Annotated in this window: 51 protein-coding genes and 1 riboswitch (1 of these 52 running past the window's edge); of the genes, 13 read left to right on the top strand and 38 right to left on the bottom strand. The window is 51.7% G+C overall.

Annotation, left to right across the window (positions count from 1 at the left end):
• Positions 1-714, bottom strand: the 5' portion of a protein-coding gene (rluD, locus tag ABYP33_RS02900) for a 23S rRNA pseudouridine(1911/1915/1917) synthase RluD (protein WP_373088192.1). It extends 243 nt beyond the left edge of the window; 714 of the gene's 957 nt are visible here — the first part of the coding sequence; its start codon is at positions 712-714; its stop codon lies off the left edge, out of view.
• A gap of 97 nt (positions 715-811) precedes the next feature.
• Between rluD and ABYP33_RS02895 the strand changes: the two genes are divergently transcribed.
• Positions 812-1,681, top strand: coding sequence for an outer membrane protein assembly factor BamD (locus tag ABYP33_RS02895; RefSeq protein WP_373088189.1), 870 nt, complete (start codon positions 812-814; stop codon positions 1,679-1,681).
• A 442-nt stretch (positions 1,682-2,123) separates the two neighbouring features.
• On the opposite strand, the gene ABYP33_RS02890 is transcribed toward ABYP33_RS02895, so the two are convergent.
• Positions 2,124-3,731, bottom strand: coding sequence for a glycerol-3-phosphate dehydrogenase/oxidase (locus tag ABYP33_RS02890; protein ID WP_373088182.1), 1,608 nt, complete (start codon positions 3,729-3,731; stop codon positions 2,124-2,126).
• Between the two features lie 82 nt (positions 3,732-3,813).
• Complete coding sequence (locus ABYP33_RS02885; protein WP_373088180.1) at positions 3,814-5,442, bottom strand: NAD+ synthase; 1,629 nt, start codon at positions 5,440-5,442, stop codon at positions 3,814-3,816.
• Positions 5,443-5,658: 216 nt separating this feature from the next.
• On the opposite strand from ABYP33_RS02885, the gene ABYP33_RS02880 reads away from it, so the two are divergent.
• Positions 5,659-7,248 (top strand): PAS domain-containing sensor histidine kinase, encoded by a 1,590-nt coding sequence (locus tag ABYP33_RS02880; protein ID WP_373088177.1) that lies wholly within the window; start codon positions 5,659-5,661, stop codon positions 7,246-7,248.
• A gap of 45 nt (positions 7,249-7,293) precedes the next feature.
• The gene (locus tag ABYP33_RS02875) at positions 7,294-8,664 is read left to right on the top strand and encodes a sigma-54-dependent transcriptional regulator (protein ID WP_373088208.1); all 1,371 of its coding nucleotides are present in this window, start codon (positions 7,294-7,296) and stop codon (positions 8,662-8,664) included.
• 52 nt (positions 8,665-8,716) lie between these two features.
• Here ABYP33_RS02875 and ABYP33_RS02870 read toward each other — a convergent pair whose 3' ends face one another.
• The 12 genes from ABYP33_RS02870 to ABYP33_RS02815 form a co-directional block, all read right to left on the bottom strand.
• Positions 8,717-12,619, bottom strand: a complete 3,903-nt coding sequence (locus ABYP33_RS02870) for a pilus assembly protein (protein ID WP_373088175.1) — start codon at positions 12,617-12,619, stop codon at positions 8,717-8,719.
• Between the two features lie 40 nt (positions 12,620-12,659).
• Positions 12,660-13,223 (bottom strand): hypothetical protein, encoded by a 564-nt coding sequence (locus tag ABYP33_RS02865; protein WP_373088173.1) that lies wholly within the window; start codon positions 13,221-13,223, stop codon positions 12,660-12,662.
• Positions 13,216-14,265 (bottom strand): PilW family protein, encoded by a 1,050-nt coding sequence (locus ABYP33_RS02860; protein ID WP_373088170.1) that lies wholly within the window; start codon positions 14,263-14,265, stop codon positions 13,216-13,218. The genes ABYP33_RS02865 and ABYP33_RS02860 overlap by 8 nt, the downstream gene beginning before the upstream one ends.
• On the bottom strand, positions 14,262-14,837 hold the full coding sequence (gene pilV / locus ABYP33_RS02855) for a type IV pilus modification protein PilV (protein ID WP_373088168.1): 576 nt from the start codon (positions 14,835-14,837) through the stop codon (positions 14,262-14,264). The genes ABYP33_RS02860 and pilV (ABYP33_RS02855) overlap by 4 nt, the downstream gene beginning before the upstream one ends.
• The gene (locus ABYP33_RS02850; protein WP_373088166.1) at positions 14,837-15,292 is read right to left on the bottom strand and encodes a GspH/FimT family pseudopilin; all 456 of its coding nucleotides are present in this window, start codon (positions 15,290-15,292) and stop codon (positions 14,837-14,839) included. Before ABYP33_RS02850 ends, pilV (ABYP33_RS02855) begins: the two co-directional genes overlap by 1 nt.
• The gene (locus ABYP33_RS02845; protein WP_373088164.1) at positions 15,280-15,699 is read right to left on the bottom strand and encodes a type IV pilin protein; all 420 of its coding nucleotides are present in this window, start codon (positions 15,697-15,699) and stop codon (positions 15,280-15,282) included. Before ABYP33_RS02845 ends, ABYP33_RS02850 begins: the two co-directional genes overlap by 13 nt.
• 158 nt (positions 15,700-15,857) lie before the next feature.
• On the bottom strand, positions 15,858-16,295 hold the full coding sequence (locus tag ABYP33_RS02840; RefSeq protein ID WP_373088162.1) for a type IV pilin protein: 438 nt from the start codon (positions 16,293-16,295) through the stop codon (positions 15,858-15,860).
• Between the two features lie 11 nt (positions 16,296-16,306).
• Positions 16,307-20,125, bottom strand: a complete 3,819-nt coding sequence (locus ABYP33_RS02835; RefSeq protein ID WP_373088160.1) for a pilus assembly protein — start codon at positions 20,123-20,125, stop codon at positions 16,307-16,309.
• A gap of 58 nt (positions 20,126-20,183) precedes the next feature.
• Positions 20,184-20,732, bottom strand: coding sequence for a PilX N-terminal domain-containing pilus assembly protein (locus ABYP33_RS02830; RefSeq protein WP_373088158.1), 549 nt, complete (start codon positions 20,730-20,732; stop codon positions 20,184-20,186).
• Complete coding sequence (locus ABYP33_RS02825) at positions 20,729-21,769, bottom strand: PilW family protein (RefSeq protein WP_373088155.1); 1,041 nt, start codon at positions 21,767-21,769, stop codon at positions 20,729-20,731. The genes ABYP33_RS02830 and ABYP33_RS02825 overlap by 4 nt, the downstream gene beginning before the upstream one ends.
• A gap of 2 nt (positions 21,770-21,771) precedes the next feature.
• Positions 21,772-22,212, bottom strand: coding sequence for a type IV pilus modification protein PilV (pilV, locus tag ABYP33_RS02820; RefSeq protein WP_373088153.1), 441 nt, complete (start codon positions 22,210-22,212; stop codon positions 21,772-21,774).
• Positions 22,209-22,721: a GspH/FimT family pseudopilin gene (locus ABYP33_RS02815; protein ID WP_373088150.1), complete on the bottom strand. Its 513-nt coding sequence runs from the start codon at positions 22,719-22,721 to the stop codon at positions 22,209-22,211. Before ABYP33_RS02815 ends, pilV (ABYP33_RS02820) begins: the two co-directional genes overlap by 4 nt.
• Positions 22,722-22,890: 169 nt before the next feature.
• On the opposite strand from ABYP33_RS02815, the gene ABYP33_RS02810 reads away from it, so the two are divergent.
• A complete protein-coding gene (locus tag ABYP33_RS02810) occupies positions 22,891-23,397 on the top strand; it encodes a GspH/FimT family pseudopilin (RefSeq protein ID WP_373088147.1) in 507 nt (168 codons plus the stop codon).
• Positions 23,398-23,413: 16 nt separating this feature from the next.
• On the opposite strand, the gene ispH is transcribed toward ABYP33_RS02810, so the two are convergent.
• The 13 genes from ispH to ABYP33_RS02745 all read right to left on the bottom strand — a co-directional run bounded on the left by ispH (position 23,414) and on the right by ABYP33_RS02745 (position 38,635).
• Complete coding sequence (ispH, locus tag ABYP33_RS02805; RefSeq protein ID WP_373088205.1) at positions 23,414-24,361, bottom strand: 4-hydroxy-3-methylbut-2-enyl diphosphate reductase; 948 nt, start codon at positions 24,359-24,361, stop codon at positions 23,414-23,416.
• A 45-nt stretch (positions 24,362-24,406) separates the two neighbouring features.
• A complete protein-coding gene (fkpB, locus tag ABYP33_RS02800; RefSeq protein ID WP_373088144.1) occupies positions 24,407-24,859 on the bottom strand; it encodes an FKBP-type peptidyl-prolyl cis-trans isomerase in 453 nt (150 codons plus the stop codon).
• A 21-nt stretch (positions 24,860-24,880) separates the two neighbouring features.
• Positions 24,881-25,402, bottom strand: a complete 522-nt coding sequence (lspA, locus tag ABYP33_RS02795; RefSeq protein ID WP_373088142.1) for a signal peptidase II — start codon at positions 25,400-25,402, stop codon at positions 24,881-24,883.
• Entirely contained in the window at positions 25,395-28,217 is a 2,823-nt protein-coding gene (ileS, locus tag ABYP33_RS02790) for an isoleucine--tRNA ligase (protein WP_373088139.1), read from the bottom strand. Before ileS ends, lspA begins: the two co-directional genes overlap by 8 nt.
• A 26-nt stretch (positions 28,218-28,243) precedes the next feature.
• Positions 28,244-29,173: a bifunctional riboflavin kinase/FAD synthetase gene (ribF, locus tag ABYP33_RS02785; protein ID WP_373088136.1), complete on the bottom strand. Its 930-nt coding sequence runs from the start codon at positions 29,171-29,173 to the stop codon at positions 28,244-28,246.
• A 94-nt stretch (positions 29,174-29,267) separates the two neighbouring features.
• Entirely contained in the window at positions 29,268-30,866 is a 1,599-nt protein-coding gene (murJ, locus tag ABYP33_RS02780) for a murein biosynthesis integral membrane protein MurJ (protein WP_373088133.1), read from the bottom strand.
• A complete protein-coding gene (locus ABYP33_RS02775) occupies positions 30,863-31,477 on the bottom strand; it encodes an NUDIX domain-containing protein (RefSeq protein WP_373088131.1) in 615 nt (204 codons plus the stop codon). Before ABYP33_RS02775 ends, murJ begins: the two co-directional genes overlap by 4 nt.
• A gap of 17 nt (positions 31,478-31,494) precedes the next feature.
• Positions 31,495-32,511 carry an aspartate carbamoyltransferase gene (locus tag ABYP33_RS02770; protein WP_373083339.1) on the bottom strand — a complete coding sequence of 339 codons (1,017 nt, stop codon included), beginning with the start codon at positions 32,509-32,511 and terminating at the stop codon, positions 31,495-31,497.
• 18 nt (positions 32,512-32,529) lie between these two features.
• Positions 32,530-34,335 carry an ABC transporter transmembrane domain-containing protein gene (locus ABYP33_RS02765; protein ID WP_373088128.1) on the bottom strand — a complete coding sequence of 602 codons (1,806 nt, stop codon included), beginning with the start codon at positions 34,333-34,335 and terminating at the stop codon, positions 32,530-32,532.
• 74 nt (positions 34,336-34,409) lie between these two features.
• On the bottom strand, positions 34,410-34,670 hold the full coding sequence (locus ABYP33_RS02760; protein WP_231856161.1) for a GIY-YIG nuclease family protein: 261 nt from the start codon (positions 34,668-34,670) through the stop codon (positions 34,410-34,412).
• The gene (sbcB, locus tag ABYP33_RS02755) at positions 34,667-36,106 is read right to left on the bottom strand and encodes an exodeoxyribonuclease I (protein ID WP_373088124.1); all 1,440 of its coding nucleotides are present in this window, start codon (positions 36,104-36,106) and stop codon (positions 34,667-34,669) included. The genes ABYP33_RS02760 and sbcB overlap by 4 nt, the downstream gene beginning before the upstream one ends.
• 108 nt (positions 36,107-36,214) lie before the next feature.
• Complete coding sequence (locus ABYP33_RS02750; protein WP_373088121.1) at positions 36,215-37,729, bottom strand: fumarate hydratase; 1,515 nt, start codon at positions 37,727-37,729, stop codon at positions 36,215-36,217.
• 120 nt (positions 37,730-37,849) lie between these two features.
• The gene (locus ABYP33_RS02745; protein WP_373088118.1) at positions 37,850-38,635 is read right to left on the bottom strand and encodes a hypothetical protein; all 786 of its coding nucleotides are present in this window, start codon (positions 38,633-38,635) and stop codon (positions 37,850-37,852) included.
• 235 nt (positions 38,636-38,870) lie between these two features.
• On the opposite strand from ABYP33_RS02745, the gene ABYP33_RS02740 reads away from it, so the two are divergent.
• The gene (locus ABYP33_RS02740; RefSeq protein WP_373088115.1) at positions 38,871-39,524 is read left to right on the top strand and encodes a urate hydroxylase PuuD; all 654 of its coding nucleotides are present in this window, start codon (positions 38,871-38,873) and stop codon (positions 39,522-39,524) included.
• A gap of 63 nt (positions 39,525-39,587) precedes the next feature.
• On the opposite strand, the gene ABYP33_RS02735 is transcribed toward ABYP33_RS02740, so the two are convergent.
• The 5 genes from ABYP33_RS02735 to ABYP33_RS02715 all read right to left on the bottom strand — a co-directional run bounded on the left by ABYP33_RS02735 (position 39,588) and on the right by ABYP33_RS02715 (position 44,920).
• The gene (locus tag ABYP33_RS02735) at positions 39,588-39,977 is read right to left on the bottom strand and encodes a CoA-binding protein (protein WP_373088112.1); all 390 of its coding nucleotides are present in this window, start codon (positions 39,975-39,977) and stop codon (positions 39,588-39,590) included.
• A gap of 59 nt (positions 39,978-40,036) precedes the next feature.
• Complete coding sequence (locus tag ABYP33_RS02730; RefSeq protein WP_373088109.1) at positions 40,037-40,579, bottom strand: hypothetical protein; 543 nt, start codon at positions 40,577-40,579, stop codon at positions 40,037-40,039.
• A gap of 228 nt (positions 40,580-40,807) precedes the next feature.
• Entirely contained in the window at positions 40,808-41,707 is a 900-nt protein-coding gene (locus ABYP33_RS02725) for a D-hexose-6-phosphate mutarotase (RefSeq protein WP_373088107.1), read from the bottom strand.
• A gap of 30 nt (positions 41,708-41,737) precedes the next feature.
• The gene (locus ABYP33_RS02720) at positions 41,738-42,448 is read right to left on the bottom strand and encodes an SAM-dependent methyltransferase (protein ID WP_373088104.1); all 711 of its coding nucleotides are present in this window, start codon (positions 42,446-42,448) and stop codon (positions 41,738-41,740) included.
• 150 nt (positions 42,449-42,598) lie between these two features.
• Positions 42,599-44,920: a thrombospondin type 3 repeat-containing protein gene (locus tag ABYP33_RS02715; protein ID WP_373088101.1), complete on the bottom strand. Its 2,322-nt coding sequence runs from the start codon at positions 44,918-44,920 to the stop codon at positions 42,599-42,601.
• Between the two features lie 212 nt (positions 44,921-45,132).
• On the opposite strand from ABYP33_RS02715, the gene ABYP33_RS02710 reads away from it, so the two are divergent.
• Positions 45,133-45,855 carry a DapH/DapD/GlmU-related protein gene (locus ABYP33_RS02710; RefSeq protein ID WP_373088098.1) on the top strand — a complete coding sequence of 241 codons (723 nt, stop codon included), beginning with the start codon at positions 45,133-45,135 and terminating at the stop codon, positions 45,853-45,855.
• 86 nt (positions 45,856-45,941) lie between these two features.
• Here ABYP33_RS02710 and groL read toward each other — a convergent pair whose 3' ends face one another.
• The 3 genes from groL to ABYP33_RS02695 all read right to left on the bottom strand — a co-directional run bounded on the left by groL (position 45,942) and on the right by ABYP33_RS02695 (position 48,665).
• Positions 45,942-47,606 (bottom strand): chaperonin GroEL, encoded by a 1,665-nt coding sequence (groL, locus tag ABYP33_RS02705; RefSeq protein WP_373088203.1) that lies wholly within the window; start codon positions 47,604-47,606, stop codon positions 45,942-45,944.
• A gap of 54 nt (positions 47,607-47,660) precedes the next feature.
• Positions 47,661-47,951, bottom strand: a complete 291-nt coding sequence (gene groES, locus ABYP33_RS02700) for a co-chaperone GroES (protein WP_251088751.1) — start codon at positions 47,949-47,951, stop codon at positions 47,661-47,663.
• A gap of 222 nt (positions 47,952-48,173) precedes the next feature.
• Entirely contained in the window at positions 48,174-48,665 is a 492-nt protein-coding gene (locus ABYP33_RS02695; RefSeq protein WP_373088095.1) for an FxsA family protein, read from the bottom strand.
• Between the two features lie 151 nt (positions 48,666-48,816).
• Between ABYP33_RS02695 and ABYP33_RS02690 the strand changes: the two genes are divergently transcribed.
• From ABYP33_RS02690 to ABYP33_RS02680, 3 genes are read left to right on the top strand one after another with little or no spacing between them, the layout of a single operon-like run.
• Positions 48,817-49,848, top strand: a complete 1,032-nt coding sequence (locus ABYP33_RS02690; protein WP_373088092.1) for a phospholipase A — start codon at positions 48,817-48,819, stop codon at positions 49,846-49,848.
• 26 nt (positions 49,849-49,874) lie between these two features.
• Positions 49,875-50,525, top strand: coding sequence for a carbonic anhydrase (locus tag ABYP33_RS02685; RefSeq protein ID WP_373088089.1), 651 nt, complete (start codon positions 49,875-49,877; stop codon positions 50,523-50,525).
• Positions 50,522-50,824 carry an MGMT family protein gene (locus ABYP33_RS02680; RefSeq protein WP_373088086.1) on the top strand — a complete coding sequence of 101 codons (303 nt, stop codon included), beginning with the start codon at positions 50,522-50,524 and terminating at the stop codon, positions 50,822-50,824. Before ABYP33_RS02685 ends, ABYP33_RS02680 begins: the two co-directional genes overlap by 4 nt.
• Before the next feature lie 86 nt (positions 50,825-50,910).
• Here the strand turns inward: ABYP33_RS02680 and ABYP33_RS02675 are convergent, their stop codons facing one another.
• Together ABYP33_RS02675 and ABYP33_RS02670 are read right to left on the bottom strand one after the other, a co-directional pair.
• Positions 50,911-52,191: an AmpG family muropeptide MFS transporter gene (locus tag ABYP33_RS02675; protein WP_373088084.1), complete on the bottom strand. Its 1,281-nt coding sequence runs from the start codon at positions 52,189-52,191 to the stop codon at positions 50,911-50,913.
• 98 nt (positions 52,192-52,289) lie between these two features.
• Positions 52,290-52,772 carry a YajQ family cyclic di-GMP-binding protein gene (locus ABYP33_RS02670; protein ID WP_373088081.1) on the bottom strand — a complete coding sequence of 161 codons (483 nt, stop codon included), beginning with the start codon at positions 52,770-52,772 and terminating at the stop codon, positions 52,290-52,292.
• Positions 52,773-52,867: 95 nt separating this feature from the next.
• On the opposite strand from ABYP33_RS02670, the gene ABYP33_RS02665 reads away from it, so the two are divergent.
• The 4 genes from ABYP33_RS02665 to ABYP33_RS02650 all read left to right on the top strand — a co-directional run bounded on the left by ABYP33_RS02665 (position 52,868) and on the right by ABYP33_RS02650 (position 57,555).
• A complete protein-coding gene (locus ABYP33_RS02665; protein WP_373088078.1) occupies positions 52,868-53,797 on the top strand; it encodes a 2-dehydropantoate 2-reductase in 930 nt (309 codons plus the stop codon).
• A 52-nt stretch (positions 53,798-53,849) separates the two neighbouring features.
• A riboswitch (cobalamin riboswitch) is annotated at positions 53,850-54,031 on the top strand.
• Between the two features lie 89 nt (positions 54,032-54,120).
• On the top strand, positions 54,121-55,992 hold the full coding sequence (locus ABYP33_RS02660) for a TonB-dependent receptor domain-containing protein (protein ID WP_373088075.1): 1,872 nt from the start codon (positions 54,121-54,123) through the stop codon (positions 55,990-55,992).
• 73 nt (positions 55,993-56,065) lie between these two features.
• Positions 56,066-56,674, top strand: coding sequence for a cob(I)yrinic acid a,c-diamide adenosyltransferase (cobO, locus tag ABYP33_RS02655; RefSeq protein ID WP_373088072.1), 609 nt, complete (start codon positions 56,066-56,068; stop codon positions 56,672-56,674).
• A complete protein-coding gene (locus ABYP33_RS02650; RefSeq protein WP_373088069.1) occupies positions 56,674-57,555 on the top strand; it encodes a cobalamin-binding protein in 882 nt (293 codons plus the stop codon). The genes cobO and ABYP33_RS02650 overlap by 1 nt, the downstream gene beginning before the upstream one ends.
• Positions 57,556-57,671 lie beyond the last annotated feature (116 nt).

Genomic DNA, 57,671 nt, shown 5'->3' with positions numbered 1-57,671 from the left:
CACCCGGATTTGGTGGGTTCGGCCAGTTTCAAGGAAACAGCGAATATGGGTGTGATTTAAAAACCGTCGGGTAACACGATAATGGGTAATTGCTTCTTTACCACCAATTTGGCTCACCGCCATTTTAGTGCGCTGACGCGGGTGCCGGCCCATCGGTTCATCTACCGTGCCGCCACCGGTCATAGTGCCGAAGACCACGGCATCGTATTCCCGGTGCACTTCTCGCGCCTGAAGCTGGGCGACAAGGCTGGTATGCGCCTCTAGCGTTTTAGCGGCGATCATCAGCCCGGTCGTATCGCGGTCGAGACGATGAACAATACCCGCGCGCGGGACGGCAGCGATGTCGGGGAAGTGATTTAGCAGTGCATTTAATAATGTGCCATCGGGATTACCGGCACCGGGGTGCACCACTAAACCTGCGGGTTTATTTATCACCATGACATGTTCGTCTTCATAAACGATATCAAGCTCAATTTTTTCGGCTTCCCAGCGTACTTCCGACTGCAATTCGGCGTGCAATGCCAGCTTATCGTCCTCGTAAACTTTGTCGCGAGTACGCTGAACCTCACCGTTGACGGTGAGCTCGCCGCTTTTTATCCAGGTCTGGAGGCGCGAGCGCGAGTACTCTGGGAACAACTGGGCGGCCACTTGGTCAAAACGGTCGCCATTGAAGCCTGCAGGAACAATTTCCTGTCGTTCTATAATTTCGGTCATAGCTGATTCTTTATACCATCTGCGTGCTGTGTTTAAATAGCAGGCCCTTGCTACGGTAGGGGGTCATCGGGGATATTCCGCTATTTGGAAAAATTACATGAAAGCTGTCGTTAAGGTCTTTGCACTTCTCTTTATAAGCATATTGGTTGCTGGCTGTGCCAGCGGCCCAGATCGGCCCGAAATGTCGGAGCGAGAAATCTACGAAGCTGCGCAAGGCTACCTGAAAAGCCAAAACTTTTCATTGGCCGTGGACAATTTACAGCTCTTAGAAAGCCGCTACCCCTTCGGCCCATACGCCGAACAAGCCCAGCTAGAGATTATTTACGCCTACTATCGCGGTGGCGACAACGAGGCGGCAGTGGCTGCGGCCGATCGCTTTGTGCGTCTGCACCCCCAACACCCGAAAGTGGACTACGCCTATTATATGCGTGGACTCGCCAACTACACCGAAGGTGAAGGCTTTTTGGAGCGGTTTATCCCCACGGATATGACGCAACGCGATCCGGGCTCAACTATTCAGTCGTTTGACGACTTCCGTCAGCTACTGCAACGCTTCCCAGACAGTGAATACGCCCCCGACGCCAAAGCGCGTATGGTGCAGCTGCGTAACCGCCTGGCCCGCTACGAAATTAATGTCGCCAACTACTACTTCAAGCGCAAGGCCTACCTTGCCGCCGCCAACCGTGGCCGCTACGTAATTGAAAATCTGCCGCAAACCCCTGCAATTCCAGACGCGTTAGCGGTTATGGTACAGGCATACTTACTGCTGGAAATGAATGATTTAGCTGACCAGTCACTGATGGTACTGCGCAAAAATTACCCAAACCACCCCTCGCTAGACGAAAATGGCAACTTTGTTAGCCAAGTCGGCATAGATCAAGAGGGCTCGCTCCTCAATAAAGCGACCCTGGGCTTGCTGGACCGCTATGAGCCACCAAAGTTCGATAATCGGGAAGAGACGGATTGAGGGAAAGTCAGACGCCTGACGGGAGATAGGAGACGTCTTTATTCGCTGCGCTCATATGGATACCTGCCTACGCAGGTATGACTCGACAAGTAAAATACCCAGTGAAGCTACAGCGTCGCCCCTGCGGAGGCAGGGGCCCATCCCAGCAACGAAGTGGCTTACGTTAAAATGGTCAAATTAACAATCACAGTGAAAACTTAGGCTCTGTTTCGCGTTTGCGTCTCCCATCTCCCGTCCAGCATTCCCGCTTTGCTCATATAGATAGCAGCCTACGCAGACATGACTTGGGGGTTAGGCCTCCCTAATATACATTAGTCACTCCTGCGGAGGCCGAGCACCGTCCCTGCGGAGGCAGGGATACATTTATCTACGAAGCAGGTATTGCGCGGTGGTTGGCCGTAGCATGGCGCCAAGACCGGTTTTGAGTTCAGCATCCAGCGAATCACCCAGCCGTCGCCGCCACATACTCTGCCAGCTTCGCCTCAGCCTCGTCGCCAAACAAAATATCACAGGCTTCGCGCAGGCCAGGTGCGTTGATAATGTCTTCTCTACGCACAACTAGGGCTATTTTTGAGCGACGGCGCAGGAAGTCGTCTAGCTTGGTAATCATTTCTCGTCGCGCCGCGTGCTCGATCTCACAGCGCAGGTATTCAGCATTTTCGATGAGTAGTTCCGCGCTGCTGGGGTCTTCGCGAATCATCTCAAGCATTTCAATGGCACTGCGGCCGTAGCGCCGCCACAGGCGCTGAGTCAGTGGCTCTGAAGAACTGGGGTTGGTTAAAGCGTCTAAATTCATTAGCATGGCTTGATGCAGGTATTCCCGCTTTACGCTGCGCCCCGGTTCCCCGTACCAGCGCTTATTGGCGTAAGGCACCTTTATCCCTAGGTCTGCCACTAATTCAGCAACTTCATCACCAACGTTTATACAGTCAGTGAGCTTGCCGCCAAATATACTGAGGTGTTGATCTTCCTTGTCGACATCAATAGCGTGTTTACGAGACAGCTTCACCCAATCGGCTACACCGTCTTCGCCGTTAAGTGCCAACGGTCGCACACCACAGCGCTCAGAAATAATATCGGCGAGGGTCAGCGACTTTTCCAGATTAAGCAGGGCGTTAACATTGTCCAAAACAAAATGCCGATCTGCGTCGGTCACAACAACTTCGGGGCTCTCAACTTGGGTATCGGTGGTGCCGATGCATGTTTTAGGTCCCATAGGAATAATAAAAAACAAGCGCCCATCGCTCGCAAAAAAGGTCAGTATGCGCTGACTCTCGGTGATGCGATCAACAATCAAGTGAATGCCTTTTGAGAATAAATGACGGTGCGCAGTGCGCTGTCCGCTCAGCTGATTATGTTTGTCGACATAGGGGCCACAGGCGTTTATCAGCACCTTAGTGCGAACAGAAAATTGCTCGTCACTGATATTATCTCGCACTTGGCAGTGCCAAACGCCGTCGCGCCGCTCAGCGCCCAGCGACTCAACGTAGTTCGCAACAATGCCGCCGTAATTGAGGCTAGTGCGCACAAAATTAAACACAAACCGCGCGTCATTGTCGTAAAGATAACAATCTGAGTATTCAAAACCGCCTTCGGCATTACTGGCATCGATCACCGTCTCGGCATTCGCCAGTGCTTTTCGGCTCATATAGCGCGGCGCGCGAGTCACAAAGCGACCAAAGAGCCAATACACTATCGTACCCAAGTAAACTAAAAACGCCGGAAAGCGAAAGCCTTTTTGAATAGTGGTGAGAAAACGAATTTCTTTAACCGTTGAAGGGTAGCTGCGCATCAGGTGATTGCGGCTGCGACAGAGCTTATTAACCAGAAAGTATTCGTGATTTTCTAAGTATTTAATGCCGCCCCACGCCAGATTCGACGAGTTAGAGCTGGTTAAACCCGCAAAGTCGCCTCGATCAATTAGCGCAACTTTCACCCCTTTGGCGGCCAGCGCGGCAGCCGACACTGCGCCATTGATTCCGCCACCAAGAATCAGAACATCGAAAGTCCCGCCCCGGAGCTTTCGTACATTGCTTGCCCGTAATTCCATGCTGCCCTAAGTCCGTTCACAAAATAAGAAGATATCGGGCGGCGCTAACCGCCGCCGGCCACTAGACCAACATGAGCGCGACTTAATCGCCGATGGGCCACTTCTGGGTAATCGGGTAGCGACGGTCGCGGCCAAAGCCACGCTCGGTAATACGCGTGCCTATTGGTGCCTGACGGCGTTTGTATTCATTGATATCGATTAAGCGCAAAATGCGGTAGACCATTTCGCGTTCAAAACCCGCCGCAATAATGGTCTCCGCACTCTCATCGTGCTCAATATAGCGTTCAATGACCTGATCGAGAATTTCGTAAGGCGGCAGACTGTCTTCATCTTTCTGGTCTGGTGCCAGCTCTGCAGACGGCGGCCGATCAATAACCCGCTGCGGAATTGCTGGCGAAAGGCTATTGCGGTAGCGGGCCAGTTCAAACACCCGAATTTTGGATACGTCTTTAAGTACATCAAAGCCGCCCGCCATATCGCCATATAAGGTGGAGTAGCCCACCGCCACTTCGCTCTTATTACCGGTAGTGAGTACCAGCGAACCCTTTTTGTTTGAGATCGCCATCAGCAGGACACCACGACAACGCGCCTGTAAATTTTCTTCGGTTTTGTCTGCACTTAAGCCGTCAAATTCGTCGCTCAGTGCGAGCATAAAGGCATCGTAGACCGACTCGATAGAGATCACCTGATAACGTACTTTGAGAATTGCTGCCTGGGCCTGAGCGTCTTCCATGCTCATTGACGCGGTATAGCGAAAAGGCATCATAACCGCTTCTACCCGATCTGCGCCTAAGGCATCCACCGCGATAGCCAAGGTGACCGCCGAATCGATACCCCCAGACAAGCCCAAAACCACACTCTTAAAGCCATTTTTATTCACGTAATCCCGCACACCTAGCACCAAGGTCTCGTAAATATCCTCAAGTACTGGGCGTAGATCGCTGACTTCACCTTGGTCAAAGCGCAGGCGGCGACCATCCCAGTTGGCGGTAACGCAATTAAGATACTCAATATAAGCCGGGCTGCGGGCAATCAATTCGCCCTCGGCCGAGACGACCATAGACGCGCCATCAAAGACCAACTCGTCCTGACCACCCACCAAATTGCAGTACACCACTGGCATACCGCCCTGCCACGCGCGCTGAGCCAACAGCGCCTCGCGCTCAATTTGCTTGCCGGCATGGAATGGCGAGGCGCTCAAGTTAAGCATTAATTTTGCGCCTTCGGCTTTGGCACCCGTGGTGGGGGCATCCTCCCAAACGTCTTCACAAATGCTGATCGCGGTGGGCACGCCGAAGATATCCATCACTAAGGTGTGCTTACCCTCTTTAAAATAGCGCTTTTCATCAAAAACCCGATAGTTTGGCAGGCACTGCTTATGGTATTCATTAACCAATTTACCGCCAAAAAACACGCCGGCGGCATTGTATAAACTACCGTCCAAAGACCGCGGATACCCCACTACAACATAGCAGCGGGGGGATTGGCTGGCAATTTTATGCAGCGCCCGCTCAATACGATGAACAAGGCTCTCGCGCAGCAGTAAATCCTCCGGCGGATAACCCGTAACAACGAGCTCGGGAAACAAGATTAACTGCGGGTCGTGACGAGAAACCGCCGTTTCAATAGTGGCAATAATTTTCTTGGTGTTGCCTTCGATGTCCCCTACAACGGGGTTGATCTGAGCAAGCACAATACGCAGTGAAGTCATTAAACGGTTTCCATCTACAAAACGGGGCTAAATTCGGCCTCTTCGAGGCAGGCCGTCCTCAACACTCAATTGGAATGCAATATTCTATCAAATAAGCGGGAGTGCATCCCCCACTATGGACGTATAAACTGAGACCGGAATTAGGGCGCCGCGACGCCCTACCAATTCCGCCGGGGTATTAGCATCGGTGTCGAGTGCCCCTAACATAGGTATATTATGACCATCGCCCAAGATCATATCCAGCAACGCGCAATCATGCGCGTATACGGCGCCTACCGCTTTGCGCTGGCTAGCGCCTTATTCGTGGCCTTAATGTTTGGCCCCGCTAAGTCGACCTTGGGCACCAGTGCACCCCAGCTATTTGCCGGTATTGCCTCGGCATATGCCATTTTTTCCCTAAGCTTATTATTGCGCCACTACTTAATCAAAGGCCACTACACCCCCACCCAGCTGTTTTTTGAGTTTTTTATCGATATTGGCGCGATCATGTTCATGAGCTATTGCTCAGGTAGCACTGACTCCGGACTCCCCTTGCTGCTCATCGTGTCAATCAGCGCCGCCAGTATCACCTTGCCCAGTCAACTCAGCTTAGCGATTGCCGCATTGGCAACCATCTCCGCACTTAGCGAAGTCGCGGCCCACACCCTCTATGAGCGAGTTGGCACCCAACAGTTTATTGTCGCCGGCATTACCGGCATGGCGTATTTCTCAGCCGCCATTGCCATCCGCTATCTCAGTGCGCGCATTGTCAAAACCCAGCAATTAGCAGAAAGGCGGCGCACCGACATCGAAACGCTCTCGGCAATCAACCAACGAATTGTGCAGCGCATGCAAACTGGCATCATCGTGATGTCACGCACCGGGCAAATTAAGCTCATAAATGACGCTGCTCAAGAATTATTAGATATTCGCCCAGCCAGTGGCGATCAAGATCAATACGCCCCCGCCGTACTCATTGAAATGACCAAGAACGCGATTAATGATTCGCAAATTATCAGTGCGGGGCCGCGCCGACTAGATCTACACGTAAACATGACTAACCTAGAGGCCCACAATCACAGTGACTGCCTGCTATACATTGAAAACATCAGTAAAATCACCCAGCGGGCACAAAACCTGAAACTAGCATCGCTGGGACGCTTCACCGCCAGTATCGCCCATGAAATTCGCAACCCCCTGAGCGCCATCAGTCATGCCGCGCAACTGCTCGCCGAAAGCCCAAACCTCGACGATAGCGACACCCGATTCGCCGAAATCATCCAAAATCATGCCATGAGAATGAATGACATTATTAAAAACATTCTTGAGCTTTCACGGGGCCGAACGCCGCAACCGGAGCGCTTCGCACTCGGCAACTGGCTGCAGACATTTAACGCTGATTGGCGGCCAACCGAACACAGCCAGTACAGTATTACTGTCGAAGTACTCGGTGAGACAGACATTGTCAATGTTGACCGCAGCCAGCTCAGCCAGATCATCTCTAACATTGCCGACAACGCAGTTCGGCACGGCGCGGCAAAACATGGCCGCGCGGCGTTAATTTTTCGTTGCAGTACTTTAGCCCGCTCTGGCGCCGTTATTTTGGATATCATTGACAATGGCAACGGCATTAAGCCTGAAGATGTAGATAAAATATTTGAGCCCTTTTTCACCACCCAGGCCCAGGGCAATGGCTTAGGGCTCTATTTGTGCCGGGAGCTGTGTTTGGCCAACCAAATTCATATTTATTATCGGCGCACCGCAGATCAGCAAAGTTGTTTTCGCTTACAATTCTCCCACCCTGATCGCGGCACCTTGCCGGACTAATTATTGTAGTATTATTGAGAGTGCAATTTGAAAGAGCGAACGAATATGCAGCAGTCCGTACTCATTATTGACGACGAACCAGATATTCGAGAATTACTCGAGATCACGATCAGTCGCATGGGCTTACATACGATTGCGGTAGGTAATGTTCGCGATGCGATTCAAGCCCTAAACCAAAATGAAAATATCAATCTCTGCTTAACTGACATTAAGCTCCCTGACGGTTCCGGGCTGGAAATTGTTCGTTACATTCAGCAACATACCATGTGTACTGCCGTGGCGGTACTCACCGCCTACGGCAGTACCGAGCTGGCAGTAGAAGCCTTAAAAGCGGGTGCCTTCGACTTTATTAACAAGCCCGTCTCGGTTGAGCAGCTGCGCAGCCTAGTCAAAACCGCTTTGAAATTAGACCGCCGCGAAACCCAAGTCGACGGCAGCAGCAACACCCGCTTGCTCGGCGAAACCCAAAGCATTGTCAATTTACGGGAGCAAATTTTAAAACTTTCTCGAAGTCAGGCGCCAGTTTACATCAGCGGTGAATCCGGTAGTGGTAAAGAGGTAGTCGCCCGCCTCATTCACGCAAATGGGCCGCGCAGCGACGCCCCCTTTGTACCGGTTAACTGCGGCGCCATTCCCAGCGAGTTAGTTGAGAGCGAATTTTTTGGTCATAGCAAGGGCAGTTTTACCGGCGCCTACGATCACAAAGAGGGTTTGTTTGAAGCGGCCAACGGCGGCACACTATTCCTCGACGAAGTCGCTGACCTCCCGCTGAATATGCAGGTTAAATTATTACGCGCCATCCAAGAAAAGGCGGTGCGCCGTATTGGTTCTACCCAAGAAATCCAGGTTGATGTGCGCATTCTTAGCGCCACTCACAGAGACCTTGCCAAGGCTGTAGCCGCCGAACACTTTCGCAGTGATTTGTTTTATCGTATTAATGTTATTGAAGTGCAAGTACCCAGCCTGCGGGATCGTGCCAGCGACATTCCCCTGCTTGCTAAATTCCTGTTAGAAAAAATTGGTCGTGAGTGGGGCGTCACCCCGCCGACCCTGGACAAGTCGGCATTAGCAAGCCTGTGCCTATACAGCTTTCCGGGTAATGTGCGCGAATTAGAAAATATTATCGAGCGCGCCGCTACCCTTTGCGAAAACAATACCATTACCGCCAGCGACTTATCGCTACCAAGTATTGCCCCCCAAGCGCTCAGCAACGCGTCCGCACCCGATCAAGGTAACCACTTTGCCGCCGCCAGCGGACAACTCGAGGCGTATATTGCCAGTATTGAAAAAGAGATCATTGCCGACGCCCTCGAAGCCAATCGCTGGAATAAAACCGAGTCAGCCAAAAACCTCGGGCTCACCTTTCGGCAATTTCGTTACAAGCTTAAAAAGTATCAACTCGATGAGAAGGGCTAAAACCGCCTCTTAGGAGCGGCAAGATAGCGTTTCTTGCCGCAGAGGCTACTCATTACTTATAGAAATAATACATACGCTTGCGACCGCTGCTTATCACCTTGCCGTTACTGGGCTTATAAATAGAATCGCCGTCGCCGCCCATAATAAAGAAGCGGATTTCGTCGTTCAAATTAACAAGACCGGAGATCGGGCTAGGCGGCAAACCGCCACCACTGTACTCCGTATGGGTGCGACTGCCAGTGAACAGATCAACTTTGTAAGCAAAAGCGCGGCCTAATCCACTTTTGCAGCTAGTGGAATCAGTTCGGGTATCTGGCTGATTTGTCGCAAAATACACGGTACCCGCTTCGGTCAGCGGTGCGTTAACACCTTTTTCACCCTCTGCCAGATCAAAATAATAGCCTTTGTAGTTTGTATCGCGGCCGTCAAAGACATAGCGTTTAGTATTTGTGCTCGAACAAGCAACAGCCGCATTATCGGTAGCTGAGGCCTCGTAGCCGCCATTAACTGAATCAAAGCAATTGGCACTGACATCTGATTGATTCAGCAAATCACCATTGGCGATCGCAGTGGTACTACCCATCGACGAACCAGTATTGCGATCTATCAGCATATAGAAGCGGTTTTGCACGTTCTGCGCCGTTCCCGCTGTTGTTGAACTGGTATATAAGGGGTGTTCACGGTCACCGCTAACGGCAACCACCAAATCGTGATGACGGGTGGGAATGATATCCACGCCATACAAGAACTTGCGCTTACCGTTGCCCGAACTGGCTAATTCGGCAAATTTACTGATCGCAATTTCCGAGACAGCCACACTATTACCGGTAGCGGTATAGGAATCGGATTTATCTAAATCAATGCGCCAAATATTGCCGCCGACATCACTCGCATACAGCCGGTCGGTATAGCCATCGCCGCGCCGATCTAGGAGGGTAATATCAGCAGCGAAAGCACTAGTAAGACCCGTATTAGCATCACACGACCCTGCAACACCCTCAGTAGTCACGCTCGCGTAATGACTGCTGCCAATACCTGCACAGCTATACAGCGACGCCCAGATAATCTTACCGGTGATACCGTCGAGAATAACTACTCCGCGCCCCATGGTGTCTGCTGCAACGACCGGATCGGCATCTTGCTCTGGAGAGTAACCGGCACCAAAAATCAAGACCGGGCGATCGCGACCACCTATTTTCGTTACCTTGGGCTGCGACCAGGTATAGCCAAGCTCATTAATAATCGTGTTATCCAGCTTCCACATTAACGACGGGGCAAAGGGGTTGCTCACATTCATGGCATACATGAATCGGCCGCCACGACGAGAGCTCAAATACAAGTATCTATCACCCGAGGTTGCACTTGTGTCCCTATCGTCTTGAAAAAACGTGGTAGTGCCATCAAAGAAATATTTACGTCGCTCCGCGGCTGAGCTTTCGGGGGTATCGGGAAAGCGGATTGCCGGATCGTCGCGAAATAAGCGGGGAAATTGATCTAAAAAATCCTTAGCAACAAAACTCCACAGCTCGCCGCCAGGACGAACTGACACCCCCGCACCATTGCTCATTACCGCCGTTTGATTACCGTTAATCGCGCGGAAATGGCCATCATTAGCGCCGTAGTAAACCACCACGCCAGTACCACTGCCGTAGTTTACCACTGCAGGTCTGGAGTGCAGAACGTCGCCATGTACTGAACCGCGAATAGAAATAGGGCAATTGGAATCTCGGGAGCCCTGCGGGCACGGGCCTGTCATGGCCTCATTACCAGCAATATCATCGCCACGAACCCAGTTAATTAAATTTTCTGCCGTTAAGGTATCGCCACTAGTGCCACAGTTTACTGACGCTGCCGACGTAAATACCCACGTCTCCAACCTCCCTGTGAAATTATCGCTATCAACGTAGGTTCCATCACTCAGCACCACCGAACCGGTGACACCAGCACTGTTATACACTCCGGCGGTGTCCCCAGTGATTTGGCAGTCATCTAAGGTTTTTTGAGCATTTGTTGTGCCTGATGATATGCCGTGGCCACTCTGATTAACTTTAATCAACTTACTTACTTTAGTAATGGGCTTGCCGGTAAAAGTAAAATCTCCTTCAATTTTATTACTACCCGAAAACTCCAAAGTAAAGCTATCAGCACCGCTAGCAGTAAGACTACAGGGGCTTGAACTACAGCTTGCGCCACCTGGGATATCGCTATCGAGTAAAACCCCATCATTGCTTGTGTCAAAATCAAAGGCACTGCCATTGGTCATTACAATATCGGTTAAGTTATATACACAACTTGAGGTACCCTTATCTTTAGTACATGAAACACTACCATTTACAGTACCTCGTGCACCCGCAATAATAGACGAGCTACTGTTGCTACTCGACGCGGACAACTGCGTAGTAAAATAGTCTGTTAAAGCAGAATTACTGGTATCGAAATTTACCAAGCCACTCGCGCCGCAACTCCCTGAGGGGCATTTATTAGTGTACACCCGCCTCGCACCACTATTTGTTAAATAATCTACCCGCAGCATTTGTGCTGCACCGCCCTTCTGGACTAAATCACCGTCGGGTGCATCCAGTGATCCGCCATCACCTTCGGGACTATTATTCCAAAAGCCCTCCGGCGATACTGGCCAATCCTCCGAATTACTTGGCGTATTCGTAGTCCAAAAACTTAATGCATCATCAACTAAGCCACCCGTTACCGAGTTAACAATAGAATTGGAGCCGGTAGTGGTGTCATCAGCATCAGTCAATACAATCGAACCGGCGTCATTTACACCAAACTGGAACTGTTTAACATTACCGACCCAACGTGGGCCGCCGGAGGGGTCTGGGCGAAACATGGCGATGTAAATTTGGTTTTCATAGGTGCCCTGAGTGTTAGCGCTAACTGGCAATGTCGCTGAAGAAAAGACGCTGTTTACATCTTGGACTTCGTCAAAAATTTCCAACAATATACTAGTCAAGGCATCCGCTTCGGTGCTCTTTACGAGGAAGGAGTCACCACCACCAACTGCAGCCATATCCTGATAGAAGGCTATTTCATCTGCGGTTTGACTAACGAAATCCTCACCATAAACCGCGATTGTATAGGTTGTAACATTACGGTCAGATTGACTACTCGCATCAACATCGGCGTAGCGCATAAACCGCGCCCATTCGTCGCCCCAATACTTATCCGCAGGGCTTAAATTAAAACCATTGCCATTGCGAATGGTGGCAAACTCATCATATTTATTACTGCCCGGGCTGTAAAATTTTGCTATTTCATTTTCCAGTACGGTGCCGGGGTTATCATTACCATCTTTAACACTGGCATTGGATGCGACTGCATTGCCGATGTAAATCATAACCGCATTACTGCAGTTAGTTGAAGAACTTGCCAAAGTAGAATAATTCACTCCCGAGCAGGAATCTGGCAAACCGTTTAACGCGGCCCAAACTTCTGCAACAGTTTCACCTAATTTACTTTGGTTCCCAGGAACCGCAGTTAAACCCTTCATTGTATTTATAAAGCTATCAAGCCCCGCGACGTCTAAAACACGGGGTTCTACCATCAAATAACCGCAACTGCCCCCACCCACACCAGTTTGGTTATCATTAAACGTCATCAAACCGACGTTTAAGGTGCCATGCAAGTTCGGATTATTTCGAATAGTTTGCAATGCATTTACGATCGCACACTGTTCCATTCCGCCGACGGTTGTTGCGCCTAAAGAAGGCGCTTCTGAGGTAGCATTTCCATTACTGTCAATATATCTACAATTATGTACGGCATTGGCGCTGATATTGGCGCTGGTATGCCAAGTCAACATTACTGTAGCAGGATCTACCGAGGCACTGCTGCCGACAAACAAATCAATGTCTTCAGCCATTAATGTTGCCGAAGCTAGCGCGCAGCCAAGTGCGGCCAGGGTATTTTTACACCATTTTATCGGCTTTATATTCATGATAAATCAACTCCAAAACGCGCTGAATGTGGCTTGTCGCTTAACGGCATGTTGTACCCTCACCCGCTCGTAAATAGACGCCCTGATGCATTTCTAGTGCGGCACCCGTCACCGAGTCATTTACCCTAGCAAGCGTGTCCCAGGTCATTTTTACGCAACCAGACTTATTTATTGCTGCGGTGCCGGTGGTATCGCTAAAAATATTGCCACCGACCACTTGCACTGACTTAAAGCAATCACGATCTTTGACATTACGCTCATTCAATTCCGAGCGCATTACCGGTGCCGACCGCAAACAGGTTGGCGGCGGCACTGTGCCCGCCATATCGACAAGTCCGTCACCATTAAAATCGATATCAATAACACTTGGCCCAACAGGTAAAGGAAGTGCGAAATTATTTGGATTACTGACGTAGGTTTCCAGCGCGTGGCGAGCAGCTAATTTCGCCTCCATGCGATATTGCTGATTACCGGCTATTTTGAAATTGATATTACTGCCACCGATCATGCTCACGACGATCACGCTGAATACCCCGAGCATTATTAGCACCACGATCAGCACGACACCGCGCTGGGCTTTATCGCTAGCGATTGTGTTATTCACCTTCACGCACTCCCCCAACATTGGGCACACTAATCACCGAGGAGTAGACTTGGCGCTTATACCCATCACTAAAAGGCCCGCTGCGGCTGCCTCGCCCCATATCGTAGGTTTTAGCGGCATCGCCGCCACCGGCGGTTGCCCCCCGCACCAGCAAATGCACTCTTACTGAAACAACATTTGCCCAATTCTTCCAATCGTCCACTTCCCAAGTGCCTGCGCACGCTGTCGGCGCCGTATCTACGCGAGGGTCGTTGACGTAACAATCTGGACTGCCGTTTAAATCTAGATCCATGCCATAGGAAAAATGAATATCTTCTACGCCAGCCACCAACGCCTTGGTGCTCAGAACGCCGCCGCTGAATTCGTGCATTTTTAACGTCGGCCTTCCATCACCGTTCCCACCACCACTGCAGTCTTCACAGGGACTAATAAAATAACTGCGCACTACATAGGGCCAAGCAACCGCCAAGGTACTACAGTCTTTAACTTGTAAGCTTAAGTCGTTTTTGGCAGCAGACAACACAAAGGGCAAGCCCGCGTCACAATCTGCAATTTGTAAATAAGGAATATTGGTGCTGGTAATAGTACTGACATCAATATGCGTGGGCTCGACACGATGCACAACCAAGGCTTCAGAATCGCTCACCGCCTCAGTTGCAAAGCAGCTTGGCAAGGTGCTCGTTGCCGGGTAGCCCACCAGGGGCGCAGGCATCTGTAACGGCGACGCAGCAAAGCCAAGATCAGATAGATTGGTGGCATTAGCGCAGGGGTCTGGCAGCGTATACGTCGCCACGCCCACGCCAGGATGATACATGCCGTAAAACCCGGCCAACGCAATATCCTCGCTCAATAACTGCAGCGCATAACGACCATTTTCAATTTGATCTGAGGTATTGGCTAAGGCGGAGCGTGTTGAACTCACCGACGCCATAAGGCTAATAATGCCCAGCAACATAAAAGCGCCTAAACCAAGCGAAATCAAGATTTCAACTAAGGACATGCCCTGCTGTTTAGCCAGTAGCCTGGCGCGTTTCGCCATCATGACAGCCACCCTATACGCACAATAGAACTCACTATTCGTCGTTGTTTTTCATCACCAAAAGCATTAAGACCACAGGTATTATCGGCGGGCGGGGCCACCGTTTTATTCATGCCCTGCCACGCGACGGTGATGCGGTAGGTACGCTCGGCGGCACTCACTTGCACAATGCAGCCCCTGGCGCCAACCATTGCGCCACTGTTATTACTGCCCGATTGCTCAGACACACCATTCAAGGCATTATTCCATGCCGTAAGATCGGCGGTGACCATGGCTTTTTCTGTCGCAGAGCCACTGGTGCAATCGGTAAACGTCGACACACCATAGCCTAACGTGGCCCCCGTGCTTCCGTAGGAATAGCACTCGACCACCCCGCGATTCGCGTTCAGTCGGTCGGTCATATCTTGCAGTAAGTTCAGTGCCTGTAAGCGCTGATAGGCCTCGACCTCTTGCTGAACGGTACGCACCATTAAACCCGCGGCACCCATTACCCCTACCAATAGCACCACCAGCGCCACCAGCACCTCGATAAGCGTAAAACCACGCGCCTTACGCACTGCCGCTACGCTATTCATTAACAGTTCCCCGGTTCACTGCTGGGCTTACCGCTTAAGGAAATCGACACACATTTGCTGCGACTCGCGGTTCCCGAGCTGGGTGCTAAGGTAAATTCGGCGGCGACACTGGCGCGGCCGTTGCTGCCATAAACAACGCTTGTTACCCCACTGCTCACCGTAATTCCGCCAACACCATCGATCGTCCGCAATACCGTAGTTCCGGCGCTAACTGTCCAGCCATTGGACCAGCCACCGGCCGCTTGCGCTACCGTTACGTCAGTATTTCGGGTTACCGCTTCACTACGCGCTAAATTTATTGCACCAATTAAATCATTGCTGGCGCTGCGTAGCCGCTGATTCTCCATAAAAACATTAAAGGACGGCGCGGCAATCGATGCCAATATCGCAACAATTGCCAAGGTGACCATTAGCTCGAGCAGTGTATAACCGCGCTTTAAATTCAATTCCAGCATCGGCTTGCTCCGCTGGCGTGACCTTTCTCACCCTGACTATTTAAGGTCAGGGTGCCACAGCTATCGCCGCTTTGTGCGCCGCTCGATTTAGGTGTCGCAGTGATGGTGTAACTCGGCGGCGCAGTTGTGTTATCGCCCGCCGTCGTAACGGAGTAATTAGTGGAAACTTCGCTAGGCGGGGTTGCGCCTAGCGCCGTCATATCTGCAGCGTAAGCGCGGGCATCTAGAAAGCGGCGCTCTTGCAAACTCGCTACTTCCAGGAGGTAACTCGTTGCCGCCGAACGATTCGCGCGCTCAACATAATCGCGATAAGAAGGCATGGCAATCATCGAAATGATCGCAATAATCGCGACGGTGACCATTAGCTCAATCAACGTGAAGCCGCGTTGCCGGGCAGAAACATTCATGAGAAAAAGCATCCTGTAAATTGGGCATTTACAGGCTAAACCGCCGCCAGCGCAATGTCAGGCTGATTCCGACAACTGGTCGATTTTCAACGACCAGCGGCAGGCAGCAAGGCTATTTTGTGTCGTTAGGTGGAATAGCGCTGGCAGAGAAGCTCTGCTTAGCGCCGCCAGCAGTCGGCAACCGTTTTACTCGAACCAGATGGCTTATCCAGTAAGGCCAATTGCCCAGTTTCATTTAACGTAAAGTTACCGCAGGCGTCACCCACCATGGGGCCGCTGCGGGTTGCCTTAAGGGTAAAGGTATTATTCGCGGCAGCGGTTGCGGCTATAGTGTAAAACGCCGTACCACTGTCGGGCACCCTAGCCACAAAAACAGCCGGAAGCGTGGTGCCCCCAGAGGCTGTTGTATAGCGGCCATTGGCCGAGTAATAGCGCTCTAGGGCCTGAGCACTGCTAAAGAGCGCATTAGTCGCTTCGTTACGCCGTGACTTAGCAATTTGCTCTTGATAACTGGGATAGGCAATTGAAGCCAATATCCCAATTATCGCAACAGTGATCATCAACTCTACTAAAGTAAAACCCAAACTCCGTTTCACACATTTACTCCTCATTGAAACTGCCGCCAAGACTGCCTACCTAATAGCTCACCTTCACCCGCAGACTCAGTGACCACACCGATTGTACCGCTGCTACCAGAGGTATATTTATATTCAAGGTCGCCAGCGCCAATAATGCCCGGCGTTTTTATCATTTCGTCACTGCCACGGCCGCTGATGGGGTAGTACTTACCTTCAAACAAGATTTGATCTAGCTCATCAACCTTGCCATCGGCATTTACATCTAAGGCCGGGCTACTCAAACGCCCCCCATTGTTCGCATCAAGCTCCATTAACCAGCTCCGGCCACCGTAACCACAGGCATCGCTATTCGGAATAATGCTAGTAAATATAATACGGCCATTTCGCAGTATTGGCTTTGATACCGCGCGTTCACCATTTGCGATCCCAGATGGCGCCAATAGCCGCAGATGCCAACCATATACTGGGGCGCTGGTCGCACTATTATTGCTAACCAAGCGCACCGGGAAGGCACTACTGCTGCCGTCAGTAAGCGTTCCAGTATTTTCGTAAACCACGGTTTGGGTAACTAAATCGCTACGATTAAGCACTCTTGCACCGACATCTCTTATGCCGTAAAAATCTTGTATCTGTGGGCTGCTGCTCACGACGGCATCGGCATATTCAAAGTATTTACCCGTTCCAAAATACACCATGTAACCACTTTCTTTGTGAGACCCAACCGTGGGTCGTACCGTAATGGGCTGCGCAAGGCCATTATTATCCACGGCCTGAAAGAGTGGTTTTGGAACACTGCCGTCTTTAAACGCAACATCCCATGTTGCAATTGAATTACCAGTAAAATCAAACTTCCACAGATTACCTTTTAAATCACCTGCATAAACATAGTCAGTTATGCGGTCGCTATCAACATCGACGGGGACCGGTGTACCCAGCCCATTACCGACACCACTAACACCGGTATCGATTGCTTTCAATACAGCGCCTGTCGCCAGGTCGACGACAAATAACTTCACATTGTCTCCAGAGGCGTAGCCATTGCCAAAAATGGCTACCCATTTATCACCAGCGTCCACGCGCGCAATTACCGGCTCGCTCATGGCAACACCAAGCTTGTCGGTATCTAACAACGATGTCGCTTTTTCCCACAGGAAATTGCTCTTGGTTAAGGAGGCCGGGTCGGTAACATCGATGGCAAACACCGACTTGCCACCCGCACCCATAGACCCAACCAACACGGTTCGCCACTGCCCGTTAATATAGGCATCGCTCGCCCGCGGCGAACCATCTACTGTGTAGCTGTGCACATAAGCAGGGTCGGTTAACGCCGCTAATTTCGGAAAGCTTGCCACTGGCAAGTAGGCGAATTTTTCCTTGCCCGTCAGCGCGTCAAAGCCATGGAGCATGCCATCGTTAGCACCAACATAAATCATTGATGTGCGAGATTTCTTCGCATTCAAAAAGGTTTTATAACTACTGCCTTCAGTGCCGCTCAGAACCCCAAAACCATAGTCCGCTAAATTATCGACAAAATAGGGATCTGAGTTAATGATATCGCCCAATGGCGTGGAGCGCTGGCGCATGGTAATGCCTTCCTTGCTCTTGTCTCCACGCAGCCACGCCAGCCGATCTAATGCGGTCGTTGGCGAGCCACCGGCAAGCAACGCCGCCTGTAAACTTAAGGAAAGCGCATTATAATTACTTCCCGTAAAGCTAATAGCCGACGTCACTAAAGTACCTGGCGCGCCCAAGCCAACAACAATATTACGCGTGGCGGCACTGGCAATACTGTTGTTATTGGAATCCCAAGCCACCCCTTTCAAACTGCCGTCAGAATTTAAATTGTAGGCGACAATCCGACCAGCCCAATCCAAACTATTAAAACTCGCCTGGTACACCAACGTGCCTGAGTCCAAGCGTGTTGAGTTAGAGGCTATTGACGACGCCGACGATTTACTTTGGCTAGCAATGGTGTCCAGTACGCCAGACAAGTCGTTGGCAAATTTAGCAGGCTCTGCCGCGCTAAAGAATCCGCCGCGACTGTTCACACCAGCATGCAATAAATCATCAATTTTGTGGGCGTCGGCACTGGTTGGATTTGGCCAATCGATATTGGCGCCACTCTTTATTGCGGCAAATGCCGTCGCAGGATCAATCGTACCGGCCACCCCCAAGCCGACACCAAAGGTAACCATATGCTGCCAAAAGGCTGGGTTATCTTTCGTCTCCGCAAGCGTGTTGGGCATATCGCTGCGTAAATCATTTTTCCAGTAATACATTGCCACATCCGCGAGGGTGTCGCTGCGACTGTCTTTAAACGGCGAAACCGCTTTGTACTGATAGCTTTGCCCCGCAGACCCGGTATGGGTCGGATTATCCGTGCCATCGTTATTATTACCGCCAGCGCCAGACACCGAACTTCCAGACCAATAGCCGTCCGTCATTAATACCGTGTAATTGCGCCGACAAGACAACTGAGTACTCGTGTCATTCGTGCCAGGGGTAGTACCCCAAGGTCCTTTATTATCGGTACGTTTATAGTAAGTGCCGACAGCATCAATAGCACGCCGCAAAGGCGTACCTGCGTTGGGAATATCACGACCATATAGTGCGTCATAAAACGCATCTCGATCACTGCCCTCAAACTTCCGCACGCCTTTAACAACAACCTCAGAGTTCACCCCATCTACCGTAGTACTGGACTGATTTATACTACCGAAGCCAATCCGTAATCCGCTGCTTTGGCTAACAAAGGCAAAGCCAGAGCCCGCTCTCGCCATTGATACTCGCGAACGATAATAGGTATACCAGTTAGCGAAGTTTTGAATTTCCTCAGCGTAAGTACACACCCCCAGTGAAGCCGCGACACAGTCGTCACGCTTTTCCCGGCCGTGACCAGTGAAGGTTTGACCCGATCTAATTTGCTTCCGCTCGTAACTTGCCCAATTCCAATAACTGCCGCTGCCCTTGTACCAAAAATAGGTTGCCGGCCAAAATGTTTTAATACTATTGGTACTGGTGCAGCTATTATCACTTTTGCAACTAAACCAATAATTACTATTGTAATTGCTATTATCGACCGTCAAATTTCGACAAAACGCGGCATCTGGTAACAGCGTCGTGCGCGTTGGATTATGCAGTGCGCACACCGGATTTGCATTTGGGTAGCTACTATTATCCGATTTTACCCATGGATAATAAGTGGAGGACGGATTGTAATACAGACTATTAATTTGCGGTGAACGCGAGCGCGCATTATAAGGATCGTTATCGTCAACGGTAGGCACATAATTGGAATAATCACTACCGCCGTAAATTCCGTTTGCACGAGGGAATATATAGCGACTACTCCCGGCGATGATATCATCAGGCATTAATTCGAACTGCATTGAGCCCGAGTCATCGAGCACATACATTACATTGGGCGGTATCGCTTGAGTCAAAAACAAAGGGGCCTGGGCTATACCCTCTAAGCTCGTAGCCACGGGATCGGTACAACCCAATTTTTTACCTTCAACCGTTACCTTGGCAATACACGTATAGGAGAAGTCCTTGTCATTCAGTACCGTTAATATATTACCGCTGGTACGAAACGCTGAACTTGGGCAGCTACTCGCATTACCGTTTTTTAAAACATAGCTTACGACTCGGTCAATACTGGAAAGTGTCGAGTAAACATAACTGTCGTTACTATTATTCTTACCAATATCAGCAATGGAGGTTTCTGTCACGGTGCAAGACACTTGCGCTGACGCGGGTAGCGAAAGGCCCGCAGCCATCACAAACACGACCGCAAGCAAGCCTATTTTTTTGCCTACGCTTGGTGCATATTTACTTTGCTGTTGCATGAGCTTTCCCCTACGCCTATTGCGCGCTGTGATCTTTGTGTAAAGCCGACAATGGCTCTTACAACTCTTGTCGTTTATACGTGGTAGCTAATACGACCATGCTTCTATCACTATACCCATAACCACGGGCAATGATTCGATAAAAGCCGTCGCGAGAAACCGGGCGATCGGAATCCAGCACATCATTTTTATTACCAGCTCGGTTCAATTGCTGAATAATATATTCCGGCTGCTTAGCGGCATCAGGTATTTTATTTTGCAAGCTTAACCAGCCCTTGGAATCGTAATCTGACCATGCCGGATATTTGCAGGCGTCGCGAGTATCCGCTGGATCTGGACAAGATTGATAAAAGCCACCAGTACCGTCAAAACCCGGCAGCACGCCACTGCGCAGCACCCCTTCAGCTGTGCGCAAAGCGGCTTCTGCCGACTGAAAGGCAATGGTATTTTCCTTCATATTACCCGCCATGCGCTCCTGCAAGGTTGCCGTTTGCATAGAGGCGATACTGATAATGGTCAAAATCAGCATAAATACCAGGCTCACAATCAAGGCCGCGCCGCGCTGCGAGCGGTATGGTCGCCAAGTAGGTCGGGCTAGGCCATTCATTGCAATCGATTCCTGATAGTAAATACATTGGTAAATACCTGACGCAGACGGCCATCATTATTAGCGACCAAATCACCAGAGGCATCGCTGAGTTGCTGCGCATCAGCTGCGCCCGTTCTACCCACCACATTGTCTTGCGAGCCATACATAATTAGCTCAATGCGCACGCTCAACACCGTCGCCCAATCAGCTACCTCTGCTGCAGTTTGATATACATCGACCGCGCGATCAGCATTGGTGTCTACACCATAATTCAGCTGCATATTTTCAACCCCTTCCACCAACTCAATCGGGCCGGTCGCCACGCCACCAGATGTTAAGGTTAACTGCTGAAAATACAGCGCATTAATCGGGTTGCCCGCCGAGCTTTTTCGGCCAGTATCGCCAATAAAAAAATCTATGACTTGAAAACCAAATACTTCGGCTTCGCCGGTGTAAATTTTACTCAATCGATTATCAGAATTACTGCCATTCGAGTGAACTAATGTCGCTGTCCCCTCTCCTTTTTTCTTCGGGGTATTGGTTATTCGAAACATGTCGCCGTTTAAACAATCAGTAACCATGACAAAATCCGATTTAACGAAACCAATGGAGTTGTCTTCGATTTTTATATTGGCATTATCTGGTGCTAAATTTCCTGTAAGGGTAACGAATTGGTCTGACGCGCGGCGTATAGTCAAGCGATCGGTACCCACCACTGCTGACATCGCATCACTCGCCCCCACATCATCCACGCCAACAAGCGCCGTACCTGGCGAGAAAATAGCCAGACTTGTCGGAAGCGCAATGTTATTGAAGCCTGCGGCGCCAATCGAGCTGCAGCCCATATAACCCGCCATCCGAATCTCGCGGGACAAGAAGCGCATAGCAAACCGTGCGTTCTCTTGAATTTGCGCCATTGAATCCAGCATTTTAGAGCTGGTACTGGTCGCCAAAAATACCTGTATAACCGCAGTGCTGAGCAAAATACCCAATGTCACTGCAATCATTAATTCAACTAACCCGAAGCCGAGCTGTTTAACGCGGTTAAATTTCATGTTCAGAACTCCGTCACAAATACAAAGCTCTGAACATTACCGCCACCAGCTAATCGTGATTTACTCAAACGTCCTTCATCCCATTGCACAGTAACTGTAATGACATTGCCATCGCGACTTATTGCACCATCACCTTCCGGCAAACGCAGCGCTAACTCAGCCAACCATTCTTGCAAATCAATGTCGACAATGGTGTCGCCCTCTGGCGCATCATCGTCAACGGCTATGTCATAACGCCCTGCCAGCGCAAGCGTTCTATTTGCTCGCATTCGATCTGTTATGTCGTTAGACAGGAATACTGCGGCAGACCGGATATTGGCCACTTGATTAAACTTGACCGAATTTAATTGCAATGCGGAGGCCCCTAACACCCCAGTTGCCGTGATAAGCACCGCAATTAGCACCTCAAGTAGGGAAACGCCGCGCTGCGTATAACGACTCATGGGCAAACCCGATCCGTAATCGTGACCTGACCACTCGCGGTGATATTGATATCGCGATCATGACTGCATTTTTCCGGCTCACTACGGTAGCTTAATACCACCGCTTTTGAATCCTGGATAAAGCCTTGATTATCAAAGGTCACACTGTCCACCGTGGAAGTCCCAATTTTAGCCGTGATTTTGGCGTTGGTTTTTATTGGCGGCGTTTCCTTGAACGCCTCACCAGCGTCAAAGCTACCGCTGTCATTCAGGTCGACCCAAGTTTGCCAGCCTTTAGCCCAGTCACCGCCGTTAGCGGTTAAAATAACCGGGCGCGCCCTGACTACCGCTTCAGAACGCGCCGCCACAAGTGCCTTCAACATCGACTGGACATCCGCTCGCTCGCGAGAATTACTAATAAACGCGCTAAAATTGGGAATAGCCACCGTCGCAAGCACAGCAACCACGGCAACGGTCACCATTAACTCGATAAGGGTATAGCCTGCCACCAATGCATTCCGACGCAACATCCCAGATCCCTTGCTATCCTTGACTTTCATTTAACCTTACGTAAAGTTATTTGCTACGGGCTTGACTCCAAATAGGATCAAGAATGAACAATATCCCGTGAAATATAGTTCCTAATATACTTTCTCGCCAATAACATGCAGTTTAAGCCACTATGGAAAGGAGTCCATAATGGAAAACCGAGGGGTCACCCTGATCGAACTGATTAGCACCTTGGCAATCAGTGCTATTTTAGGCCTAATTGCGGTTCCGGCCATGAGTCATTTTATTCAACAGCAGCAGCTCCGGAGCGCCGCCTACAATCTTTATCATTTATTGACAAACGCCCGCGCCACGGCCATTTCACAGCAGCAGCGGGTCAGTGTTTGGAATCAAAATGGTGACTGGCGCAGCGGCGTCGAACTGTTTGTCGACAGCAACGACAACGGTCAACGAGAGAATACTGAGACTAGCCTGTATACCGCAACAGACCACGAAAATATTTATATTAGTGGCAACCGCTGGGTGGCTAACTACGTTTCTTACCTGCCCACTGGCCGTGCAGCCACTGCCAGTGGCGCGTTCCAAGCTGGCACCATAAGTCTGTGCAAGTCTGGTTTAACTGACAAATACCAGTTAGTTATCAGCATTGGAGGGCGGCTGCGACTGCAAAAGTCCCCAAGTAACAGCTGCCCATAGGCAGCCAGCGCATATTTTACGAGATATCGATTAAACGTAACTCTTTAGGCAGTGAAAACGTGATATTTTCAGGGCGACCCGCTAGCTCTACGGGGGCTTGCGCGCCGAGTTCACAAAGCCGCTGCACTACCGCATGGACCAGTACTTCCGGTGCAGACGCCCCAGCGGTAATGCCAATACGGGGATTATCAGCCAGCCACTCACTGCGAATATCGGTCTCACTGTCGATCAAATAGGCCTTGCAGCCTATGCGCTCAGCCAGTTCGCGAAGCCGGTTGGAATTAGAGCTATTTGGCGAACCCACCACCAAGACCAAATCAACCTGCTCGGCCAAGGTTTTGACCGCGTCTTGTCGATTTTGGGTGGCGTAGCAAATATCGTCTTTACGCGGGCCTTCAATATTAGGGAATTTACGGCGCAGCGCGTCGATCACCGCAGCCGTATCGTCCATCGACAAGGTAGTCTGAGTAACAAAAGACAGGCGCCCAGGATTTTGCACCTCTAGCGCCAAAGCCTGCTCAACGTCCTCAACCAAGTAGATATCACCACCTTGAGCACCGCTGTACTGGCCCATGGTGCCCTCTACTTCGGGGTGACCTTTGTGGCCGATCAACACGCACTCGCGGCCCTCGCCACTAAAATGGACCACCTCCATATGAACCTTGGTTACTAAGGGGCAGGTGGCATCAAATACTTTTAAACCACGGGTTTGCGCTTCTTTGCGCACCGCTTGCGAAACGCCGTGAGCACTGAAGATCACGATTTTATCGTCGGGTACTTCAATAAGCTCGTCGACAAATACCGCGCCGCGTTGGCGAAGATTTTCAACCACAAATTTATTATGAACAACCTCGTGGCGAACATAGATTGGCGCGCCAAAGACGTCTAAGGCCCGATTCACAATTTCGATGGCGCGATCTACCCCCGCGCAAAACCCCCGGGGATTAGCCATCATAATCGGCATTTTATTGCTTGTGCCTACCACTACATCCACCTTATTCAATGACGCCTAATTGGCCTGAGCCTGCGCGCTTACCTTCAGAATTTCAACTCGAAAGGCGAGGCGACGACCAGCCAAGGGATGATTGAAATCAACCATAACCGATTCATCGCTCACTTCACTGACCACGCCGGGCAATTCCGCCCGCGCCGCATCGGCGAAGGAAATCACCACCCCCTCCTCAAGCACCATGTCGGCCGCAAACTGACTGCGGGGAAAGCGCTGAATATTGGCCGGATTGCGCTGACCAAAGGCATCTTCTGGCGCCAGGGTAAACGTTTCGCTCGCACCCGCACTCAAGCCAAGCAACTTGGCCTCAACACCGGGGAGCAAGCTGCCGTCGCCATAGTTAAACGTAGCGGGCTTACCGCCAAAGGTAGAATCGACTTCATCGCCATCAATAATACCTAAAGCGAAGTGCAGAGTAATTTCAGTGCCAGGAGCAATTTGCATATCAGTCATTCAATCGAGTCCACTCATCCCTCAGGATGATTTTTCAGTTTCGGGATTTAAAAACATATCGAGCAGCAACAGCACTGCGCCAACACTAATGCCCGCATCGGCAATATTAAAGGTGGGGAAATAGTGGTGATCCCAATGTACCGAAATAAAATCGATAACATAGCCAAACCACACGCGATCCCACAAATTACCCAATGCGCCGCCTAACACCAGCGCCAGCGCCAGCGACAATAGCCATTGTTCACGTTTGAGGCGCTGCAGCCAGACCGCAATATAAATACTTACCGCCAGCGCTATAATCGAAAAAAACCAGCGCTGCCAACCGCCTGCATCACTCAAAAAGCTAAATGCGGCGCCACGGTTATAGTGCAAAGTGATATCTAAAACCGGCAGGACTGGATGGGGTTGGGCGTAGCCCAGCGTATTGTTGGCAAGGTACTTTGTGATCTGATCCACGACAATAACCGCGACCACCACCAACAGCCAAAACACCCTGCTGCGCCGCTCAGCCGCCTGCTCGAAGCTCACCCCAGACTCAAGCATAAAACCGCACTTCGCCATTGCCGTCGACGTTATCAATACAGCGGAAGCACAATTCAGGATGCTCTAACGATTGACCGACTTCTTCACGATGATGCCAGCAGCGACTGCATTTCTCGCCGTCACTGGCGGCGACGCGCACCTGTAAACCGTCAACATCGGTAGCCACTGCCTCATTGGCGGCGGACAGCGGCGCTAAACGGGCAGCAGAACTAATCAAGACGAAACGCAGTTCGTCGCCCAATTTAAGCAAACTGTTCATCAGGCTCTCATCGCAGAATAAAGTCACCTCGGTAGCCAGGCTGCCGCCAACCAAGCCTTCTTTTTTGGCGCCTTCCAATACTTTATTAACCGCTGACTTAACCGACTGCACCGTTTCCCAAAAATCACTGTCCATTTCAGCATCAGCATCCATACGACTCAAACCCTGATACCACTCCGTAGCAAATACGGTGCCGCTGCGCTCACCGGGTAAGTGTTCCCACAGTTCGTCGGCAGTAAAACTCAGTATTGGCGCAATCCAGCGGGTCAGCGCCTCGGCAATATGGTACATCGCCGTTTGCGCCGACCGCCGGGCTAAGCTATTCGCCTTGGTGGTGTACTGACGATCTTTAATAATATCCAGATAAAAGCCGCCCAGCTCCAACACGCAGAAATTATGTAACTTCTGATAGATCAAATGGAATTGATACGCCTCGTATGCGGCGACGATCTCATCTTGCAGCTCGGCGGCGCGGTGCATGATCCAACGATCCATGGCCAGCATATCGCCAAGTTCAACGGCATGCTCCTTCGGTTCGAAACCTGCCATATTGGCAAGCAAGAAACGCGCGGTGTTGCGGATGCGACGATAGGAGTCAGCGGTGCGCTTAAAGATTTCGTCAGAAACCGTCATCTCATTGCGGTAATCGGTTGCCGCCACCCACAGGCGTAAAATATCGGCACCCAAGGTGTTCATGACTTTTTGCGGCGCAACCACATTGCCGACGGACTTCGACATTTTACGGCCCTGGGCGTCCACGGCAAAACCGTGAGTAAGTACGCTCTTGTAGGGTGCGCAGCCATTGGTCGCCACCGAGGTCAGCATAGACGACTGGAACCAGCCGCGATGCTGATCCGAGCCCTCTAAATAGAGATCGGCGGGAAACTGCAAGTTATCGCGCTGCGCTAGCACTGCATAGTGCGTGACACCGGAGTCGAACCACACATCGAGGGTGTCGCTCACTTTTACGTAGTCGCTGGCGTCGTCGCCCAACAGCTCACTGACCTCAAGGTCGAACCACGCTTGAATGCCAGCTCCCTCAACCCGCTTAGCAATCTCTTCGATCAGTGCGGGCGTATTCGGGTGCAGCTCCGCCGTGTCTTTGTGCACGAGCAGGGCAATTGGCGCACCCCAAGTACGCTGACGCGATACACACCAATCGGGGCGCTCTTGCATCATCGACTCAATACGCGCACGGCCCCAGCCGGGCATCCAGTTAACGGCATCCACTTCCTTCATCGCGGTATCCAGCAGTCCGTTTTGCGTCATGCTGACAAACCACTGAGGTGTGGCGCGGAAAATAATCGGACTTTTATGACGCCAGCAATGGGGGTAGCTATGCTCCAAAGGCTTGTGCAGCAGTAAACGGTGGCGCTCAGATAAAGCCGCAATCACTTTATCATTGGCCTTAAACACATGCTGACCGGCAAATAACTCGGTGTCTGGCAAGAAGGTGCCGTTGGCAGCAACGGGATTATGCACTTCTAAGCCGTAAGCCTTACCCACCACAAAGTCGTCTTGACCATGAGCTGGCGCGGTATGGACGGCACCAGTACCGGCATCGGTCGTCACATGCTCACCGAGAATCACTGGCACCTGGCGGCTGTAAAGCGGGTGTTGCAGCAGCAAATTTTCGAGTGCGGCCCCCTTGCAGCGCCCAACAATCGTAAAGTCTTCAACGCCGTAGCGCGCCATAGCAGACTCGTGCAGTGCATCGGCAAGTAGCACGACAATAGTCTCGCCGCTGCCGCGGGTGTATGACACCCACACATAATCCAGCTCAGGGTGCAGACTCACTGCCATATTGGCAGGAATTGTCCACGGCGTGGTGGTCCAAATGACCAAATTTAACTCGCCCTCGGTGTCCGCAGGCAAGCCGCCCGCCGCGAGCATCGCAGCGCGATCTACCGCGGCAAAAGCGACGTCAATCGCTGGTGAGGTTTTGTCTTTGTATTCCACTTCGGCTTCGGCCAAGGCCGAACCGCAATCCATGCACCAGTGCACTGGCTTAAAGCCCTTGTGCAAGTGGCCGTTGTCGACAATTTTGCCAAGGGCGCGAATGATATTGGCTTCAAAGCCAAAATCCATGGTCAGGTAGGGATTGCCCCAGTCACCAAAAACACCCAAGCGTTTAAAGTCTTCGCGTTGACCATTCACCTGCTTATAGGCGTATTCTCGGCATTTTTCTCGGAACGTGGCGGCGTCAACTTTATGGCCAGCCTTGCCTACTTTTTTCTCTACATTGAGTTCAATTGGCAGGCCGTGGCAATCCCAACCGGGTACATAGGGCGCGTCAAAACCGCTGAGGGTTTTCGACTTAACGATAATGTCTTTGAGAATTTTATTTACCGCGTGACCAATATGAATATCGCCATTGGCATACGGCGGGCCGTCGTGAAGTACAAACTTCTGCCGCCCCGCACGGGCGTCGCGAATTTGCTGATAAACGTCCTCTTCCTGCCAGCGCTTCAGCATACCGGGTTCACGTTGGGCCAAATTTGCCTTCATGGCAAAGCTGGTCTCGGGCAGGTTCAAGGTGTGTTTGTATTCACTCATAGTGGTTTTTTACACATTCCAAAGGTTTAAAGATCAAAAAAGGATCGCGCCTGCTCTACATCGCTAGAAATTTGTGCCTGCAGGGCGTCTAGTCCGTCAAACTTCGCTTCTTCACGCAATTTTTTGCGAAATACCACGCGAATTTTGCGGCCGTAAATATTCTGGTTAAAATCCAGTAAATGGACCTCTAAAATTGCTTTTGATAAATCGCCAATCGTGGGTCGCACGCCAACATTGGCAACGCCGGGGCACATACCCTCTGCTGCGCCATAAACTTCAACGGCAAACACCCCAGAGAGGGGCGAACGCAGTCGGTGCAACTCCACATTCGCAGTTGGTGTGCCAATAGTGCGCCCTAACTGCTGACCAACGATAACTCGCCCAGATATGCTGTAGCGCCGCCCCAACAAACGCTCCGCAAGCGCAAAGTCCGCGTCAGCCAAGACTTCGCGAATACGGGTGCTGCTCACCCGCTCCCCAGCAAACTGCAACGTAGAGGTATCGACTACTTCAAAGCCATTAACATTGCCGAATTTACGCAGTAAGCCAAAATCACCGCTGCGATTGCGGCCAAAACGCAAGTCGTCGCCAACCACAATATATTTCACACCCAAACCCGCAACAAACAAGGTGTGAATAAACTCACTGGCGGTAAGATCCCGAAAGTCTGGGGTAAAACGAATCCGCAAAACGCGATCAATACCCAACTCCCGCAGGGCATCAAACTTCTCGCGAAAACTCATTAAGCGGGCTGGCGCATCATTCGGTGAAAAGAATTCCCTCGGCAGAGGCTCAAACAAAACCACGGTCGACGGCAGCCCCATTTCTTTACCCTTGGCAATTAACTGGCGTAACACCGCCTGATGACCTAAATGGACACCATCAAAAGCACCAATCGTGGCTACGCAGCCGCGATGTTCGGGGCGAAAATGCTTAAATCCGCGGATTAACTCCATGCCTACCATCGTTGTAGTTTACAAAGCGGCTGATTATAACTCAGGAAGGGGCTCGACTAAACGCCAGTGTTGCGCTAATCGCCCCGCAACATTCCTAGCCATGAGGCACTGAGCCACGCAGATCTTTAAGACGCAAGCCACAGGCGACCATTACCGCAATATAGGCGCCACTGCCCGCTATACATAATCCCCCCAAATGGAGGGCTCGCTGCATCGCGCCCCACTGCTGCCAACCATCAATCCATAGCAAGCCATACCAAAGACAGGCCGCCATCGCCGTTACCGCCAAGCCCAGCTGCATGCAATAGCGCCCCCAGCCCGGCAGCATTGTATAGCCCGCTTTTTGGCGAAGACCACGGAACAATAAGGCCGCATTGAGCCAGGCAGATGCCGCCGTGGCCAAGGCCAAACCTGCGTGACCGACCTGCCAGTAATGATGGAGCGGAATAACCAGGGCAAGGTTCATCACCATATTCGCCACCATGGCGATAATACCGATCCGCACTGGGGTCTTAGTGTCTTGGCGCGCATAAAAGCCTGGGGCCAAGATTTTAATCAACATAAACGGAATTAAACCCAAGGTATACGCCCGCAAGCTTAATGCCGACATAGTCACGTCTCGAAGCTGCATTTCGCCGTATTGAAACAAGGTAACCAATATTGGTTCGGCCAGCAGCAGCAGGGCCGCCGTGGCGGGCACCGCCATCAACAGCACGCTGCGCAAACCCCAATCTAAGGTCGCGCCAAACGCCAACTCGTTGCCACCCGCTTTTAGCCGCGACAAATTGGGCAAGACCACCGTGGCAATGGCAATCGCAAACACCCCCAGAGGCAGCTCAACCAAGCGATCGGAATAATACAGCCAGGAAATACTGCCAGTGGGTAAAAACGAGGCGAGAATGGTGTCGAGCAGCAAATTGATTTGGCTGATCGACACGCCAAATAGCGCGGGAATCATCAGGGTAATAATCTTTTGCACGCCGGGGTCTTCCCATGCCCAGCGCGGCCGCGGCAACATTTGTATGCGCTGCAAAAATGGCATTTGAAAAACCATTTGCACCGCCCCCGCCATTAACACACCCCAGGCTAGCGCCATCGCCGGTTCCGCAAAGTACTGGGAAAAGTACACTGCGGCCACAATCATGCAGACATTTAGGAGCACCGGGGTGAACGCCGGCACCGCATAGCGGCCAAAGGTGTTGAGAATGCCACCCGCAAAGCCGGTCATGGAAATCAAGAAAAGATAAGGAAAGGTGATACGGATCATGTCAGAGGTGAGCTGAAACTTGGCGGGGTCTGCCCTAAAACCCGGCGCAAACACCGTAGCCACTATCGGCGACGCCAACACTGCCACCGAGGTCACCAATAGCAAAACACCGCCCAAGGCGCCAGCAACGCGATCAACTAATAGCTTGATCGACTCCTTGCTGCCATTCTCACGGTACTCAGATAGCACCGGCACAAAGGCCTGCGAAAACGCGCCTTCGGCAAACAGGCGCCGCAGAAAATTGGGAATTTTAAAGGCGACAAAAAAGCAGTCGGCGTTGCTACTCGCGCCTAAAAAATTGGCAATTACTACATCGCGAATTAAGCCTAAGACTCTCGACAGCAAGGTCATCACACTGACCAACAAGCTCGAGCGCAGCAAACCGCGCTGCTTAGCAGGACCTTTCACCCCAGCGGCACCACTCATGCCAGCCACCGTTGGCGCAATGCATCGCGATGTATGCGCAGCCACTGCAGGGCGATTAAGCTATGAGCATTGTCGATCTGACCAACATCTAACATGACCATGGCATCGGCAAAGGAAATCACTTTGGCGTGGATATCCTCGCCCTCCTCAGCCAAACCGTAAAAGCCACCGGCGGCGCTTAAATCTGCGCGGCCGCAGAACAGATAAAAATACTCGTCACTGCCCCCCGGCGAGGAATAGTATTCAGCAATAGATTCCATGTCGGTGATATCTAAACCGGCTTCTTCTAAAGCTTCGCGACGGGCTACGTCTTCGGGGTTCTCGTCAGGCTTATCGATAATGCCCGCCACTAACTCTGAAATCCAAGGACTGGCCGAGCGGTTCATTGCCCCAACCCGAAATTGTTCAACCTGCAAAATGCAATCCAGCGCGGGATCATAGGGCAGTACGCCCACCGCGGGGCCGCGCACAAATAGCTCTCGGCTCAACCAGCGCCCCCAGCCGCCTTTATAAAGACGGTGACGCAAACGGTATGCCCGCACTTGAAAAAAACCGCGCCAAGCAGCGCGGTCTTCATCTATTTCTACATCACTGCGCTTGAAATCAGCCATTCGCTATTTGCACCACCTCAGAAACGCCGCTCGGTATACCAGTTAACATCGCGGGCATTTTTATCGACTTGATCGACCACGTCTAAAATCAGCGCAAACAACGCCATGCGCACTAAGACACCATTATCCGCCTGCCGGAATATTGCCAAATTCGGATTGTCATTGAGGTCGTTGTCGAGCTCATTGGCCTCTGAGCGAGAGTCCCGGGGCAGCGGATGCATTATGACCGTATTGGGTTCGCAATTGCGGGTGTAAATTGCCTGATTCAGGCGGTAGCGGCCACGATACAAATCCGCCTCAGCGCGATCGGCAAAACGTTCTTCCTGAATTCGAGTGGAATAGGCAATATCAACTTTAGAGATACTGCCCTCCATGACATCGGACTCAAGCACGGTATGACCGGCACTGCGCAGCTGCTCAACAATCGCGCCCGGCATTTGTAACTCTGTGGGCGAAATTAATACCACGGTGACATTGCGGTATAAACACAGCAATTTACACAGGGAGTGCACGGTGCGGCCATATTTTAAATCACCGATCATGGCAATACGCAGGCCGTCGAGATCACTGCGACCCTGATGCTGTAATTCTTTGCGGATGGTATAGAGGTCTAATAGCGCCTGACTGGGGTGCTCGTTAGCGCCGTCGCCGCCGTTCATCACCGGTACTCGACTCGCAGCGGCAAACTCCGCCACCGAACCGGAAACCGGATGGCGCATAACGATAACATCGCTATAGCCACTAAGAACCCGCGCGGTATCGTAAAGTGATTCGCCCTTAGCAATCGCCGAGGTCTCAAAGCCGGTGGTTTCCCGCACTTCGCCGCCCAGTAAATTAAAGGCGCAACCAAAACTCACGCGAGTTCGCGTAGAAGGCTCAAAAAACATATTGCCGAGAATGGCACCGTCAAGGACCTTGGTCACGCGCTGCCGATGAGCATAGGGCTCCATGCGGTCGGCAACTTCAAACACCCGCTCGATATCGCTGCGCTCAAATTGACTAATAGAGAGGATATGGCTACCTGAAAATTTCAAAGGGTCGCTCCGCGTTAATTACATTGTTACCATTTCTTCAGCACTGCTACTGCCTTCATCAAACTGCAAACTCGCCCAGCGCGAATAGAGCGGCGAGCTTTGTAAAAGTTCGGCATGATTACCGGCCCCCACTAACTTACCGTGATCCAACACCGCAATAATATCCACGTCCACCACGGTGGCAAGGCGGTGGGCAATCACAATGGTAGTGCGGCCCTTCATTAACAGCGCTAGGGCCTGCTGCACTTGGTACTCGCTTTCCGCATCCAGCGCACTGGTCGCCTCGTCGAGTAGCAATAAGGTTGGGTCTGCCAAGATAGCGCGGGCAATCGCCACCCGCTGGCGCTGGCCGCCGGACAAGCGAATACCACCTTCGCCCACAAAGCTGTCGTAACCCTCGCTCAGACGCTCAATAAATTCATGAGCGTAGGCCTTGCGCGCTGCTTCTTCAATTTCGGCCAGCGTTGCATCGGGTTTACCGTAGCGAATATTATCGGCAACGGTACCGGTAAACAAAACCGGCTGCTGGGGCACAATCGCAATTTGCGAACGCAAATCATCTAAACTCAAATCCCGAATATCGATGCCGTCAAAGCGAATCGCGCCGCCCTGGACATCGTAAAAGCGCAGCACCAAATCAACCAAGGTCGATTTACCCGCACCCGAGCTGCCCACCAAGGCAACACTGCTACCAGGCTTAATATCTAAAGAAAGATCGGCTATCGCCTGCTGCTCTGGGCGCGACGGGTAACTAAAACAAACTTGCTCAAATTCCAAATGCCCTTTGGGCTCGACTGGCAGCGGCACAGGGGTATTTGATGAGGGCACGAGGTTTTCGGCAGCGAGCAATTCTAGCAGCCGCTCAGTAGCGCCGGCGGCACGCTGCAAATCGCCATAGACCTCGGATATCGCACCCACCGATGCCGCGACCATCACCGCATAAAAAATAAAGGCCGCTAATTCTCCGCCAGTAATTTTACCCGCCAATACGTCGAGGCCGCCAACCCATAACATACCGGTGACCGCCCCCAGCACCAAGGTAATAACAAAGGTGGTCAACCATGAGCGCTGCTTAATGCGACCAATAGCCACCTGAAACGCCGATTCAACATGGCCATCAAAGGCCTTGCGATCAAGCTCTTGGTGGTTAAACGCCTGCACCATCTTAATATTTTTAACCGACTCACCAACAAAGGTGCCTACCCCTGCGATTTTATCTTGGCTGGTGCGCGACAAGCTGCGCACGCGGCGACCAAACACAATAATGGGCACCACCACCAAGGGCACGCTGAGCATAACAAGGGCCGTTAACTTAGGATTGGTCACAAACAACCAAATCACTCCGCCAATAAACATCAGCAAATTGCGCAGCGCGATGGATACCGATGAACCAATGACGGTCTGCAATAAGGTGGTGTCGGTGGTGATACGGGATTGAATTTCACCGCTGAGATTGGTTTCAAAATAGCCAGGATGCAGATGCACCACGTGAGCAAATACCGCCTTGCGCAAATCGGCACTAACGCGTTCACCTATCCACGACACCAAATAAAAGCGAGTAAAGGTGCCCACCGCCAGCAACAGGATCATCGCGGTAAAGAGCAACAAGGCTTGATTCAAAGCGGCTTCAGTCGCGTTGCTAGAGAAGCCCTGATCAACCAGCATCCGCAGCCCCTGCCCGATGGAAAGGGTAATGGCCGCAGTACACACAAGGGCAATACTGGCACCGATCATTTGCCAGTAATAAGGCCGCAAAAACTGCATCATGGCCTTCAATACGCCGACGTTTGTGCTTTTTGCTCGCTCTGGACCGCTATCTGACATTACCTTCCCCTGTTTATCGGCGGGCATTATCGCCTGTATCAAGCCTGCGGGAAAGCGGCGTTTTTCAGCGTTTTTTAGGCCTGCGAAGTAACAAGAGCATCTTTGGCGCTACGCGTCATTTTTTTGATTGCCGCCTCACGCTGAGATGCCTCAGAGCGATTTTGTGCGGTCTCGCGGTAGACGATTGCCTGGGCGGGATCACCGCGAAAAAACCGTGCGCCTCGCCCACCCTCGCCACAATGTTCGCGGAAACGACGCTCCGGGTCGGTGCTAATACCGGTATACAGTTTGCCGCTGCGGCTGCGCACCATATACACCCACCACGGGGAGCTCACAAACCTTCCTGCTCCAGGGCATCGGCATATTCGCTTAATTCATTGAGTATCATGGCGTCTGTAGAAGAATGGCGCTCCAGCGCCAATTCACCTAAGCGCTGGCGAAACTCAGCGAAACCCAGCTGACCCGGCTCGGGCTGACGCAGGCGTCGGCGGCAAAACTCCAGCCACTGTTGGCGCTCGGCCCCAGTCAAGGTCGCAGGGTAATTACGCGCGCGGTAACGCCAGAGTAATTCAGGCAGACGCTGATCCCGAAAGGGAAAAGACTGCCCCGCCAAAGCCTCTGGATCACTGTTGCGCACCGAGTCCATCAAATGACGATCTTCGCCACTGAAAAACCCGCCGCCATAGAGCATCACATCGGGGTCACTGCTTTCGGCGAACTTGCGGCCACCAACTAGTTTTTGCAGCTTGGCCGTAAGATCACCGCTTTTACGAATACGCTGCCAGTTGCGCCGACACTGGGCCATGTCGAGCTGTAAACGCTCGCATACGGCGTCATCCAGCAATTTCGCTGTCGCAACAATAGGTGCGCGATTGATATGAATCTCTTTGAGGGGAATGCGCTCAACACCTTCGGGCAAATCGGCCGTGGCGCTGAAAACCCGCACCGAAATTTCTTCTACCGACAAATCAATCAAGGGCTGCGGATCAACACTGAGATCATACACAATCACACTGTTTTTGTTGTCGGGGTGCAGGGCCAACGGCATCATCAATGCCGAGCAAAACTTTGACGCAGGCAAACGGCCGGAAACATGCAGCACTGGCACCTGCGAGACGGTATCTAACATCGCCGCCACCGTGCGCTTGTCCCGCATGCTCAAAGCGTAATCGAACAATTTGGGCTGACGCTGCTTAAGTAGTTTGGCCAAATCGATAGTAGCGTAAACGTCGGATAAGGCGTCGTGCGCCGACTCGTGGCTTAAGCCATTGGCCGCCGACAGCTCTTCAAGCCGAAAGCTTGGCGTGCCGTCTTCGCGCACCGGCCACTCAATGCCCTCTGGCCGCAAGGCCCGACACAAGCGCGCGACATCGATAAGATCCCAACGGGAATTGCCGTTTTGCCACTCCCGTGCGTAGGGGTCAAAAAAGTTACGGTATAAGGTGTAGCGAGTGACTTCATCGTCGAAACGAATACTGTTATAACCGACACCACAGGTGCCCGGCTGCGCCAGCTCAGCGTGAACAATGGCAATAAATTCTGCCTCAGACACACCGTCTTGCAGGGCTTGCTGGGGGGTAATACCGGTAATTAAGCAGGCTTCGGGATGGGGAAGATAATCTGGACTGGGCCGACTAAACACCATTAGGGGCTCATCGATAATATTCAGATCCGCGTCGGTGCGCACCCCGGCAAACTGCACCGGCCGATCACGAGCGGGATTAGCGCCCCAGGTTTCGTAATCGTGCCAGTAGAAGGTTTGGTTTGCCAAGGTTTGCTCCTTAAATGCGTCACGCTAAATGCCGAACGGGAGACGGCGAACGCAAAAGCTGTAGCGTTTACCGTCTCCCATCAAGCGTCTCCCGTCATTCGTCCGACGTCAGACTACTTCTATCGCCTGCGCTTCGATTTTAGCCTTCCAGATCTGCGGTCCGATTTTATGCACGGATTCACCGCGAACATCGACCGCGACGGTCACGGGCATGTCTTCAATGGTGAATTCGTAGATCGCTTCCATTCCGAGTTCGGGGAAGCCGACTACTTCGGACTTTTTAATCGCCTGCGCGACCAAATACGCTGCGCCGCCAACGGCCATTAGGTAGGTAGCACCAAACTCCTTGATGGCGTCGATGGCCACATCGCCGCGCTCAGATTTACCGATCATGCCCATCAGGCCGGTTTCGGCGAGCATGGTGCGGGTGAATTTATCCATACGGGTAGCGGTGGTCGGGCCTGCGGGGCCAACAACTTCGCCGCGCACTGGGTCAACGGGGCCAACGTAATAGATAAAGCGACCTTTCAGATCGACCGGCAGCTCTTCGCCCTTGGCCAGCATATCGACCATTTTCTTATGGGCAGCATCACGACCAGTCAGCATTTTACCGCTGAGCAGAATGGTGTCGCCTGGCTTCCAAGTGGCCATTTCTTCTTGGGTAACGGTGTCTAAATTAACACGCTTGGCATCACCGGCTTCGCGGGTTACTTCGGGCCATTCATCCAACGACGGGGGTGTCAGCGCCGCTGGGCCGCTACCATCAAGCGTGAAGTGAGCGTGGCGAGTCGCCGCGCAGTTAGGAATCATTGCCACGGCTTTATTGGCGGCGTGAGTCGGGAAGTCTTTTACCTTCACATCCAGAACCGTGGTTAAACCACCCAGGCCCTGAGCGCCAATACCCAGCTTATTTACTTTATCAAACAATTCCAAACGCAGTTCTTCCGCGCGGTTGCTGGCGCCGCGCTTGTGCAGATCGTGAATATCAATGGGGTCGAGCAGCGCCTCTTTGGCGATAATCATCGCTTTTTCAGCGGTGCCGCCAATACCAATACCCAACATGCCCGGCGGACACCAGCCTGCGCCCATGGTTGGCACCATTTTCAATACCCAATCGACGACTGAGTCAGACGGGTTAAGCATGGCAAATTTGGATTTTGCTTCAGAACCGCCGCCCTTGGCCGCAACATGCACGTCTACAGTGTTGCCGGGCACGATCTGGTAGTGAATAACGGCTGGGGTATTGTCTTTAGTATTACTGCGAGCGCCGTCAGGATCATCCAAAATTGAGGCACGCAACACGTTGTCTGGCAGGTTATAGGCGCGGCGCACACCTTCGTTGACCATGTCACTCACACCCATGGTACCTTCCCACTGCACATCCATGCCCACAGTCAAGAACACAGTAACAATACCGGTATCTTGGCAAATCGGGCGTTTGCCCTCAGCGCACATCCGCGAGTTGATCAGAATTTGCGCCATGGCGTCTTTGGCGGCGGGGTTTTCTTCACGCTGATAGGCTTCATCCATAGCGCGGATAAAATCAACGGGGTGGTAGTAAGAGATGTATTGCAGCGCGTCGGCCACACTCTGAATGAGATCGTCTTGACGAATTACGGTCATCGGAGGACTCCTGAAATGATGGCGAAAGCGGCCGGAATGGCGGCAGAGTATACACCAGCTAAAGGGCTGTGGTGTAGTACACCATGCCCTTATCGCCCGGCGCCCTGCCCCACTATTTACTTATCTCGGGGACGGACTGCCCGAGTGGTATTGCGACATAGTCTGACGCATGGCCTCGATATCGCGATTCACCTGCTTGCGGAAGGCATTGATTGAATCCAGCCAATCGTCATTTTGACTAACCCGGCGTTCAAGATCTTTAACACGCGCATCCAGAGCACCACCAGAGGCCACTTGTTTACCCATGTCTAACAATTGCTTGCGATTTACTTCAGCTTGGGCAATAACTCGATCTAGCTTACTCGCCATTGAGGTCAGCGATTCACGCTCAGCACTGTAAGACTTTACAATTTTGGCAACTTGCTCGTCGCTGGTCCGTAATTTCGCTTCAAGCGCGGCAATGCGCTTTTCAGCTTTTTCTAAATTGGCTTTTTGGATGGTCAAACTAGCGTCGTGCTGAGCGAGTTCCTCTTTCTGTTTTTTCCAGACATTGTCCCACAGCTTGCGCACCTCCGAATCCATCTCTTGGAGTTTTACCTGGGTAGAGGCACTGGTCTCACTAATACTTTCATCGGCAACCGACAAGCGCTGCTCTAGGAGGTCGATCCGCCCCTGCCCAGATTGCAACTGCTTCTGCGCGCTACTCAGCTGCTCATACAAGTAATAGGATGCGCCCGCCAGCGCTAATACCAGCACCGTCAACATAAACATCACAAAGCCACTGCCGCCTGCGCTATTCGGCGGTGGTGGCGGTGCAGATGGCGCTTTGCGCTGCGGCGGGGCCTGGACAATATCGTCCTCGTCAATCGAGAGTGAAATTTTTGGTTCCTGTCTTTCCGTGCTCACGCTTAATAACTCACTCTAATTAGGGGCAGAAAAAAACCATTATGACACTGACGCAACAGGGCATAAAGCACCACATTCGGCATTTGAGCAGCAATTACTACCCAAGTTCCGCGGCTTTGCTATACTTCAACGGTTTTACGCTAACACGGCGCGGCAGATAGTTGTACATTGACTCGACGCTGCAGTGCACACAAAAAAAATTAGACAACGACAAAACGCGAACGAGGATTCTTTAATGGACGCATTTATCTCCCCAGATTTACTACTACGCTGGCTGCATGTTTTATTTGGTATTACCTGGATTGGCTTGCTGTATTATTTTAATTTTGTGCAAACAGAATACTTTAAGGAAGCCGAACCCGCAGCCAAGGCCGATGCGGTTAAAAAGCTCGCACCGCGCGCGCTATGGTGGTTCCGCTGGGGCGCCATGTTCACCTTCATTACCGGCTTAGGCTTACTGCACTTCACCATGGCTCGTGGCTTAAACGGCTACATCATTATCGGCGCGTTAATGGGCACCCTAATGTTCCTCAACGTGTGGTTGATTATTTGGCCAAACCAAAAAATCGTGTGTGGCATCGTACCGGGTGACGCGGCCAAGGCAGCGCCAAAAGCTGGCCTAGCCTCGCGGACTAACACCCTGTTCTCAGCGCCAATGCTAATCGGCATGATGGGCTCCTTCCACGGCGCTGGCACCGCAGGTGCCACCGCCATAAGCAAAGCAGGTACGTCTATTAGCTTGGGCCTATGGATTTGCATCGGCTTAATTGCGCTGCTTCAGCTCAACGCCATATTTGGTAAAACCGGCCCAATGACGACCGTAAAAGGCGTGGTGCATTGCAGCATCGCCCTTGCCGTGGCCATGGTTGCACTGCTGCAGTTTGTTTAAATAACAGCAGAACGATAAAAAAGGGGGAGCCAGTGCCCCCCTTTTTTATGCCCGCAAACTAAACTAAAATTGGCCGGTTGTCAGCAGCACCAAAGTACAGGCCTCTTCCGTGGCGATCCCCGCCGCACTAAAGACTTCGACCATCTCACCTGACTCCGTACCAGGATTAAATATCACTCGGCGCGGTGCCAGCGCAATAATTTTCGCAACATCCTTACCCAGTAAATCAGCGCGAACATAAACACTTACGGTATCAACTTTGTCTTGTAGCTGGTCAACACCCGCCACGCAGGCGATGCCCGCCACTTCTGGGTGATAAGGGTTCACCGGCAATACTTTGTGCCCGCAATCAGTGAGTAGCTTTACCGCCTTAAACGAGTAACGCTCTGGCTTCGGACTCGCGCCCAGCACTACTACGGTTTCTGCGGCTACCTTAGTTTTTTCGGCAAACACTTTTCAACCTCACAAAAAAACCGGGCGACCAGCGCCCGGTTGGAGCTAAACCTAGTGTTTTACTTCGCGTTCTGACCAATCCAGCGACGCAAGGTAGATGCTAACTCTTGCGCGTTATAGGCCTCAGCGTCATCGGGCATAGGATTTTTACCCATTTTGATTTCCAATGAAGCTTGGTAATTGGTACGCGTAGTTGACGTCGACACACCACCACTAATACGTGAAGGCGTCTGAGTAACAACGGTATCGCAACTAACTAGGCCGCAGCGCCGGTACACCGACGTATGACCGCCAAAATCATTGATGGCCGACATGCCGCCAGTTGTGCGGGTCTTGCCTTCAGTGTCACGATTCACCAAACGGAACCAATTATAACCATTCTGCAGAGTCAGCTCTGCCGCCCGCAACATTGCATAATCATTCACAGTCTCTTTATCAGTCCGACTATTGCCAGTAAACGTCACGCGGTAACGGTCAGCGCCAAGCTCGGTTTCGGTGTACCCATAAGCGCCGCGCTCTTCTGCCGGCTTATACACGGTGCTGCTGCTACAGGCCACAACCGCTGTCGATAACAATGCAACTAATACTAAATGTAAACGCATATTATTCCCCTCTTGATTTACCACTAACCGCCAATACCAAAATATTGGCGGTAACGTTTAACTTGTGTAAGCAATAATACCTAATTGAGATTAACTGAAACTGAACAGAATTATTTTTATGTGTATGAATGAGCCCATCACAGTGAGTTCCAATATACCAAAAGACACCAGATTAAGCGATTTCGCCAACAGTGGAGCTCTGCTAGAAAACACCACACAAAAATAGCATCAACACGCTTGCGCCAACGTCATTACCGCAAGATGTTGCTGCCCCGGCGCCAATTGCAGCTCATCGGCAAAAGCCATGCCCCGCTCTACACAGACATACTCTGAAAAATGCAAGCCAACATCCGCCATGTCTTTAGCGAGCGCCTCACCGGGATTCCAGACCACCACGGTGTCGCAGCCCCGGCCATTAATCACAATATTTCGCTGAGTTCCATTTATGCACTGCTGACCGCTGAGCCCCTCATAAACCCGATCAATCTCGCCCGTAAAATGCAGCGCTTCATGCTGGATAAAACGGGCTAATTGCTCACAGTTATCGAGGTATTCGGCACCCTCGACACCATTTAGCCCAAGTGCCGACAAGCCCGATACCGCGAAATAGCTGTGCATTGCAAAACTAAGGGGCATAGTGTCGTCACTGTTATTGCGCACGGACAAACTCAGGGTTAAGTCATTAGCTAATAAAATAGTAAGTTGAGCAGAAAACAAACACGGGAAAATGCACAAATCGGCCTCACTAGGTTGGAACAGAAAACTAATTTCCAGATCCCCGTCAGCGGACTCAGCAATATTATCTAAGGCCCAGGGTTGATTTCGCGCAAAACCGTGCTTAGGCAACTCAGGTTCACGGCGATTAACACCAAACCACGGCAAACACAGCGGAATTCCGCCGCGAATCGCTTTACCCGGTTCAAAAGATTCAAGCGGGCTCAACCACAATAAGTCATCTTCGCCAACTGGGCAAAACGACAAAACTTGAGCACCCTGTAGAGCAATTAATGCCCGACATTTTGCGGTAGTGCACTCCAGTATCGGTAAATCCCCAACACCCGCAAATAGCGAACTAGCGGGAAGTAAAGTGACCTTAGCACTGACCAGCTCGAGGGCATCTAAAACCATGATTCATCCTAATTTATTAGCATCCATCATCTAGCAAATAATTTTCCGCAAAGTGAGCATTTCACTCGCGCCTTTTTGAAATTGATATGGCACCGGCTTTAACTCAGCTTGATATTCATGCTCATTAAAATAGCGTAACACACCGGGAAGATGCTGCGACAAGCGGCCATCCAGACTCAATAACGGATAGACTCGAACTTCTTTGGCCACCCGACACATTTCGGTGAGCGCCTCGATATGCTGCGCGGCATCAATCTGCCCGCTGTATAAAAACAACAAATGCGAACACAGGCCAAGGTCAAATTCATTATCAAAAAAAGGGAGCTCAGGTAAGCTAGCATCAACATATCGGCCTGCGTCGAGGCCTGCATCAAAATCGTCTAAGAACCGATTCATCGCCGACATCCGCACCGAGCCAAGGTGGCCAGGGTCTTTGAAACTACTCCAATAATAGCTGTCGGCGTGGCGAGCAAGCTCAGCGATCATACCCGGGTAAACACGCTGAATACGACTATTGATTTCCGCTTTACTGAATTGGTAAATCGGGTCAACAGACATAACCCGCCCACCAGTTTGGCTCAGCTCAGCATTAAAGCTGGCGGGACCATCGCCACAGCCGAGAATATGTCCCTCTAAATCCCTTTCGCTAAGGGCAAACATACGGCAATACTCTGCGTATGAGCGCCCCCACGGAACAATTGACGACAGTTCCAAATTACCCTCACCCAATAAACGGCGCACTCGCCTCATAAAAGAATGGGTTTAAGTATAGAGACGACAGGCGCTTCGACACAAATTCTTATCGAGCTACAGCGCGTAAATTACGCTCTGGCGTCAGTAACTAAAGAGGGGGAATTAAGCCAGCACACATTACTGACTCTAAAAGTATTACTAAGGCGCCCCGACAGCAATCGCAGCACTCGGGTCTACAGCAAAGTCAGGTTCACCAGCGGCATCCAAGGCAAATAAGGGTAGACGCACACTGGCCGCAATATTCACGACGGGGATCGCCAGGTCCCGGGAAAATGACTCAATATACTGGGGATGGTAGCCGCTGACCCACAAACCCAGCTCATCACCCGACGCTAAACGCTCAGCAATACCCACCAAGTCGATATCAGCGTGATCACCAAGGCCGCGCACCGGCATGATCTGATCGTCCAGTAAACGCCACTCGCCACCGGCATTCCGTATCGCGATACCAACAAACAGGATGCTGTCGCAGCCGGTGCGTATAGTAGGCACCTCGGCCAGCGCGCAAGCTTCGTCATTCACCATTTGTGGGGTAGACACTGCAATATCGAGCTGCGGGATACCGGCAATAATCAGACCGTTGCTATCACTGACGGTTAGTAGCGGGGCAATACTCACATCTTGCGCGAGAATATGGGCCGTCTGCGCAGCAACGCCATTGGGCACATTGGCGACCGCCAAGTTACTAAATTCACTGAAGCTAATCGCCGTCGTATTATTGTCCGAACGGCGAGCCTTAAACTTACTGACCGGAATATTCACCGCATCGTCATCTGCCAGAGAAACGCAAATTTTATTCTCTCCGCTGAGATCCGCAGCTGCAGCCTGGCCCCGCAATTTGGCATTAAACCAATCAATTGTCGCGCTGCGCTGAGTCCTTTCGCCGCAGGCGAACTTACCGCCCAAGGCTTGAAAATAAATCGGCTCTGGCGTTTCACCGACAAAATCAGGAATGATATGGCCGCTCTCATGGGTCAATAGGCGAACCTCATGACCGCTACCCGCGGCGCGTTCACTTAGGCACTGAAAATTCCACCACGCGTCATTGAAGTTAAACAGGGTGTCGCGAATACCCTGCGTTAACAGGATATCCACCCCCGGCTGCCCGGTGTAATTATTGTTCCCCGGCGTCTCGTTAAACTCACTACTGATATTGTTATTGAGGTCACTGGCAGAAAAACGATAAGGCATGGTCGCCTGGCCGTTCAATCCACACCAATACTGCGGGCTGTGGTAGGCAAACCAATCCAAGGCATCGCGCGGAAACTCATTAGTCGCAATACCCCGCAATAACGCTTCTTTGACAAAGGGGTCGAGGCCTCGTGCCAAGGGTGACTCTTGATTCTCAAATCCAGCCTGATAGCTGCCCGCTTCGCCACCGCCAACCAGCAACAAATTCCAGCCGGACTTCACCACATCACCCGGATTTAAACTGAAAGGCAAATAATGCCACGTAATATCCGGCACCATCGCGTCCAGACGTTGCTTTTCATCCACACCGTGAATCAGCAACTGATAGCCACCACCGTAGCTAGAACCGACGGCGCCACTCAGCAAGTTTACGCCACCGGCGACACTCACCGCCGGATCTGGCCGTGGGACCAATTCGCCACTGGCCTCATCGCGCCAGGCCAAATAATCTAAGTTGGCTTCGGCCCAATCCAGTATTTGCAATAAATCCAAGCCTTCTACGTCTGGGTCCATTACCCGCACGGTGCCGCTGCTCTCGCCAAAACCGCGCTGATCGATACTAATCACCGGATAACCGCCCGCAACGAGCAGATCTAGGGCGTTGCCACTGTAATCACCGGCCGCCGGATCGTTAACCCTTGAGCCGCCAAAACCGTGGCCGTGCAACACCAAGGGGTGGGCACCCACAGCGCGTTTTCCGCAATCAAGAACAACAGGCTCAAATACTTCAAAACTGATATTTTCACCACTGGCTGAGGGTAAAATTACCTGGTAATGGCGGTTCGCCGCAACCGTGGCAAAGCTGTCTCCACAGGAGGCATTAGTTTGCGCCGCCGAACAGCCTTGGACATCGACGGTCGACTGAGCCGCAGAATTTGCGCAGAGATCCTCTTCATTACCTACGCCGTCACCGTCACTGTCGCGGTTGTCTTCGGGGTCACAAGCATCACCGATACTATCGGCATCAAGGTCTCGCTGATTGGCATTGGCCACGGCGGGACAATTATCTTGCTCGTCGCTAACCCCATCATTGTCGGCATCATCATCACACACGTCGCCAACACCATCGCGGTCGGCATCGGCTTGGTCGCTATTGGCGACTGCGGGGCAATTATCACTGGGATCAACCACACCGTCACCATCGCCGTCAGCGGGCTGACTAACCTCACTAGAACCTGGATTACGCGAAGAACTCGAACTAGAGCTGCCGCCACAGGCAGAGAGGGCGACAAGCGTGACCAAAGTGATTAGTAGGCGGCTATTCAACATGATGATGTCCTGAATTTATTATTGCCAATCCTTACGCAAAAACCCTGTTTTAGATTCGCGAATGACTGACTAAAACATGTTTACCCAGAATTCTCAAGATATAACATAGTAATATCGTTAGATAAAATCCTCGGTGCATATTCCAGCGCAACGTGAAATAATCCCCACCAAGCCCATTCCCGCCATTGAGCGCTCTCTTCAGGAACTCCACATTGCGACGCAGCAGCATACCTCTTGCGCTTCACCGCCTAAGCAAAACAATAAATACCTGGTATGTCCGCCGGTACATCGCACCCCAATTCGACAGCTTAGGCAGCCTCCCCGACGTAGTAAACCCGCGCAGTGTAGCCATTTTTGGCAACAACATTCATTTGGGGAAACACGCGCATATTATCGCTTCGCCAGACAATATTATTCGTTTGACCAGCTGGCCGAGCCGGCTCGGCGAATCGGAAATTCGCATCGGCAATTACTGCTTAATATCACCTGGCGTACGAATTTCTGCAGCCAAATCCATCCGCATTGGTGACAACTGCATGTTTGCCGCCAATGTTTATATCAGCGACAGCGACTGGCACGGCATTTACAACCGCATCCGCCCCTTCCGCAGCGAAAAGCAGGTGGTATTAGAAGACAACGTCTGGCTGGGTGAGCGCGTCATTGTCAACAAAGGTGTGCGCATTGGCGAGAACAGCGTGATTGGTGCCGGCAGCATTGTCACTAAAGACATTCCCGCCAACGTAATTGCTGCGGGTAATCCCGCGCGAGTAATCAAGACCATAAATCCCCAACGTCGAATGTTGAAACGTGAAGTCTTGTTTCAGGACTCTGAACATTACTATGAAATTCAGGACGGACTCGCCAAGATGGCAATGGAGAATAATAGCTGGCGCAATTGGCTGCGGGTATTATTCAAACCGAATCAACAAGACTAAGCCCCCAAAATGACAAACCCCGATCAAGGCCGGGGTTTGAAAAGCGATAAAGCCCCACCAAAGTGGGACTTAGAGCAGAGGACTGCTTACATCATGCCGCCCATGCCACCCATACCGCCCATACCACCCATGCCGCCCATGTCTGGCATGCCGCCACCAGCGCCAGACTCAGCTTTTGGTGCGTCGGCAATCATGCACTCGGTAGTAATGATCAGACCAGCAACCGAACCAGCAGCCTGCAGTGCAGTACGGGTTACTTTGGCAGGATCAAGAATACCCATGTCCATCATATCGCCGTATTCGCCAGTACCGGCGTTGTAACCAAAGTTGCCGGTGCCATTGCGCACTTTGTCCAGTACCACTGAAGCTTCATCACCTGCGTTGGTCACGATTTGACGCAGCGGTGCTTCCAGAGCACGCAAAGCCGCATTGATACCAGCAGTCTGGTCTTCGTTGTCACCTTCGATAGTGCCAATATTAGCGATTGCACGAACCAGCGCAACACCACCACCAGGAACCACGCCTTCTTCTACCGCAGCGCGAGTTGCATGCAGCGCATCTTCAACGCGGGCTTTCTTCTCTTTCATTTCCATTTCAGTGGCAGCGCCAACCTTAATAACCGCTACACCGCCAGCCAATTTCGCTACGCGCTCTTGCAATTTCTCACGGTCGTAATCTGAACTGGTGTTTTCGATTTGTGTACGGATCTCAGCAACGCGAGATTGAATAGCAGCAGCATCGCCAGCACCGTCAACAATCACGGTGTTTTCTTTGTCCATGGTTACGCGCTTAGCAGTACCAAGGTGCTCCAATGTGGCTTGCTCAAGATCCAGACCAACTTCTTCTGAAATCACAGTGCCGCCAGTCAGAATCGCAAGGTCTTGCAACATTGCTTTGCGACGATCGCCAAAGCCAGGTGCCTTACAGGCCGCAACTTTCACAATACCGCGCATGGTATTAACCACCAATGTTGCCAGCGCTTCGCCTTCAACGTCTTCAGCAACAATAACCAACGGACGGCTAGACTTAGCGACCTGCTCTAGCAGTGGCAGCATTTCACGGATATTGGAGATTTTCTTGTCAGCCAACAGGATATAAGGGCTGTCGTGCTCAACACTCATGTTCTCAGTGTTGTTAACGAAGTAAGGAGACAAATAGCCGCGGTCAAACTGCATACCTTCAACGACGTCTAATTCATTGTGCAGACCCTGGCCTTCTTCAACAGTGATAACGCCTTCTTTACCGACTTTATCCATTGCTTCAGCAATGATGTCGCCAATGTTTGAATCGCTGTTTGCCGAAATAGTACCTACTTGAGCGATCGCTTTAGCGTCTGCGCAGGGGCTAGACAGCTTTTTAACTTCTTCAACAGCAGCGGCAATGGCTTTGTCGATACCGCGCTTAATGTCCATTGGGTTCATACCCGCTGCAACTGATTTCAGGCCTTCGTTTACGATTGCTTGAGCCAATACAGTAGCGGTGGTAGTACCGTCACCGGCATCGTCAGAAGCGCGTGACGCCACTTCTTTAACCATTTGCGCGCCCATGTTTTCTAGGCGATCTTCTAGCTCGATTTCTTTGGCTACAGACACACCATCTTTAGTGATGGTTGGCGCACCGTAAGACTTCTCAAGTACCACGTTGCGGCCTTTAGGGCCAAGAGTAACTTTCACTGCGTTAGCTAGGATATTGACACCAGCCACCATGCGCTGGCGCGCTTCGTTTCCAAATACTACGTCTTTTGACATGATCTTATAATCCTTCTATTAACTAATTCGTTGATTCAAAAAAATCTTTTGCCGGACTTAAGCTTCTACTACACCAAAGATTTCTGATTCATTCAGAACGATCAACTCTTCGCCGTCGACTTTTACGGTGCTACCGGAGTACTGACCAAAAATAACGACATCACCAGCTTTAACGCCAACCGGACGCAATTCGCCGCTTTCTAACAATTTGCCCTCACCAACGGCGATCACTTCACCCTGGTTTGGCTTTTCTTTAGCAGAACCTGGCAGAACAATACCGCCCGCACTGGTCTGCTCTTCTTCCTTACGACGAACTACAACGCGATCGTATAACGGACGAATTTTCATTTTTATCAATCTCCATTCAATCAATGATTTAGAATTTATTGACCGGTTAAACCGGTGTCAGCCCAAAAGCAGCACTACCTTTTGACCTGACCCCCCTTTCGTTACGGATTGGGAAACAGCACGCATCCCAACAGGGAAAACGAGGCTTATCACTGCCAAGTCACCGTGGGCTGTCCTGTAAATGGGGCTGTGCAAATGCTTTTCAAGAGCCCGGCAAGAAAATTATTCTTCTTTTTTGTAATCGCCTTCAATTATCACGCTCTCCCGCCGAGCAGTCGGGTTCACTGGGGCGTCGGCATTATCGGCGTCAGTAAAGCGAGCGCCCCCGGACTGAAACCCGCTTGCTTGAAAATTATTCACCTGCATCACCCCGCGCATCAATAATTGGCCAACAAGCCATTGCCGCAACGGCCCAATTAGGCACACAAACCCCAAGGTATCAGTGATAAAACCGGGCGTAAGCAACAGCGCACCGCCCACCGCTAATAGCAGACCCTCCAAGATCTCGGTAGCGGGCACTTGGCCGCTACTTAGACGTTGTTGGGCGCGGGTCAGTGTTTCTACACCTTGCTGTTTTAGCAGTGCGGCGCCCACCACGGCAGTAAACACCACCATGCCAATCGTCGGCAAACTGCCGACCAGGCCACCTACCTCGATTAACAGCCACATCTCCAATATCGGCAAAACCACAAACAAGACAAACAAAAAGCGCATCAAAAGCTCACTTTAATAAATAGGGTTTCTCAATAAATGGGGGGAAATAGCCACAAATTCAAGGGCGCGTAGCGCAATTGAAAAATTGCCCGTTAAATGTCCCAGCATTGGTTTACAATTCTAGTTTGCCACGCCGCAATACGGATCATAAATGAAACACCATCAGCACGGTAAACTGCTTATTCTCAGCATCTGCAGCGCGTTAGCCGCGCCACTTGCGACAGCAAGCCCGGACTGCCTCACCCTTGCGGCCCAGTCAGCATCAGAATCGACCACCGTCGCCGAACTCCGGGCGCTCTGTCAATCTCCGCGGTGGAGCACCACCGACACCCCCGCCCCAACTACCGAAAGACAGTCCGAACAGACTATTACTGAGCCTTCTCACAGCAATAGCGGGGTAGTCCAGCAACGCTTTGAATTAGAGCGTTTTACTCATGACAACCCCTTTGTCTTAACTCCCCATAGAAGCAATTACATACTGCCAATCTCTTACCGAGACGACATCGTTGATTATAATAGCCTGGTGCCGGGCGCTGATATTCAGCAAGACAATACTGAATTAGAATTTCAGCTCAGCATAAAAGTCATGGTTTGGGAGTCGATTTTTGAGAACAACGGTTATCTCAGCATGGGTTACACCAACCGTTCGTTCTGGCAAGCCTACAACAGCGTGACGTCTGCCCCATTTCGTGAAACGAACCACGAGCCAGAGGCCATGCTCACCTTCACCAATGACGGGGAGTGGCTCGGCTTTCGCAATGTTGGCAACCAACTGATATTTAACCATCAATCGAACGGTCGCAGTGAACCGATATCACGCAGCTGGAACCGGCTGATGCTTAATTTCATTTTTGAACGAGATCGCTTTGCGATGTCCTTCAAACCTTGGTATCGCCTGAAAGAAGACAAGGAGGACGACAACAACCCAAATATTGAAAAATACCTAGGCCATTTCGAATGGATGGGAATTTATAATTGGCATAATCGCACCTTGAGCCTCATGCTTCGCAACAACTTGCGTAGCGAAAACAAAGGGGCGATGGAGCTCGGCTGGAGCTTCCCGATCAATTCCCGAGTTAAGGCCTATGTAAAGTATTTCAATGGCTACGGAGAGAGTCTGATTGAATACAATAACGCCATCGAAAGTATCGGTATCGGCGTACTGATCAGCGACTGGCTGTAATCCCCACTGAAAACGGAAACATGACAATGATTAACGCTCAAGAAGCACTGGAACGACTAAAAGCCGGAAACGCCCGCTTTGTAGACAAGTTAAACAGTGAAACCGCCAGTATCATTCATAATAAACGACCGGAATTAGTTGAGATTCAAGCACCCTTCGCTATCGTATTGGGCTGCTCCGACGCCCGGGTACCAGCGGAATTGGTCTTTGACCAAGGTCTAGGAGACCTTTTTGTTATTCGGGTCGCGGGCAATGTGGTTGCGCCGTCGGGCATTGGCAGCGTTGAATTTGCCGCCCTCAATTTTGGCACACCGCTTGTCGTGGTACTGGGCCACTCCAACTGCGGCGCTATTTCAGCCACCGTGGACGTACTCACCGGCAATAGCAAAATCCCCTCCCAGAATCTGCATTCCATTGTTAAGCGGATTCGCCCCGCGGTAGAAACCCTGATGACGACCGAGCTGCGCCATGACCATAAAGCCCTGATCGAGCAATCTGTTCGCGCCAATGTCCGCACCTCGGTAGAACACCTCAGCAGTGGCTCGCCTACCCTAGAAAAGCTCATCAGCGAAGGAAAATTGATGGTGGTCGGTGCCGAGTACTCCCTAGAAACCGGTGAGGTCGACTTTTTCTACGAAGATTACTGGGAACGTACCCGCAACCTCGAAGCGCAATGAGTGAAGCCGCCCAGCAGTTTTACGCCGTCCTTCAGGGCATACCTGAAGGACGGCTATGCAGCTACGGCGATATAGCCAAACTCGCCGGCCTGCCGGGCCAAGCCCGGCGGGTTGGCAAACTTCTTAGCCAAACCCCAAGCGACACCAAACTCCCTTGGTTCAGAGTCATCAACGCCCAAGGCAAAATTAGCTTTCCTATTGGCAGCGACCGCTATCAACGGCAGTTGAACGCCTTAATTCAGGAAGGCAGTGCGGATATCTCGGGGAAAGTGTATTGGCGCCAGCGGCGGTGGCCTTGACGCGATGCGGCACGCTTGACGGGAGACGGTGAACGCAAAAGCACAATCAGTGCATGGTTTGTTTTTTTAGCGTCTCCCATCTCCCGTCAAGCGTCTACCGACGTTTTTTCCGTCCACGGCGCGACTTTAAACAGCATCAACATCCCCGGCACCGCAATAGCCGTACACAGCAGGTAAAAATTCGTCCAGCCTACTGACTCCACAATAACCCCTGTGGTGGCATTTGCAAAGGTGCGAGGCACCGCCGCTAAGGCGGTGAATAGGGCGAACTGCGTGGCGGCGTAAGCGGGCGTGGTAGCACGGGCAATAAACGCCGTAAACGCAGCGGTACCGAGGCCGACCCCCAGATACTCAAAAACAATGACCACCGCGAGCGCAAAGCGGTCGTGACCGATTTCTGCCAGTGCGGCAAAGCCGAGAATACTCATTACCTGCACCACCCCAAACACCCAGAGCGCACGATTAATACCAAGCCGAATCATAATAATGCCACCAGCCAGACCACCAATAATCGCGGCAGTCAGCGAAGCGGTTTTGGCAATGGTGCCAATTTCCGTGAGAGTAAAACCAAGGTCGAGGTAAAACGGCGACGACAGCGCAGTGGCCATATTGTCGCCGAGTTTGTAAAGAAACAAAAACAACAGCAAGTAAAGCGCGCTAGCCCAACCTTTACGATTAACAAATTCTTTGAAAGGCTCAACAATCGCCGCTCGCAAACTCAACGGGGCAATGCTGGCGTCCGCCGCTTCCTCAATCCACAGGGTCATCGCCACACCGATCAGCATGAACGCAGCCATGGCCACAAACACCGTGCTCCACGGTAAATAGTCGCCCAAAATCACACCGATAGAGCCCGGCACCAAGCCCGCCAAGCGATAGGCTTGCACGTGAATCGCATTGCCCAGTCCCAACTCATCATCACGTAATAATTCCCGCCGATACGCATCAAGCACCACGTCTTGACTGGCACTGCAAAAGGCCACCGCCGCCGCGCCGTAGGCGACAAGCCCCACCGAAAACTTAGGGTCGATAAACCCCAACACCGCCATTGACACAATCAAGCCCAGCTGACTGATTAACATCCACCCCCGCCGCCGCCCAAAAAATGGCGGTACATAGCGGTCCATCAACGGCGCCCAAACAAACTTCCAGTTATAGGGAAAGCCAATCAACGCAAACAAGCCAATCTCGGTCAGGCCCACACCCTCGCTGCGCAACCAGGCTGGGACCAGCTGAATTAAGAAATACAGGGGCAAGCCAGAGGCAAAGCCGGTTAATACACAGATAAACATATGGCGATTAAAAATCGCCTGGCGCCAAGTCAGGGGCGCAGGGCTTGGCATGGGCGGTGGGGACTGTTCAGTCATGGCCGGTTCCGAGTACAAAGTGCGTTCATTCTGGCTTGCGGGACAGCGAATGCAAGAGCGGAAAATCCAGCCCTTGCGCTGACGCATGAAAGCCGCGATCAATCTCGGAAATTAGTGAACTGCAGGGGCTGATCCAGCTCTTCGGCGCGCAATATCGCCATCACTTCTTGCAGATCATCGCGTTTTTTACCCGTTACCCGCACTTGTTCATCTTGAATTTGGCTTTGCACTTTAAGCTTACGGTCTTTAATCAATTTAACGATTTTGCGCGCCACATCCGAGGTCAGGCCGCTTTGCATGGTAACCAACCGCTTTACCTGCTTACCGGCGCCCTTCACATCACCCACCTCCATAGCGAGGGGGTCGATTTTCACTTTTACTAACGCAGCACGCAGCAGGTCTTCCATTTGCTGTAATTGAAATTCCGCCTCTGCGAACATGGTTACCGTCAATCCGTCGCGTTCAAAACGCGCATCCACACCTTTAAAGTCAAAACGGGTTTCAATGACCCGCCCTGCCTGATCAACGGCATTAGTAAAGATGTGTAAATCCACTTCTGAGACAATATCAAACGCTGGCATAGCCTAAATTCCTTTGTTATGTTGCGCCGCGCAGTTTAGCATCCCGAGACTGCGGACTGAATGTGTAGGATCAAGCAAATGAACAGAAAAACACAGTGAGCAACACCGCGAATCCAACATGGTCGATTCTTGGCGCTGGCGCCATTGGCAACTTATGGGCCTGCTATGCCCAGCGCAGCGGCCATAATATTGAACTCATCTTTCGTGACCGCAGCAGCTTAGCAGCTTATCGCCAGCACGGCGGCATTTGCTTCACGGCTAACGGGCAAACTGACTTACTCAATATTCCCGCCCGCTGCCCAACAACAATCGCAGCCCCCATTCAACAGCTGCTGATCACCACCAAAGCCCAGCAAACCCTTACGGCATTGGCAGCGATAGCAGAGTATATTCAGCCCGACGCCAGCTTGGTGCTATTACAAAACGGCCTCGGTATCGCCGAGCAAGTCCAGCAGCAATTCCCCAAAGCACGACTATTTAAAGCCTCCACCACCGAGGGCGCTTACCGGCCCAGCCGCTTTGCGGTCGTTCACGCTGGGCGCGGCCAAACCTTAATGGGCAGCGCAGCTGACAAGGCAGACGCCATCGCTCAATCCCTGAGTTTTGCTCCACTAACAGTATCACCAAGTGACAATATTGACGCCGTGCTTTGGCGCAAGCTCGCTATTAATTGCGCGATCAACCCCCTCACGGTTATTCATCGCTGCCGCAATGGCGAATTGCTCGACAAGCCAGAAGCCCTTGCGCAAATCGCTAGCGTGGTAGAAGAAATTCTACAGCTCAGCAAAATCCTGAACCTCGACCAAAACCTCGCTAACTTGCATGAGCAAGTACTTGACGTTGCCCGCGCTACCGCCAACAACCGTTCTTCCATGCTTCAAGATATTGAATCTGGCAAAGAAACCGAGATTGAGGCGATTACGGGTTATCTGTGTCGGCTCGCCGCAGAACAGGGCTTACGTCTACCCGCCAATCAACACCTGCTCGACGACGTTCAACGGATTTCATTACAAAATCGCGTCTAAGCTAGCGATTCTCGGCCCACCATAATTTGACAAAATAACACCATAGCCGTAGAGTGCGCGCCACGTAATAGGTGCTCAAGCCCGCGTTATTCGCGGCGATGAGTTAAACGGGAAGTCCGGTGAGGCGTGTTCATACAGAACACCACCAAGTCCGACGCTGCCCCCGCAACGGTAAGCCACTGTCGAGTACAAGATAGGGCAAGCCCGGAACCGGCCTACTACCGATTCACCCGATGAAGCGGAGGGCTCCATCAGCGGTCGTATACTTGTATATAGCCCCTACCCCTCCCTCATTGCTTCCCTAGCTAGCTTTGAGGTTAACCATGAACAAATTCATATTAAGCGCATTAAGCGGCGTTTTAAGTATTGCGGCATCGGCTACGTCGGCCCAGTCCCACAGCGAGATGGAAACTACCATCGTCACTGCGACCCGCACCGAACAAGCGATTGCCGACAGTTTGGCACCGGTCACAGTATTTGAGCGCGCCGATATCGAGCGCATTCAACCTGTCGACTTACAAGAACTCCTGTCGCGCGCGGTGGGGGTGAGCTTTGTTCGCAATGGCGGGCGGGGCGCCAATGCCAGCCTGTTTCTGCGGGGCAATCAGAGCAACCACACCTTGGTACTAGTTGACGGCGTCCGGATTGGTTCCGCCACCCTGGGCAGCCCATCACTAACCAACCTGCCACCAGAGCTGATTGAACGCGTTGAAATTGTGCGCGGCTCGCGCTCTAGCTTGTATGGCTCCGAAGCCATCGGGGGCGTTGTGAATATAATTACCCGCAAATACCACGACACCGACGGCGTGAAGCCCATGCTGCAATTGGGCATTGGCACCCAAGGCGGCAGCAAAGCCCTCGCGGCCATTAGCGGTGGCAATAGTCAAACTCAGTTTAATCTTAGCGCGGTACAAGAAAACACCGACGGCATCGACAATACTGAGAGCAAATTCGGCGTTCACGGCGACAAAGACGGCTTTGAACAAACCGCTTACAATCTAACTGCAAGCCACAAGATAAACGACCGCGCCAGCTTATTTGCGCTATACCAAAACAGCCGCAGCGAAAGCGATTACGACACCAACTGCTACGGCACACCTTTCGCTGTTTACAGTTGTTCGCCCTACTCGGTAAGCGAGGTGAATGTCGCCAATATTCGCGGGGAATTCCAGTTATTGCAAAACTGGCTACTGACTTTATCTGCCGGTGAGTCCAAGGATCAGTCGCAGGTCAAACATCATTATGTGGAACCCAGCGCCGTCGGTGTGAGCGGTGATAATTTTGACACCACCCGCAAAATTTATAGCCTACAAAATGACTGGTTACTCAGTGACAGCCATGTACTCACTGTGGGATTTGAACGCCTGCTCGACGAAGTCGATAGCAACCTGAATTATGGCGAAGACAGCCGCGCCAACAAGGCGATTTTCGCCCAGTGGCAAGCCGATTTCGGTATCGTTGACCTAACGATCGGCGGCCGCAATGACGACAACGAGCAATTTGGCACCTATGACACCGGCAATGCCTCGGTGGGCATTCAGCTTGCTAAGCCCGTTAAACTTATTGCCTCTTACGGCGAAGGCTTTAATGCTCCCACCTTTAATGACTTGTATTACCCCTTTTACGGCGTGGCAACTTTAAAGCCAGAAACCTCAGAAAATCGTGAATTAGAATTGCGAGTCGATCAAGCCTGGGGAACCTGGGGAGCCAGCTATTTTCAAAATGATGTCGATGAATTAATTCAATACAATCCGGCAACATTTGGCCCCGACCAGATCAAAGGTGCCGAAATAAAAGGTCTTGAGCTAAGCGTGGCAACTAGCCTCTATCAGTGGAATATTGAAGCCAACGCCACCTTACTCGACGCCACCGACACCAGCACGAACAAAGATTTGCGGCGTCGAGCCAGCAAACAATTTAATATTGATGCTGATCGCCAGTGGCAACAGTGGGGCGCCAGCGCCAGCTTACGCTTTGTTGGCAAGCGCTATGAAGACACCAATAATACCGACGAGCTGGGCAGTTACACCTTAGTCGACAGTGCCGTTTCTTACCGCTTCAACGAGCAACTCAAACTCAACTTGGCCTTGAAGAACATATTCGACCGCGAGTATGTCACTGCCCGCGGCAGTCTTGGCGACTATCAGGCGATTGGCCGCGAAGCCATGCTGAGCATCACCTACACACCCAAATAACAGGTATCATTGCCTTTGCTTTAAACGCAGCCACTTAGCAATAAGTGGCTGCGTACATTTAAGAGGTGACCTTATGACAAGCTTAAGCGACGAAGAAAAACACCAGAAACGCATGCAAATCAAAAAGGCCATGATCGACGAGAAAGTCGCGCAGGCCACCGAAGAGCGCGGGGTACTTATTGTGCTCAGTGGCCCCGGCAAAGGTAAATCCAGCTCGGGCTTTGGCACGGTAATTCGCGCCTTGGGCCACGGTTATAAAGCAGCCGTAGTACAATTTATTAAAGGTACCTGGGACTGTGGCGAGCGCAATTTTATTCAGCAGCGCTGCCCCGAAGTCCCGTTTATTGTGATGGGTTCCGGCTTTACGTGGGAAACCCAAAGTAAAGAACAAGACCGCGAAGCCGCCCAGCAAGCTTGGCAGAAAACCAAGCTGCTCTTGCAAGATGAAACCATTCACCTGGTATTGCTCGACGAAATCACCTACGTTTTAAAATACGGCTATCTCGACGCCGACGAAGTTTACGACGCCCTGCGCAATCGCCCCCGTGAACAAAGCGTCATAGTGACTGGCCGCGGCGCACCCGTACCGCTCAAACAACTGGCCGACACCGTGTCGATGATCGACGATACCAAACACGCCTTTCACAACGGCATAAAAGCCCGCAAGGGTGTGGAGTGGTAGTGTTGAAGCCCATTTTTGTCCTCGCACTCATCACGTTTTTTAGCGTCGGCGCGGCCCTCGCGGATATATGTGTGAGGGATGATAGCGGCGCTGACGTCTGCCTGAGCAAACCCGCCCAGCGCATCATTGCGTTATCCCCCGGTGCGACCGAGCTGATCTACGCCGCTGGCGGCGGTGATCAAGTCATTGCCGCAGTGAGCTATTGCGACTACCCCGAGGCGGCAAAAGCACTACCTAGGGTTGGTAGCTATAATCGCTTTGACCAAGAAGCGATTCTGGCGCAAAAACCTGATTTACTTATTGCGTGGATTGAAGGCAATCCCGCCGAGCAATTAGCCAAATTAAAGTCACTTGGCCTCACAATTTACTATACCCAGCTCAATGATTTTGACGACGTAAGCTCTAGCCTAGAAAGGCTTGGCAAACTCGCGGGCAGTGAGGCACAGGCCAAACTCGCTGCCGATAAATTCCGCGCGGGTATTGCCGAACTGGAAGATCGCTACAGCCACTCAGCGCCCGTTACCGTGTTCCAGCAAATATGGAGCAACCCGCTCATGACCGTGAATAATGAGCATATTATTAGCGAGGCCACTCGCATTTGCGGCGGCGTGAATGTGTTTGGCAATTTGCCTAATCTCAGCGCCCGCATCGACAATGAAGCGGTACTGGCCGCCGACCCCGAGGCCATCATCGCCGGTGGTATGGGCGAAGAAAATCGCGACTGGCTGGACGAGTGGCTGCGCTTTGGCGGCCTTACTGCCGTGCGTCGCAACAACTTATTTTTTATTCCGCCCTCGACTATTCAGCGGCCAACCCCGCGCTTACTGGAAGGCACTACCTTGCTCTGCCAACATTTAGAAACTGCCCGTGGCCGCCGTTAAAACCAGCCGCGGGGCAGTGCCACACTTCATTCTGCCGCTGAGCGTTTTGGCCCTGCTTACGCTTGCTACCCTCGCGCTTGCAATTACCACCGGCAGCGTCAGTATTTCCAATGCCG

Source organism: Zhongshania sp. (assembly GCF_041584495.1).
Classification (GTDB): Bacteria; Pseudomonadota; Gammaproteobacteria; order Pseudomonadales; family Spongiibacteraceae; genus Spongiibacter.
This window is presented reverse-complemented; position numbering and strand designations above follow the sequence as displayed.

Bases quoted from the DNA above. Each gene is read 5' to 3' on its own strand.
- ABYP33_RS02895 (WP_373088189.1), top strand. From the start codon at position 812: ATGAAAGCTGTCGTTAAGGTCTTTGCACTTCTCTTTATAAGCATATTG.
- fkpB (WP_373088144.1), bottom strand. From the start codon at position 24,859: ATGACTGATATGCAAATTGCTCCTGGCACTGAAATTACTCTGCACTTC.
- ABYP33_RS02815 (WP_373088150.1), bottom strand. From the start codon at position 22,721: ATGTTGCGTCGGAATGCATTGGTGGCAGGCTATACCCTTATCGAGTTA.
- ABYP33_RS02675 (WP_373088084.1), bottom strand. From the start codon at position 52,191: ATGACTGAACAGTCCCCACCGCCCATGCCAAGCCCTGCGCCCCTGACT.
- ABYP33_RS02715 (WP_373088101.1), bottom strand. From the start codon at position 44,920: ATGTTGAATAGCCGCCTACTAATCACTTTGGTCACGCTTGTCGCCCTC.
- ABYP33_RS02680 (WP_373088086.1), top strand. From the start codon at position 50,522: ATGAGTGAAGCCGCCCAGCAGTTTTACGCCGTCCTTCAGGGCATACCT.
- ABYP33_RS02825 (WP_373088155.1), bottom strand. From the start codon at position 21,769: ATGAAATTTAACCGCGTTAAACAGCTCGGCTTCGGGTTAGTTGAATTA.
- pilV (WP_373088153.1), bottom strand. From the start codon at position 22,212: ATGAGTCGTTATACGCAGCGCGGCGTTTCCCTACTTGAGGTGCTAATT.
- ABYP33_RS02725 (WP_373088107.1), bottom strand. From the start codon at position 41,707: ATGGTTTTAGATGCCCTCGAGCTGGTCAGTGCTAAGGTCACTTTACTT.
- ABYP33_RS02670 (WP_373088081.1), bottom strand. From the start codon at position 52,772: ATGCCAGCGTTTGATATTGTCTCAGAAGTGGATTTACACATCTTTACT.
- ABYP33_RS02870 (WP_373088175.1), bottom strand. From the start codon at position 12,619: ATGAATATAAAGCCGATAAAATGGTGTAAAAATACCCTGGCCGCACTT.
- murJ (WP_373088133.1), bottom strand. From the start codon at position 30,866: ATGAGTGGTGCCGCTGGGGTGAAAGGTCCTGCTAAGCAGCGCGGTTTG.
- ABYP33_RS02890 (WP_373088182.1), bottom strand. From the start codon at position 3,731: ATGGAATTACGGGCAAGCAATGTACGAAAGCTCCGGGGCGGGACTTTC.
- ABYP33_RS02660 (WP_373088075.1), top strand. From the start codon at position 54,121: ATGAACAAATTCATATTAAGCGCATTAAGCGGCGTTTTAAGTATTGCG.
- ABYP33_RS02830 (WP_373088158.1), bottom strand. From the start codon at position 20,732: ATGAATGGCCTAGCCCGACCTACTTGGCGACCATACCGCTCGCAGCGC.
- cobO (WP_373088072.1), top strand. From the start codon at position 56,066: ATGACAAGCTTAAGCGACGAAGAAAAACACCAGAAACGCATGCAAATC.
- ileS (WP_373088139.1), bottom strand. From the start codon at position 28,217: ATGAGTGAATACAAACACACCTTGAACCTGCCCGAGACCAGCTTTGCC.
- ABYP33_RS02685 (WP_373088089.1), top strand. From the start codon at position 49,875: ATGATTAACGCTCAAGAAGCACTGGAACGACTAAAAGCCGGAAACGCC.
- pilV (WP_373088168.1), bottom strand. From the start codon at position 14,837: ATGAATAGCGTAGCGGCAGTGCGTAAGGCGCGTGGTTTTACGCTTATC.
- lspA (WP_373088142.1), bottom strand. From the start codon at position 25,402: ATGCTTGAGTCTGGGGTGAGCTTCGAGCAGGCGGCTGAGCGGCGCAGC.
- ABYP33_RS02850 (WP_373088166.1), bottom strand. From the start codon at position 15,292: ATGCTGGAATTGAATTTAAAGCGCGGTTATACACTGCTCGAGCTAATG.
- ABYP33_RS02695 (WP_373088095.1), bottom strand. From the start codon at position 48,665: ATGCGCTTTTTGTTTGTCTTGTTTGTGGTTTTGCCGATATTGGAGATG.
- ribF (WP_373088136.1), bottom strand. From the start codon at position 29,173: ATGGAGTTAATCCGCGGATTTAAGCATTTTCGCCCCGAACATCGCGGC.
- ABYP33_RS02880 (WP_373088177.1), top strand. From the start codon at position 5,659: ATGACCATCGCCCAAGATCATATCCAGCAACGCGCAATCATGCGCGTA.
- ABYP33_RS02775 (WP_373088131.1), bottom strand. From the start codon at position 31,477: ATGGCTGATTTCAAGCGCAGTGATGTAGAAATAGATGAAGACCGCGCT.
- ABYP33_RS02845 (WP_373088164.1), bottom strand. From the start codon at position 15,699: ATGAATGTTTCTGCCCGGCAACGCGGCTTCACGTTGATTGAGCTAATG.
- ABYP33_RS02730 (WP_373088109.1), bottom strand. From the start codon at position 40,579: ATGCGTTTACATTTAGTATTAGTTGCATTGTTATCGACAGCGGTTGTG.
- ABYP33_RS02740 (WP_373088115.1), top strand. From the start codon at position 38,871: ATGGACGCATTTATCTCCCCAGATTTACTACTACGCTGGCTGCATGTT.
- ispH (WP_373088205.1), bottom strand. From the start codon at position 24,361: ATGCCGATTATGATGGCTAATCCCCGGGGGTTTTGCGCGGGGGTAGAT.
- ABYP33_RS02810 (WP_373088147.1), top strand. From the start codon at position 22,891: ATGGAAAACCGAGGGGTCACCCTGATCGAACTGATTAGCACCTTGGCA.
- ABYP33_RS02750 (WP_373088121.1), bottom strand. From the start codon at position 37,729: ATGACCGTAATTCGTCAAGACGATCTCATTCAGAGTGTGGCCGACGCG.
- ABYP33_RS02875 (WP_373088208.1), top strand. From the start codon at position 7,294: ATGCAGCAGTCCGTACTCATTATTGACGACGAACCAGATATTCGAGAA.
- ABYP33_RS02690 (WP_373088092.1), top strand. From the start codon at position 48,817: ATGAAACACCATCAGCACGGTAAACTGCTTATTCTCAGCATCTGCAGC.
- groES (WP_251088751.1), bottom strand. From the start codon at position 47,951: ATGAAAATTCGTCCGTTATACGATCGCGTTGTAGTTCGTCGTAAGGAA.
- ABYP33_RS02885 (WP_373088180.1), bottom strand. From the start codon at position 5,442: ATGACTTCACTGCGTATTGTGCTTGCTCAGATCAACCCCGTTGTAGGG.
- ABYP33_RS02765 (WP_373088128.1), bottom strand. From the start codon at position 34,335: ATGTCAGATAGCGGTCCAGAGCGAGCAAAAAGCACAAACGTCGGCGTA.
- ABYP33_RS02835 (WP_373088160.1), bottom strand. From the start codon at position 20,125: ATGCAACAGCAAAGTAAATATGCACCAAGCGTAGGCAAAAAAATAGGC.
- ABYP33_RS02860 (WP_373088170.1), bottom strand. From the start codon at position 14,265: ATGATGGCGAAACGCGCCAGGCTACTGGCTAAACAGCAGGGCATGTCC.